63 protein-coding genes, 1 pseudogene and 1 riboswitch (1 of these 65 running past the window's edge) are annotated in these 56,516 nt (G+C 50.7%); of the genes and pseudogenes, 55 read left to right on the forward strand and 9 right to left on the reverse strand.

Features of this window, described 5'->3' with window-relative positions; genetic code table 11:
• The 4 genes and pseudogenes from D9742_RS20040 to D9742_RS20055 all read left to right on the forward strand — a co-directional run.
• Positions 1-358 (forward strand): annotated as a pseudogene (locus D9742_RS20040) (hypothetical protein); the annotation flags it as partial.
• Positions 355-1,731 carry a replicative DNA helicase gene (locus D9742_RS20045; protein ID WP_000806596.1) on the forward strand — a complete coding sequence of 459 codons (1,377 nt, stop codon included), beginning with the start codon at positions 355-357 and terminating at the stop codon, positions 1,729-1,731. The pseudogene D9742_RS20040 and the gene D9742_RS20045, both read left to right, overlap by 4 nt.
• Before the next feature lie 73 nt (positions 1,732-1,804).
• Positions 1,805-2,293 carry a recombination protein NinB gene (locus tag D9742_RS23545; protein ID WP_130238010.1) on the forward strand — a complete coding sequence of 163 codons (489 nt, stop codon included), beginning with the start codon at positions 1,805-1,807 and terminating at the stop codon, positions 2,291-2,293.
• Positions 2,294-2,568: 275 nt separating this feature from the next.
• Positions 2,569-3,174, forward strand: coding sequence for a P22AR C-terminal domain-containing protein (locus D9742_RS20055; RefSeq protein ID WP_130210690.1), 606 nt, complete (start codon positions 2,569-2,571; stop codon positions 3,172-3,174).
• Positions 3,175-3,452: 278 nt separating this feature from the next.
• On the opposite strand, the gene D9742_RS20060 is transcribed toward D9742_RS20055, so the two are convergent.
• Entirely contained in the window at positions 3,453-4,130 is a 678-nt protein-coding gene (locus D9742_RS20060) for a hypothetical protein (protein WP_130238011.1), read from the reverse strand.
• A 413-nt stretch (positions 4,131-4,543) separates the two neighbouring features.
• Here D9742_RS20060 and D9742_RS20065 point away from each other — a divergent pair, with 413 nt between their 5' ends.
• The 8 genes from D9742_RS20065 to cspB all read left to right on the forward strand — a co-directional run bounded on the left by D9742_RS20065 (position 4,544) and on the right by cspB (position 7,463).
• Positions 4,544-4,645, forward strand: coding sequence for a hypothetical protein (locus D9742_RS20065; protein ID WP_130238012.1), 102 nt, complete (start codon positions 4,544-4,546; stop codon positions 4,643-4,645).
• Entirely contained in the window at positions 4,642-5,097 is a 456-nt protein-coding gene (locus tag D9742_RS20070) for a YbcN family protein (protein WP_130216501.1), read from the forward strand. The genes D9742_RS20065 and D9742_RS20070 overlap by 4 nt, the downstream gene beginning before the upstream one ends.
• Positions 5,097-5,267 (forward strand): NinE family protein, encoded by a 171-nt coding sequence (locus D9742_RS20075; RefSeq protein WP_000224907.1) that lies wholly within the window; start codon positions 5,097-5,099, stop codon positions 5,265-5,267. The genes D9742_RS20070 and D9742_RS20075 overlap by 1 nt, the downstream gene beginning before the upstream one ends.
• Positions 5,260-5,550 carry a DUF1364 domain-containing protein gene (locus D9742_RS20080; protein WP_130238013.1) on the forward strand — a complete coding sequence of 97 codons (291 nt, stop codon included), beginning with the start codon at positions 5,260-5,262 and terminating at the stop codon, positions 5,548-5,550. Before D9742_RS20075 ends, D9742_RS20080 begins: the two co-directional genes overlap by 8 nt.
• The gene (gene rusA, locus D9742_RS20085) at positions 5,547-5,909 is read left to right on the forward strand and encodes a crossover junction endodeoxyribonuclease RusA (protein WP_032286726.1); all 363 of its coding nucleotides are present in this window, start codon (positions 5,547-5,549) and stop codon (positions 5,907-5,909) included. Before D9742_RS20080 ends, rusA begins: the two co-directional genes overlap by 4 nt.
• Complete coding sequence (locus tag D9742_RS20090) at positions 5,906-6,046, forward strand: YlcG family protein (protein WP_130238014.1); 141 nt, start codon at positions 5,906-5,908, stop codon at positions 6,044-6,046. Before rusA ends, D9742_RS20090 begins: the two co-directional genes overlap by 4 nt.
• Before the next feature lie 80 nt (positions 6,047-6,126).
• The gene (locus tag D9742_RS20095) at positions 6,127-6,879 is read left to right on the forward strand and encodes an antitermination protein (RefSeq protein ID WP_060710349.1); all 753 of its coding nucleotides are present in this window, start codon (positions 6,127-6,129) and stop codon (positions 6,877-6,879) included.
• 368 nt (positions 6,880-7,247) lie between these two features.
• Entirely contained in the window at positions 7,248-7,463 is a 216-nt protein-coding gene (gene cspB / locus D9742_RS20100; protein ID WP_000066486.1) for a cold shock-like protein CspB, read from the forward strand.
• A 281-nt stretch (positions 7,464-7,744) separates the two neighbouring features.
• Here cspB and ynfU read toward each other — a convergent pair whose 3' ends face one another.
• On the reverse strand, positions 7,745-7,915 hold the full coding sequence (ynfU, locus tag D9742_RS23550; protein ID WP_001405948.1) for a putative zinc-binding protein YnfU: 171 nt from the start codon (positions 7,913-7,915) through the stop codon (positions 7,745-7,747).
• A 221-nt stretch (positions 7,916-8,136) separates the two neighbouring features.
• Between ynfU and essD the strand changes: the two genes are divergently transcribed.
• The 4 genes from essD to D9742_RS20120 all read left to right on the forward strand — a co-directional run bounded on the left by essD (position 8,137) and on the right by D9742_RS20120 (position 9,794).
• The gene (gene essD, locus D9742_RS20105) at positions 8,137-8,352 is read left to right on the forward strand and encodes a phage lysis protein EssD (protein ID WP_000839596.1); all 216 of its coding nucleotides are present in this window, start codon (positions 8,137-8,139) and stop codon (positions 8,350-8,352) included.
• Complete coding sequence (gene rrrD, locus D9742_RS20110) at positions 8,352-8,849, forward strand: lysozyme RrrD (RefSeq protein WP_130238015.1); 498 nt, start codon at positions 8,352-8,354, stop codon at positions 8,847-8,849. The genes essD and rrrD overlap by 1 nt, the downstream gene beginning before the upstream one ends.
• 88 nt (positions 8,850-8,937) lie before the next feature.
• On the forward strand, positions 8,938-9,381 hold the full coding sequence (locus D9742_RS20115; protein ID WP_130238016.1) for a lysis protein: 444 nt from the start codon (positions 8,938-8,940) through the stop codon (positions 9,379-9,381).
• Positions 9,382-9,419: 38 nt separating this feature from the next.
• Positions 9,420-9,794 (forward strand): hypothetical protein, encoded by a 375-nt coding sequence (locus D9742_RS20120; RefSeq protein WP_130238017.1) that lies wholly within the window; start codon positions 9,420-9,422, stop codon positions 9,792-9,794.
• Between the two features lie 98 nt (positions 9,795-9,892).
• Here the strand turns inward: D9742_RS20120 and D9742_RS20125 are convergent, their stop codons facing one another.
• Positions 9,893-10,075 carry a hypothetical protein gene (locus D9742_RS20125; RefSeq protein ID WP_130238018.1) on the reverse strand — a complete coding sequence of 61 codons (183 nt, stop codon included), beginning with the start codon at positions 10,073-10,075 and terminating at the stop codon, positions 9,893-9,895.
• Between the two features lie 335 nt (positions 10,076-10,410).
• Between D9742_RS20125 and D9742_RS20130 the strand changes: the two genes are divergently transcribed.
• From D9742_RS20130 to avs2, 26 genes are all read left to right on the forward strand, one after another.
• A complete protein-coding gene (locus tag D9742_RS20130) occupies positions 10,411-10,656 on the forward strand; it encodes a hypothetical protein (RefSeq protein WP_000122986.1) in 246 nt (81 codons plus the stop codon).
• 264 nt (positions 10,657-10,920) lie between these two features.
• Entirely contained in the window at positions 10,921-11,466 is a 546-nt protein-coding gene (locus D9742_RS20135; RefSeq protein ID WP_000453558.1) for a DNA-packaging protein, read from the forward strand.
• Complete coding sequence (locus D9742_RS20140; protein ID WP_130238019.1) at positions 11,441-13,366, forward strand: phage terminase large subunit family protein; 1,926 nt, start codon at positions 11,441-11,443, stop codon at positions 13,364-13,366. The genes D9742_RS20135 and D9742_RS20140 overlap by 26 nt, the downstream gene beginning before the upstream one ends.
• Positions 13,363-13,569, forward strand: a complete 207-nt coding sequence (locus D9742_RS20145; RefSeq protein ID WP_000198149.1) for a gpW family protein — start codon at positions 13,363-13,365, stop codon at positions 13,567-13,569. Before D9742_RS20140 ends, D9742_RS20145 begins: the two co-directional genes overlap by 4 nt.
• Positions 13,566-15,167, forward strand: coding sequence for a phage portal protein (locus D9742_RS20150; protein WP_130238020.1), 1,602 nt, complete (start codon positions 13,566-13,568; stop codon positions 15,165-15,167). Before D9742_RS20145 ends, D9742_RS20150 begins: the two co-directional genes overlap by 4 nt.
• Positions 15,148-16,467, forward strand: a complete 1,320-nt coding sequence (locus D9742_RS20155) for a S49 family peptidase (RefSeq protein WP_130238021.1) — start codon at positions 15,148-15,150, stop codon at positions 16,465-16,467. The genes D9742_RS20150 and D9742_RS20155 overlap by 20 nt, the downstream gene beginning before the upstream one ends.
• Before the next feature lie 9 nt (positions 16,468-16,476).
• Positions 16,477-16,809 carry a head decoration protein gene (locus D9742_RS20160; RefSeq protein ID WP_024198505.1) on the forward strand — a complete coding sequence of 111 codons (333 nt, stop codon included), beginning with the start codon at positions 16,477-16,479 and terminating at the stop codon, positions 16,807-16,809.
• 55 nt (positions 16,810-16,864) lie between these two features.
• A complete protein-coding gene (locus D9742_RS20165) occupies positions 16,865-17,890 on the forward strand; it encodes a major capsid protein (protein ID WP_000063252.1) in 1,026 nt (341 codons plus the stop codon).
• Positions 17,891-17,931: 41 nt separating this feature from the next.
• Positions 17,932-18,330, forward strand: a complete 399-nt coding sequence (locus D9742_RS20170) for a DNA-packaging protein FI (protein ID WP_074152574.1) — start codon at positions 17,932-17,934, stop codon at positions 18,328-18,330.
• A gap of 11 nt (positions 18,331-18,341) precedes the next feature.
• Positions 18,342-18,695 carry a head-tail joining protein gene (locus D9742_RS20175; protein ID WP_000752975.1) on the forward strand — a complete coding sequence of 118 codons (354 nt, stop codon included), beginning with the start codon at positions 18,342-18,344 and terminating at the stop codon, positions 18,693-18,695.
• Between the two features lie 11 nt (positions 18,696-18,706).
• Complete coding sequence (locus tag D9742_RS20180; protein ID WP_130238022.1) at positions 18,707-19,285, forward strand: phage tail protein; 579 nt, start codon at positions 18,707-18,709, stop codon at positions 19,283-19,285.
• Positions 19,282-19,677, forward strand: coding sequence for a phage minor tail U family protein (locus D9742_RS20185; protein ID WP_000683145.1), 396 nt, complete (start codon positions 19,282-19,284; stop codon positions 19,675-19,677). The genes D9742_RS20180 and D9742_RS20185 overlap by 4 nt, the downstream gene beginning before the upstream one ends.
• Positions 19,678-19,684: 7 nt before the next feature.
• Positions 19,685-20,425 (forward strand): phage tail protein, encoded by a 741-nt coding sequence (locus tag D9742_RS20190; protein ID WP_001306179.1) that lies wholly within the window; start codon positions 19,685-19,687, stop codon positions 20,423-20,425.
• A 15-nt stretch (positions 20,426-20,440) separates the two neighbouring features.
• Positions 20,441-20,854: a phage minor tail protein G gene (locus tag D9742_RS20195; RefSeq protein WP_130238023.1), complete on the forward strand. Its 414-nt coding sequence runs from the start codon at positions 20,441-20,443 to the stop codon at positions 20,852-20,854.
• A complete protein-coding gene (locus tag D9742_RS20200; RefSeq protein ID WP_000459457.1) occupies positions 20,836-21,270 on the forward strand; it encodes a phage tail assembly protein T in 435 nt (144 codons plus the stop codon). The genes D9742_RS20195 and D9742_RS20200 overlap by 19 nt, the downstream gene beginning before the upstream one ends.
• Positions 21,263-23,824: a phage tail tape measure protein gene (locus D9742_RS20205; protein ID WP_130238024.1), complete on the forward strand. Its 2,562-nt coding sequence runs from the start codon at positions 21,263-21,265 to the stop codon at positions 23,822-23,824. Before D9742_RS20200 ends, D9742_RS20205 begins: the two co-directional genes overlap by 8 nt.
• A complete protein-coding gene (locus D9742_RS20210; RefSeq protein ID WP_000847364.1) occupies positions 23,821-24,150 on the forward strand; it encodes a phage tail protein in 330 nt (109 codons plus the stop codon). Before D9742_RS20205 ends, D9742_RS20210 begins: the two co-directional genes overlap by 4 nt.
• Positions 24,150-24,848, forward strand: coding sequence for a phage minor tail protein L (locus tag D9742_RS20215; RefSeq protein ID WP_130238025.1), 699 nt, complete (start codon positions 24,150-24,152; stop codon positions 24,846-24,848). The genes D9742_RS20210 and D9742_RS20215 overlap by 1 nt, the downstream gene beginning before the upstream one ends.
• Positions 24,849-24,853: 5 nt before the next feature.
• Positions 24,854-25,597, forward strand: a complete 744-nt coding sequence (locus D9742_RS20220; protein ID WP_130238026.1) for a C40 family peptidase — start codon at positions 24,854-24,856, stop codon at positions 25,595-25,597.
• Positions 25,495-26,142, forward strand: coding sequence for a tail assembly protein (locus D9742_RS20225; RefSeq protein ID WP_130238027.1), 648 nt, complete (start codon positions 25,495-25,497; stop codon positions 26,140-26,142). Before D9742_RS20220 ends, D9742_RS20225 begins: the two co-directional genes overlap by 103 nt.
• A gap of 60 nt (positions 26,143-26,202) precedes the next feature.
• A complete protein-coding gene (locus tag D9742_RS20230; RefSeq protein WP_130238028.1) occupies positions 26,203-29,616 on the forward strand; it encodes a host specificity protein J in 3,414 nt (1,137 codons plus the stop codon).
• A 60-nt stretch (positions 29,617-29,676) separates the two neighbouring features.
• Positions 29,677-32,052, forward strand: coding sequence for a prophage tail fiber N-terminal domain-containing protein (locus D9742_RS20235; RefSeq protein ID WP_130238029.1), 2,376 nt, complete (start codon positions 29,677-29,679; stop codon positions 32,050-32,052).
• The gene (locus D9742_RS20240; RefSeq protein ID WP_130238030.1) at positions 32,049-32,330 is read left to right on the forward strand and encodes a hypothetical protein; all 282 of its coding nucleotides are present in this window, start codon (positions 32,049-32,051) and stop codon (positions 32,328-32,330) included. The genes D9742_RS20235 and D9742_RS20240 overlap by 4 nt, the downstream gene beginning before the upstream one ends.
• Positions 32,331-32,339: 9 nt before the next feature.
• A complete protein-coding gene (locus tag D9742_RS20245; protein WP_130238031.1) occupies positions 32,340-33,044 on the forward strand; it encodes a tail fiber domain-containing protein in 705 nt (234 codons plus the stop codon).
• Positions 33,045-33,054: 10 nt separating this feature from the next.
• Positions 33,055-33,342, forward strand: a complete 288-nt coding sequence (locus tag D9742_RS20250; protein WP_130238032.1) for a hypothetical protein — start codon at positions 33,055-33,057, stop codon at positions 33,340-33,342.
• A gap of 530 nt (positions 33,343-33,872) precedes the next feature.
• Entirely contained in the window at positions 33,873-38,327 is a 4,455-nt protein-coding gene (avs2, locus tag D9742_RS20255) for an AVAST type 2 anti-phage system protein Avs2 (RefSeq protein ID WP_130238033.1), read from the forward strand.
• A 640-nt stretch (positions 38,328-38,967) separates the two neighbouring features.
• On the opposite strand, the gene D9742_RS20265 is transcribed toward avs2, so the two are convergent.
• Positions 38,968-39,444: a kinase inhibitor gene (locus D9742_RS20265; RefSeq protein ID WP_000767386.1), complete on the reverse strand. Its 477-nt coding sequence runs from the start codon at positions 39,442-39,444 to the stop codon at positions 38,968-38,970.
• A gap of 58 nt (positions 39,445-39,502) precedes the next feature.
• A complete protein-coding gene (gene bioA / locus D9742_RS20270) occupies positions 39,503-40,792 on the reverse strand; it encodes an adenosylmethionine--8-amino-7-oxononanoate transaminase (protein WP_130238034.1) in 1,290 nt (429 codons plus the stop codon).
• Between the two features lie 86 nt (positions 40,793-40,878).
• On the opposite strand from bioA, the gene bioB reads away from it, so the two are divergent.
• The 5 genes from bioB to uvrB all read left to right on the forward strand — a co-directional run bounded on the left by bioB (position 40,879) and on the right by uvrB (position 47,081).
• Positions 40,879-41,919, forward strand: a complete 1,041-nt coding sequence (gene bioB, locus D9742_RS20275; RefSeq protein WP_130238035.1) for a biotin synthase BioB — start codon at positions 40,879-40,881, stop codon at positions 41,917-41,919.
• Positions 41,916-43,073 carry an 8-amino-7-oxononanoate synthase gene (gene bioF, locus D9742_RS20280; RefSeq protein WP_130238036.1) on the forward strand — a complete coding sequence of 386 codons (1,158 nt, stop codon included), beginning with the start codon at positions 41,916-41,918 and terminating at the stop codon, positions 43,071-43,073. Before bioB ends, bioF begins: the two co-directional genes overlap by 4 nt.
• Positions 43,057-43,812, forward strand: a complete 756-nt coding sequence (bioC, locus tag D9742_RS20285; protein ID WP_130238037.1) for a malonyl-ACP O-methyltransferase BioC — start codon at positions 43,057-43,059, stop codon at positions 43,810-43,812. The genes bioF and bioC overlap by 17 nt, the downstream gene beginning before the upstream one ends.
• Entirely contained in the window at positions 43,805-44,485 is a 681-nt protein-coding gene (gene bioD / locus D9742_RS20290; RefSeq protein WP_130238038.1) for a dethiobiotin synthase, read from the forward strand. The genes bioC and bioD overlap by 8 nt, the downstream gene beginning before the upstream one ends.
• Positions 44,486-45,059: 574 nt before the next feature.
• Entirely contained in the window at positions 45,060-47,081 is a 2,022-nt protein-coding gene (gene uvrB / locus D9742_RS20295) for an excinuclease ABC subunit UvrB (protein ID WP_130238039.1), read from the forward strand.
• Positions 47,082-47,272: 191 nt separating this feature from the next.
• Here uvrB and yvcK read toward each other — a convergent pair whose 3' ends face one another.
• Positions 47,273-48,181 (reverse strand): uridine diphosphate-N-acetylglucosamine-binding protein YvcK, encoded by a 909-nt coding sequence (gene yvcK, locus D9742_RS20300; protein WP_130238040.1) that lies wholly within the window; start codon positions 48,179-48,181, stop codon positions 47,273-47,275.
• Positions 48,182-48,446: 265 nt separating this feature from the next.
• A riboswitch (molybdenum cofactor riboswitch) is annotated at positions 48,447-48,591 on the forward strand.
• Here yvcK and moaA point away from each other — a divergent pair.
• From moaA to D9742_RS20335, 7 genes are all read left to right on the forward strand, one after another.
• On the forward strand, positions 48,579-49,568 hold the full coding sequence (gene moaA, locus D9742_RS20305; protein WP_130238041.1) for a GTP 3',8-cyclase MoaA: 990 nt from the start codon (positions 48,579-48,581) through the stop codon (positions 49,566-49,568). It overlaps the preceding riboswitch by 13 nt.
• A gap of 21 nt (positions 49,569-49,589) precedes the next feature.
• Entirely contained in the window at positions 49,590-50,102 is a 513-nt protein-coding gene (moaB, locus tag D9742_RS20310; RefSeq protein ID WP_000084634.1) for a molybdenum cofactor biosynthesis protein B, read from the forward strand.
• 2 nt (positions 50,103-50,104) lie between these two features.
• Positions 50,105-50,590 (forward strand): cyclic pyranopterin monophosphate synthase MoaC, encoded by a 486-nt coding sequence (gene moaC / locus D9742_RS20315; RefSeq protein ID WP_000080885.1) that lies wholly within the window; start codon positions 50,105-50,107, stop codon positions 50,588-50,590.
• On the forward strand, positions 50,583-50,828 hold the full coding sequence (moaD, locus tag D9742_RS20320; RefSeq protein ID WP_130238042.1) for a molybdopterin synthase sulfur carrier subunit: 246 nt from the start codon (positions 50,583-50,585) through the stop codon (positions 50,826-50,828). The genes moaC and moaD overlap by 8 nt, the downstream gene beginning before the upstream one ends.
• A 1-nt stretch (position 50,829) precedes the next feature.
• Positions 50,830-51,282 (forward strand): molybdopterin synthase catalytic subunit MoaE, encoded by a 453-nt coding sequence (gene moaE, locus D9742_RS20325; RefSeq protein ID WP_000852287.1) that lies wholly within the window; start codon positions 50,830-50,832, stop codon positions 51,280-51,282.
• Between the two features lie 135 nt (positions 51,283-51,417).
• Complete coding sequence (locus tag D9742_RS20330) at positions 51,418-52,122, forward strand: Bax inhibitor-1/YccA family protein (protein ID WP_088541618.1); 705 nt, start codon at positions 51,418-51,420, stop codon at positions 52,120-52,122.
• A 204-nt stretch (positions 52,123-52,326) separates the two neighbouring features.
• Positions 52,327-53,040 (forward strand): Bax inhibitor-1/YccA family protein, encoded by a 714-nt coding sequence (locus D9742_RS20335; RefSeq protein ID WP_130238043.1) that lies wholly within the window; start codon positions 52,327-52,329, stop codon positions 53,038-53,040.
• A gap of 35 nt (positions 53,041-53,075) precedes the next feature.
• Here D9742_RS20335 and D9742_RS20340 read toward each other — a convergent pair whose 3' ends face one another.
• Genes D9742_RS20340 through D9742_RS20350 form a run of 3 tightly spaced genes read right to left on the reverse strand, consistent with a single transcriptional unit; the run spans position 53,076 to position 56,031 of the window.
• Positions 53,076-54,032 carry a YbhN family protein gene (locus D9742_RS20340; protein ID WP_130238044.1) on the reverse strand — a complete coding sequence of 319 codons (957 nt, stop codon included), beginning with the start codon at positions 54,030-54,032 and terminating at the stop codon, positions 53,076-53,078.
• Positions 54,032-55,273: a cardiolipin synthase ClsB gene (clsB, locus tag D9742_RS20345; protein ID WP_130238045.1), complete on the reverse strand. Its 1,242-nt coding sequence runs from the start codon at positions 55,271-55,273 to the stop codon at positions 54,032-54,034. The genes D9742_RS20340 and clsB overlap by 1 nt, the downstream gene beginning before the upstream one ends.
• Positions 55,270-56,031: an endonuclease/exonuclease/phosphatase family protein gene (locus tag D9742_RS20350; RefSeq protein WP_001113331.1), complete on the reverse strand. Its 762-nt coding sequence runs from the start codon at positions 56,029-56,031 to the stop codon at positions 55,270-55,272. The genes clsB and D9742_RS20350 overlap by 4 nt, the downstream gene beginning before the upstream one ends.
• A gap of 132 nt (positions 56,032-56,163) precedes the next feature.
• Here D9742_RS20350 and D9742_RS20355 point away from each other — a divergent pair, with 132 nt between their 5' ends.
• Positions 56,164-56,516 carry the 5' portion of a YbhQ family protein gene (locus D9742_RS20355; RefSeq protein WP_095716427.1) on the forward strand. It continues 58 nt past the right edge of the window, so the window shows 353 of its 411 coding nt (coding positions 1-353); the start codon lies at positions 56,164-56,166; the stop codon falls past the right edge of the window.

Raw genomic sequence — 56,516 nt, forward strand, 5'->3', positions numbered from 1 at the left:
CCCCTTACCCCCTAACGGGGGCGGCGATGGGCAGGTTAAACCTGAACGTCGCAAGGCAGAACGAATCGACTACGAATCCTTCCTGAACGCCTACAACACCGAAGTCGGTGACAGACTGCCACACGCTGTTGCGGTCAACGAGAAACGCAAACGTCGCCTGAAGAAAATCATCCCGCAACTGAAAACGCCAAACGTGGACGGTTTCAGAGCGTATGTCAGGGCGTTTGTGCATCAGGCCAAGCCGTTTTACTTCGGAGACAACGACACGGGCTGGACGGCCGATTTTGATTACCTGCTGAGGGAAGACTCGTTAACGGGAGTACGGGAAGGGAAGTTTGCAGACAGGGGGATTGCATGAAACAGGATATCGAAGCGAGCGTTATCGGTGGCCTGCTGATTGGTGGATTAACACCAACCGCCAGCGACGTTCTGGCAACGCTGGAGCCGGAAGCGTTTTCAATTCCGCTCTACCGGAAAGCCTTCGAGGTTATCCGCAAGCAGGCGAGAAACAGAAACCTAATCGACGCGCTGATGGTTGCCGAGGCGTGCGGAGAGGAGCATTTTACGTCAATCCTGATGACCAGCAAAAACTGCCCGAGTGCCGCAAACCTGAAGGGATATGCCGGAATGGTCGCGGATAACTATCACCGCCGTCTGGTGCTGGAAATCATGGATGAAATGCGTGAACCAATCCAAAGCGGAACCATCGACGCATCGAGTCAGGCGATGGATGAACTTGTAAAACGGCTCTCAGCCATCAGAAAGCCCCGTGACGAGGTTAAACCTGTACGGTTAGGGGAAATCATCACTGACTACACTGACACGCTTGACAGGCGTCTGAGGAACGGAGAAGAGTCAGATACCCTGAAGACCGGAATCGAAGAACTTGACGCCATCACCGGAGGGATGAACGCGGAAGACCTGGTGATTATCGCCGCTCGTCCTGGTATGGGGAAAACCGAACTGGCGCTGAAGATTGCCGAAGGCGTTGCAAGCCGCGTTATTCCTGGTTCTGACGTCCGGCGCGGAGTATTGATTTTCTCGATGGAAATGAGCGCATTGCAGATTGCAGAGCGAAGCATTGCCAACGCCGGGAGGATGTCGGTTAGCGTGCTGCGAAATCCTGCATCGATGGATGACGAAGGCTGGGCGCGCGTTGCTAACGGCATGAGTCAGCTTGCAGATTTGGATGTATGGGTAGTCGATGCCTCGCGGTTATCTGTCGAAGAAATTCGCTCAATCGCAGAACGACACAAACAGGAAAATCCAAACCTGTCACTCATCATGGCGGATTATCTTGGCCTGATTGAGAAGCCGAAAGCAGACCGCAACGACCTCGCAATTGCTCACATCTCAGGAAGCCTTAAGGCGATGGCGAAAGACCTGAAAACGCCTGTTATCTCCCTAAGTCAGCTTTCACGCGATGTTGAGAAGCGACCAAACAAACGCCCGACAAACGCAGATTTGCGTGATTCAGGAAGCATTGAGCAGGACGCAGACTCAATCATCATGCTCTATCGGGAAGCGGTATATGACGAGAACAGTAGCGCCGCGCCATTTGCTGAAATCATCGTGACGAAAAACCGTTTTGGCTCACTTGGTACGGTTTACCAGCGGTTCTGTAACGGACACTTTGTTGCATGTGACCAGGATGAAGCCAGACAGATTTGCACAGCATCAAATGCACCTGCTGCGCGTGGCAGACGATATGCACAAGGGGCTGACGTATGACCATCTACATCACTGAGCTAATAACAGGTCTGCTGGTAATCGCAGGCCTTTTTATTTGGGGGAGAGGGAAGTCATGAAAAAGCTAACCTTTGAAATTCGATCTCCAGCACATCAGCAAAACGCTATTCACGCAGTACAGCAAATCCTTCCAGACCCAACCAAACCAATCGTAGTAACCATTCAGGAACGCAACCGCAGCTTAGACCAGAATCGAAAGATTTGGGCTTGCCTTGGTGACGTCTCTCGTCAGGTTGAATGGCATGGTCGCTGGCTGGATGCAGAAAGCTGGAAGTGCGTTTTTACAGCAGCATTAAAGCAGCAGGACGTTGCTGAGGTAACAGGCGCAACAGTAACCAGCATAAATCAGGCTGCGGCTAAAATGGCGCGGGCAGGAATCTTAGTCATTGATGGTAAGGTCTGGCGAACGGTGTATTACCGGTTCGCTACCAGGGAAGAACGGGAAGGAAAGGTGAGCACGAATCTGATTTTCAAGGAGTGTCGCCAGAGTGCCGCGATGAAGCGGGTTTTATTTGTTTATGCGGCGGGGGGAGGAAATCAGTGAGGTTGACGATAACTAATATCTGGCGCTATATTCTGTGCGTTGCCGCAAAATCGGCACACGGGATTGGCGTCCCGGATAAGGTAATCGCGACTACTACACGCCGCGAGCGTGTTTTTTATTGTCGTAAGCATACGCACATCTGAATTATGGTGGGGCGTGTAGGGCCGACTTCGGTCGGGCCGGTTGATTACCCCGGTTACGCCAACCCTACATGTCTCACCACCAAACTGATTGGCGTCAGCGGTGGTGGTTAACTTGATTTATAGGTAATCATCATGAGCACACAACTAGTCTTTCATCAAACAAAATTCCATCCTGTTAAACACAACAACAGTATCTGGCTTACTGCCGTTGAGATTGCTCAAGCTCTCGGATATAAAAAATCTGATGCCGTAACTCAGATCTACGATCGAAATTCCGATGAATTTAGGGCAGATATGACTGAGACCCTCAATTTGAGTGTCTCAGGGAACTACCAGAAAACAATACGCATTTTCTCCCTCCGTGGTGCCCATTTGATCGCTATGTTCGCCCGCACTCCTGTAGCCAAAGAATTCCGCCGCTGGGTTCTGGATATTCTCGATCGAGAAGTTCAACAATCCCCAATCACAAAACAATTCACTGATAACGAACTTTGCACACTCGCCTGGTTATGGCGAGCAGGGGATGTGATGTTAACCGCCTGCCAGAATGTTACTCCACTTCTTCAGGTTGCGGAGCATCGCGAAGCCGGTCGCTTTACTTCTATTGAGCAAGAATATCCCCAGATACTACATAAGGCGCGCGAAATCCTTGCCAGAGAAACGGCACATGTAAGATTCCAGCCGTGGCAGGATGATAAGTGGAGCCGAGTATTGCCGCATTTGCGTTCTGAGCAGTAGCAATAAAGTTTCCGGTGAGAAATGTCACCAGCATTTTGTTATGAAACGGGTATTGGCGGTATATGGGGGCGGGGCTTTAGTTATTAGGTGTCGAGAATTAATTGTTTGTAGCAATATAAAAAGGAGCGCTTAAGTCCGTTTATTTTTTAAGCTTCATATACATAGTGGATAAAAATGAGAACCACCCGCTGAACGGGTGGTTTTGCGCAAGTTAAATTTTATAATTTCAGTGAATCTTTACGCTGTAATAATGCAAATGATAGTTGAAAAAAACACAATCAGTCGATGGATTCTCCGTAGGATGCAACTGCCTGAGCGACGCAAAAACGATCAATACACTCTATTTCTCCATAATCACGCAGGCAATAATAAGTATTATTGTCTTTATCAAAAGCGTAAATGCTACAAATACCCTTAGGCTCACAACTTGCGTCCCATCCACTATTAGATAACGTGCCCCATTCCTGGTAAAGCCCTGCGTTAACTTCTCGATTGATAATATGCGGTCCACTATAGTTATCATAATCGTAACTATAGATGTCACGTGCCTCAGGAAAATTCCCGTTCATGTTTTCAATCCACGGTAAAATATCTTTAACTGAGTTATAAAGTTCAATGCTGTATTTGAAAAAACGCTTCACAATAAAAACATAGATGCCGGCAGATTTGTTTGTTGATTTATCAGTGGCGAAAATGACAAAAATCTTCCCAACGCACTTTTCATCTACGCCCGGAAAAGTTACTGTGCCATCCTGGCTAACCGCCAGAACATTATTGTCTGCATTAGTGCTACAGGTCCATTTTACCTTGTCATTATTAATAGGGTCATTATCAATGACCATCTTGAAGGTTGCTCCTGGGAACAAACTGTTAGGGAAACAGTAACCACTCTCCATATCATTTTTAATATCAAAAATATGACCATCAACTAACACGCCTGTAATTTTGCTCATCATTGAACTCTCTTTGTTTGTTAAATAAAAAGTTTTATTCCTGAACAACGGAACACGCTGATATTAATGCAACCAATGAATTGTTGTTGTTATTTGGAGGTTATATAGTGGTATGAATGTTATTATGCGATGTCTCTGAGTGATGGGGTAAGGATTATATGATTCGCTTTTGAGATTTACCTATGTCAGGCGTTGCTGTTCATGTTCGTCCCCGTTGTCAGTCTTCTTAGTCTGAGCTAATGTGATCATCAATGGGTTATCAGTTTTCTCTGAAGTTATATAATTAATTGAGCGCCATAGCACCATGGGGCATTGTTGAATTTCATCTTCAATTGATTTTCCATAATCAACTCGCCATAATCATGTCATCGGAGCCTGAACACCTCCGGTGACTTCTGCGCTAAACGGGGACGTTTATGCGCACATACAATCCAAACTCTCTTCTACCGTCACAGATGCAGAAATGCACCTGCGATTTTTTGCATCCAACGTTTGACCTCTGCGGAGGTGAAGCGTGAACCTCCCACAAGACGGCATCAAATTGCATCGCGGTAACTTCACCGCTATCGGTCAGCAGATCCAGCCTTATCTGGAGGATGGAAAATGCTTTCGCATGGTGCTTAAACCGTGGCGGGAGAGACGCAGTCTTTCCCAGAATGCACTCAGCCACATGTGGTACAGCGAAATCAGTGAATACCTCATCAGCAGGGGGAAATCGTTCGCTACCGCAGCATGGGTAAAAGATGCTCTCAAACACACATACCTCGGTTATGAAACCAAGGACCTGGTTGATGTCGTAACCGGCGAAATCACTACTATCCAGTCGTTACGCCATACCTCCGATCTTGATACCGGAGAGATGTATGTCTTCCTGAGTAAGGTTGAAGCCTGGGCGATGAGTATTGGCTGCCACCTGACTATTCCGCAGAGCTGCGAGTATCAGCTGCTGCGTGATAAGCAGGAGGCGTAATGGCTACACCGCTTATTCGTGTCATGAACGGACACATCTACAAAGTACCAAATCGTCGTAAGCGTAAACCTGAGCTGAAGCCATCCGAAATACCAACACTGCTCGGATATACCGCCAGCCTGGTTGATAAAAAATGGTTGCGACTGGCAGCAAGGAGGAATCATGGCTGATTTGAGAAAAGCAGCGCGTGGTCGGGAATGCCAGGTAAGAATCCCTGGCGTATGTAATGGCAATTCTGAAACGTCTGTACTGGCACATATCCGGCTGGCTGGATTGTGCGGTACCGGTATCAAACCGCCAGACCTGATTGCCACCATTGCATGTTCTGCCTGTCACGACGAAATCGACCGCCGCACACATTTTGTCGATGCTGAGTATGCAAAAGAATGCGCGCTGGAAGGTATGGCGAGAACGCAGGTTATCTGGCTGAAAGAGGGGGCAATCAAGGCGTGAATACTTACTACATCACACTACCCTGGCCGCCGAGCAATAACCGCTACTACCGCCATAATCGCGGGCGCACGCACATCAGCGCAGAGGGGCAGGTATACCGCGATAACGTCGCCCGAATCATCAAAGGCTCCATGCTGGATATCGGTCTGGCTATGCCAGTGAAAATCCGTATTGAGTGCCACATGCCGGATCGCCGTCGCCGTGACCTGGATAATCTGCAAAAAGCAGCTTTTGACGCACTCACCAAAGCAGGTTTCTGGCTGGATGATGCTCAGGTCGTTGATTATCGCGTTGTGAAAATGCCCGTTACCAAGGGTGGGAAGTTGGAGCTGACCATCACCGAACTGGGGAATGAATGATGTTTGAGTCTTATATGGCAGAACGTCTTCGCCACCGCTGGATGCGCCTGCGCTTATATCGTTTCCCCGGTTCTGTTTTGACCGATTACCGGATACTGAAGAATTACGCCAAAACACTGGCAGAGACAATTGTATGAAGCCAGAGATAACGATCGGTTGATGCCGTTTTATTGTTTTTTGCTGCCAATTGGCGTGCTGGTGTAAATGGAGAGCGAGAATGAATCTTGAGGCCTTACCAAAATATTACTCCCCAAAATCTCCAAAATTGAGCGATGACGCACCGGCGACAGACTCAGGTGGTTTATCAATTACGGATGTGATGGCTGCGCAGGGGATGGTGCAGTCGAAAGCACCGCTTGGGTTTGCCTTATTCCTGGCAAAAGTTGGTGTTCAGGACCCTCAGTTTGCGATTGAAGGTCTGCTCAATTACGCGATGGCACTGGATAACCCGACATTGAATAAATTGAGTGCAGAAACACGGTTACAGATTATTCCTTACCTCGTGAATTTTGCCTTTGCTGATTATTCCAGGTCTGCGGCAAGTAAGGCTCGCTGTGAGCATTGTGCTGGTACGGGATTTCATAATGTATTGCGCGAAGTGGTGAAACATTCCAGAAGCGGGGAATCCGTTATCAAGGAAGAGTGGGTGAAGGAACTATGTCAGCATTGTCATGGTAAGGGAGAAGTCAGCACAGCGTGCAGAGGGTGTAAGGGTAAAGGTATTGTCCTGGATGAAAAAAGGACCCGGCTTCATGGCACGCCTGTTTATAAGATTTGTGGGCGTTGCAATGGAAACCGGTTTAGCCGTTTACCAACCACACTGGCGCGGCATCATGTCCAGAAACTGGTACCGGACCTGACGGATTATCAGTGGTACAAGGGGTATGCTGATGTTATTGATAAACTGGTTACAAAGTGCTGGCAGGAAGAAGCATATGCAGAAGCACAGTTGAGAAAGGTGACAAGATAAATAATTTTCGCCGAAGATATCGACATGATGCTTGCATTTTTCAAAAAATATGGATAGGATTTTCTCAACGATGGGCTTTGTATGTCCGGTGTTGAGAAAAAGTAGAAAACCCGCTAATGAGCGGGTTTTTGTGTTTTAAATGGGGAGGTGGCTGGATGTCTAAAATAAACATTGCTTCCAAGTGTACAACTATGCGTTAATGGCTGCGTCGGTTTGAAGAACAGACGATATACGAAGTAGTTTACTAAAGCAGTTCTCATTTCAGGTGTTATTCACTTATTCCTTCTTTGAGTCTCTCCAATTAAGTACGAAGTCGTTTCTGTTATACAAATCATTTATGCCGAAAGGCTCAAGTTAAGGAATGTAGAATGTCAAATAAAATGACTGGTTTAGTAAAATGGTTTAACGCTGATAAAGGTTTTGGCTTTATTTCTCCTGTTGATGGTAGTAAAGATGTGTTTGTGCATTTTTCTGCAATTCAGAATGATAATTATCGAACCTTATTTGAAGGCCAAAAGGTTACCTTCTCTGTAGAGAGTGGTGCTAAAGGTCCTGCAGCAGCAAATGTCATTATTACTGATTAAAATTCATAGCTTGTCTGTATACGATAACGAAGAAGGCTGATGCCTGAGTAGAGATGCAGATAGAGTTGTGGGTATTGAATCCCATTTTGTGGTGAAGTGCAGGTTTGCTGCATGAATAGTTTTACAGTAGAAGCTAACTGCTGGCATAGCAATACAAAGTGCGTAAGTGGGTAACTACCACAAAAAGCACCACAATCTCAAACCCGCGCAGGCGGGTTTTTTATTATCTGATTTAAATATATTATTAAAATATAAAAACTCTTTGTAAGTAATCAAAACACTCAGGCAACAGCTTTAAGATTTGTTTGGAATACTTTGTTGCAATGAGGGCAGATCAAAAGGGCACCTTTTTGTACTCTAGAAAAACTGTGTTCTGATTCTTGGGTACAGTTTGGGCAGGAACATTTTACGAGATAATTACGGCGTGATTTTGAGTCTTTACGTTCTGACATAGGCTTTTCCTGTATAAATGGCCGTATACATTACACTAAATAGAAAAATATATCCCGCATTATTATTTAATAGATGGTTTTTCTTTTAAAATATTTAACCACATTATTTTAATTTTCTGTTTTTTGAGCGTCGTTGAGAACAACGTTTGCTGTAAAAACTAACCCGTAGACTCCGATCTTTTCAAACATATTGCACCATCCGTGTACATCGGGGTGAGGATATGAAATCAATGGATAAGTTAACAACAGGTGTCGCCTATGGCACCTCTGCAGGCAGTGCTGGCTACTGGTTTTTACAGTTGCTCGATAAAGTCACGCCATCACAGTGGGCGGCAATAGGTGTGCTGGGTAGTCTGGTATTTGGCCTGCTGACGTACCTGACAAACCTTTATTTCAAGATTAAAGAAGATAAGCGTAAGGCTGCGAGAGGTGAATAATGTCGCCATCATTACGCAAGGCTGTTGCAGCTGCTATTGGTGGTGGGGCTGTTGCCATAGCGTCTGTGCTCATCACTGGTCCGAGTGGTGACGATGGTCTGGAAGGTGTCAGCTACATACCATATAAAGATATCGTTGGCGTATGGACTGTATGTTACGGGCACACCGGAAAAGACATTATGCTCGGTAAAACGTATACCGAAGCAGAATGCAAAGCCCTCCTGAATAAAGACCTTGCCACGGTCGCCAGACAAATTAACCCGTACATCAAAGTCGATATACCGGAAACAACGCGCGGCGCTCTTTACTCGTTCGTCTACAACGTGGGTGCTGGCAATTTCAGAACATCGACGCTTCTTCACAAAATAAACCAGGGCGATATCAAAGGCGCATGTGACCAGCTACGTCGCTGGACATACGCTGGCGGTAAGCAATGGAAAGGGCTGATGACTCGTCGTGAGATTGAGCGTGAAGTCTGTTTGTGGGGGCAGCAATGAGCATGATTTGCTTTTTCATGGCAGCGTTGCTCGCATTTAATGGCAACGATGCGTGGCCGTGGTTTCTGGCCGTTGGGGTGTTGATGTCATGAGTCGGTTAACCGCGATTATCTCCGCTCTGGTTATCTGCATCATCGTCTGCCTGTCATGGGCTGTTAATCATTACCGTGATAACGCCATCGCCTACAAAGACCAGCGCGATAAAGCCACATCTATCATCTCTGATATGCAGAAGCGTCAACGTGATGTAGCTGAACTCGATGCCAGATATACAAAGGAACTTGCTGATGCTAACGCGACTATCGAAAGTCTACGTGCTTATGTTTCTGCTGGGCGTAAGCGGCTGCGCGTCAAAGCAGTCTGTCCGGACATGCATAAAACCACCGCCGCCTCCGGCGTGGATGATGCTTCCAGCCCCAGACTTACTGACACCGCTCAACGGGATTATTTCGTTCTCAGAAAGCGCATCGAAACCATAACTAACCAATTGAATGGCCTGCAAGAGTATGTGAGATCACAGTGTTCATATTAGAAAAGTCTTATCATAAGATTTTTGTATATGGATGCATTATGTCTCAATACGCTCACGCTGCTTTAATCGCTTATCATTTGGTGGCTGATAGCTCAATGCCTCCTCGTGATGCATGGGATGCAGCTGTCGCAGAGGTTACAGAAAGCGAATCGTCAAGAAAGAAGATATGCCCAAGGGCAACATTTCTCGCCCTGGCGGATAGCGGTTACCTCAAGAATGTAAAACCACTGCATGGGGAGAAAAAGGGCGATAAGTTGTACCAAAGGGCAATTGAAGTTGCGAATCTGATTCTTGATTTACCCGGAATCAGTAAAGCTGAATTGGTTGATAAAACTGGTTACAAAGACAGGCAAGGGTCTTATGACATTGTTCTAACACTCGCTCAGTACGGATTTCTCCAACGTCATCAGTAAGATATCAAGTGATTTATGGCCTCGCTTTTAGCGGGGCTTTTTCATATCTGAATCTCACCATGCATATCATCACCTGACTGAAACGTCAGGAGAATTCGTTACTGGGATTCGATAAAGGTATTCAAGCCTGACACATTATGCGCTGTATCGTCGCCGTATTCCTGCATTAACCATGACCGTAGCCCGACAGGGAATTCCTTCTGCGCGAGTGTGCGGGAATAATCAAAAACGATGCACACCGGGTTTTTACCGCGTTTATGATTCGCGGGTTTGTCCCTCATGCTCGCCAGTCCTGTGCGAGGGTGGAAGAAACAGGGCATGTATTCAGGAGCGTGCGACCACGGTCGCACGGTATCTTTGTCAGGAGGTTGTGATGAAAGAGTCGCAGAAATTTAATTCAATAATGGAACGATTCTGTTCTCCTGAGCGAGAGGCTTACAGCATGCATTCATTGCGTGCCTGTTGTAATATCGCCAAACATTAATCAGGTGCGCGAGATGTCGGCTAATACTGACCCTGACGAAATGTGACGCTGCTCTAATCTGAAAGATGGTGCAGACGACCTATAGTTCGCATCCATTCCTGATTACCCTATTCAAGTTGATGAGACAGAAACATGACAGCAGCTAAAGAGCAGATTGAATATGAGCTAAATGAATTCTTCGCGTCCGCCCTTGGTGATGTGTTTAAAAGTTGCCGACTGGCTGAAAGCGTATCGGATTACCAGATCTCTACTGTTAGTTTTCCAACGGAAAAAAACGCCTGGTTGGAGCTTGGTGAATTACCCGTGATTATCGAGTTGTCTAACGGACGCCGCTTTGAGATTAGTGCGTCTGAATGGTTGCAGATCACACCGCTTTAAATTAAGCCCGCTGCTCACCTTGGCTACAGGCATTCGCTAGTGGCTGGGTCCTTTCCGGCGATCCGACAGACTACGGGGCGGAAGGCGCGCGGGTTTTCGCTATTTATGAAAATTTTCCGGTTTAAGGCGTTTCCGTTCTTCTTCGCCGTAACTTAATGTTTTTATTTAAAACACCCTCTGAAAAGAAAGGAAACGACAGGTGCTGAAAACGAGCTTTTTGGCCTCTGTCGTTTCCTTTCTCTGTTTTTGTCCGTGGAATGAACAATGGAAGTCAACAAAAAGCAGCTGGCTGACATTTTCGGCGCGAGTATCCGTACCATTCAGAACTGGCAGGAGCAGGGAATGCCCGTTCTGCGGGGTGGTGGCAAGGGTAATGAAGTGCTTTATGACTCTGCCGCCGCCATAAAATGGTATGCCGAAAGGGATGCTGAAATTGAGAACGAAAAGCTGCGCCGGGAAGTTGAAGAACTGCGGCAGGCCAGCGAGACAGATCTCCAGCCAGGGACTATTGAGTACGAACGCCATCGACTTACGCGTGCGCAGGCCGACGCACAGGAGCTGAAAAATGCCAGAGACTCCGCTGAAGTGGTGGAAACCGCATTCTGTACTTTCGTGCTGTCGCGGATCGCAGGTGAAATTGCCAGTATTCTCGACGGGATCCCCCTGTCGGTGCAGCGGCGTTTTCCGGAACTGGAAAACCGACATGTTGATTTCCTGAAACGGGATATCATCAAAGCCATGAACAAAGCAGCCGCGCTGGATGAACTGATACCGGGGTTGCTGAGTGAATATATCGAACAGTCAGGTTAACAGGCTGCGGCATTTTGTCCGCGGCGGGCTTCGCTCACTGTTCAGGCCGGAGCCACAGACCGCCGTTGAATGGGCGGATGCCAATTACTATCTCCCGAAAGAATCCGCATACCAGGAAGGGCGCTGGGAAACACTGCCCTTTCAGCGGGCCATCATGAATGCGATGGGCAGCGACTACATCCGTGAGGTGAATGTGGTGAAGTCTGCCCGTGTCGGTTATTCCAAAATGCTGTTGGGTGTTTATGCCTACTTCATAGAGCATAAGCAGCGCAACACCCTTATCTGGTTGCCGACGGATGGTGATGCCGAGAACTTTATGAAAACCCACGTCGAGCCGACCATCCGTGATATTCCATCGCTGCTGGCGCTGGCCCCGTGGTATGGCAAAAAGCACCGGGATAACACGCTCACCATGAAGCGTTTCACCAATGGTCGTGGCTTCTGGTGCCTGGGCGGTAAAGCGGCAAAAAACTACCGTGAAAAGTCAGTGGATGTGGCGGGTTATGATGAACTTGCTGCCTTTGATGATGATATTGAACAGGAAGGCTCTCCGACGTTCCTGGGCGACAAGCGTATTGAAGGCTCGGTCTGGCCAAAGTCCATCCGTGGCTCCACGCCCAAAGTGAGAGGCACCTGCCAGATTGAGCGTGCAGCCAGTGAATCCCCGCATTTTATGCGTTTTCATGTTGCCTGCCCGCACTGCGGGGAGGAGCAGTACCTTAAATTTGGCGATAAAGAGACGCCGTTTGGCCTCAAATGGACGCCGGATGATCCCTCCAGCGTGTTTTATCTCTGCGAACATAATGCCTGCGTCATCCGCCAGCAGGAGCTGGACTTCACTGATGCCCGTTATATCTGCGAAAAGACCGGGATCTGGACCCGTGATGGCATTCTCTGGTTTTCGTCATCCGGTGAAGAGATTGAGCCGCCGGACAGCGTGACCTTTCACATCTGGACGGCGTACAGCCCGTTCACCACCTGGGTGCAGATTGTCAAAGACTGGATGAAAACGAAAGGGGATACGGGAAAACGTAAAACCTTCGTGAACACCACGCTCGGTGAGACATGGGAAGCGAAAATCGGTGAACGTCCGGATGCTGAAGTGATGGCAGAGCGGAAAGAGCATTATTCAGCGCCCGTTCCTGACCGTGTGGCTTACCTGACTGCCGGTATCGACTCCCAGCTGGATCGCTACGAAATGCGCGTATGGGGATGGGGGCCGGGTGAGGAAAGCTGGCTGATTGACCGGCAGATTATTATGGGCCGCCACGATGATGAACAGACGCTGCTGCGTGTGGATGAGGCCATCAATAAAACCTATACCCGCCGGAATGGTGCAGAAATGTCGGTATCCCGTATCTGCTGGGATATTGGCGGGATTGACCCGACCATTGTGTATGAACGCTCGAAAAAGCATGGGCTGTTCCGGGTGATCCCCATTAAAGGGGCATCCGTCTACGGTAAGCCGGTGGCCAGCATGCCACGTAAGCGAAACAAAAACGGGGTTTACCTTACCGAAATCGGTACGGATACCGCGAAAGAGCAGATTTATAACCGCTTCACACTGACGCCGGAAGGGGATGAACCGCTTCCCGGTGCCGTTCACTTCCCGAATAACCCGGATATTTTTGATCTGACCGAAGCGCAGCAGCTGACTGCTGAAGAGCAGGTCGAAAAATGGGTGGATGGCAGGAAAAAAATACTGTGGGACAGCAAAAAGCGACGCAATGAGGCACTCGACTGCTTCGTTTATGCGCTGGCGGCGCTGCGCATCAGTATTTCCCGCTGGCAGCTGGATCTCAGTGCGCTGCTGGCGAGCCTGCAGGAAGAGGATGGTGCAGCAACCAACAAGAAAACACTGGCAGATTACGCCCGTGCCTTATCCGGAGAGGATGAATGACGCGACAGGAAGAACTTGCCGCTGCCCGTGCGGCACTGCATGACCTGATGACAGGTAAACGGGTGGCAACAGTACAGAAAGACGGACGAAGGGTGGAGTTTACGGCCACTTCCGTGTCTGACCTGAAAAAATATATTGCAGAGCTGGAAGTGCAGACCGGCATGACACAGCGACGCAGGGGACCTGCAGGATTTTATGTATGAAAACGCCCACCATTCCCACCCTTCTGGGGCCGGACGGCATGACATCGCTGCGCGAATATGCCGGTTATCACGGCGGTGGCAGCGGATTTGGTGGGCAGTTGCGGGCGTGGAACCCACCGAGTGAAAGTGTGGATGCAGCCCTGCTGCCCAACTTTACCCGTGGCAATGCCCGCGCAGACGATCTGGTACGCAATAACGGCTATGCCGCCAACGCCATCCAGCTGCATCAGGATCATATCGTCGGGTCTTTTTTCCGGCTCAGTCATCGCCCAAGCTGGCGCTATCTGGGCATCGGGGAGGAAGAAGCCCGTGCCTTTTCCCGCGAGGTTGAAGCGGCATGGAAAGAATTTGCCGAGGATGACTGCTGCTGCATTGACGTTGAGCGAAAACGCACGTTTACCATGATGATTCGGGAAGGTGTGGCCATGCACGCCTTTAACGGAGAACTGTTCGTTCAAGCCACCTGGGATACCAGTTCATCGCGGCTGTTCAGGACACAGTTCCGGATGGTCAGCCCGAAGCGCATCAGCAACCCGAACAATACCGGCGACAGCCGGAACTGCCGTGCCGGTGTGCAGATTAATGACAGCGGTGCGGCGCTGGGATATTACGTCAGCGAGGACGGGTATCCTGGCTGGATGCCGCAGAAATGGACATGGATACCCCGCGAGTTACCCGGCGGTCGTGCTTCGTTCATTCACGTCTTTGAACCCGTGGAGGACGGGCAGACCCGCGGTGCAAATGTGTTTTACAGCGTGATGGAGCAGATGAAGATGCTCGACACGCTGCAGAACACGCAGCTGCAGAGCGCCATTGTGAAGGCGATGTATGCCGCCACCATTGAAAGTGAGCTGGATACGCAGTCAGCGATGGATTTTATTCTTGGCGCGAACAGTAATGAGCAGCGGGACAAGCTGACGGGCTGGATTGGTGAAATTGCCGCGTATTACGCCGCCGCGCCGGTCCGGCTGGGAGGCGCAAAAGTGCCGCACCTGATGCCGGGTGACTCTCTGAACCTGCAGACGGCTCAGGACACGGATAACGGCTACTCCGTTTTTGAGCAGTCACTGCTGCGGTATATCGCTGCCGGGCTGGGTGTCTCGTATGAGCAGCTTTCCCGGAATTACGCCCAGATGAGCTACTCCACGGCACGGGCCAGCGCGAACGAGTCGTGGGCGCACTTTATGGGGCGGCGAAAATTCGTCGCATCCCGTCAGGCGAGTCAGATGTTTCTGTGCTGGCTGGAAGAGGCCATCGTTCGCCGCGTGGTGACGTTACCTTCAAAAGCGCGCTTCAGTTTTCAGGAAGCCCGCAGTGCCTGGGGGAACTGCGACTGGATAGGCTCCGGTCGTATGGCCATCGATGGTCTGAAAGAAGTACAGGAAGCGGTGATGCTGATAGAAGCCGGACTGAGCACCTACGAGAAAGAGTGCGCAAAACGCGGCGACGACTATCAGGAAATTTTTGCCCAGCAGGTCCGTGAAACGATGGAGCGCCGCGCGGCTGGTCTTAAACCGCCCGCCTGGGCGGCTGCAGCATTTGAATCCGGGCTGCGACAATCAACAGAGGAGGAGAAGAGTGACAGCAGAGCTGCGTAATCTCCCGCATATTGCCAGCATGGCCTTTAATGAGCCGCTGATGCTTGAACCCGCCTATGCGCGGGTTTTCTTTTGTGCGCTTGCAGGCCAGCTTGGGATCAGCCGCCTGACGGATGCGGTGTCCGGCGACAGCCTGACTGCCCAGGAGGCACTCGCGACGCTGGCATTATCCGGTGATGATGACGGACCACGACAGGCCCGCAGTTATCAGGTCATGAACGGCATCGCCGTGCTGCCGGTGTCCGGCACGCTGGTCAGCCGGACGCGGGCGCTGCAGCCGTACTCGGGGATGACCGGTTACAACGGCATTATCGCCCGTCTGCAACAGGCTGCCAGCGACCCGATGGTGGACGGCATTCTGCTCGATATGGACACGCCAGGCGGAATGGTGGCGGGAGCATTTGACTGCGCTGACATCATCGCCCGTGTGCGTGACATAAAGCCGGTATGGGCGCTGGCCAACGACATGAACTGCAGTGCAGGTCAACTGCTTGCCAGCGCCGCCTCCCGACGTCTGGTCACGCAGACCGCCCGGACAGGCTCCATCGGCGTCATGATGGCTCACAGTAATTACGGCGCTGCGCTGGAGAAACAGGGCGTGGAAATCACGCTGATTTACAGCGGCAGCCATAAGGTGGATGGCAACCCCTACAGCCATCTACCGGATGATGTCCGGGAAACACTGCAGTCCCGGATGGATGCAACCCGCCGGATGTTTGCACAGAAGGTGTCGGCATATACCGGCCTGTCCGTGCAGGCTGTGCTGGATACCGAGGCTGCAGTGTACAGCGGTCAGGAGGCCATTGATGCCGGACTGGCTGATGAACTTGTTAACAGCACCGATGCGATCACCGTCATGCGTGATGCACTGGATGCACGTAAATCCCGTCTCTCAGGAGGGCGAATGACCAAAGAGACTCAATCAACAACTGTTTCAGCCACTGCTTTGCAGGCTGACGTTACTGACGTGGTGCCAGCGACGGAGGGTGAAAACGCCAGCGCGGCGCAGCCAGACGTGAACGCGCAGATCACCGCAGCGGTTGCGGCAGAAAACAGCCGCATTATGGGGATCCTCAACTGTGAGGAGGCTCACGGACGCGAAGAACAGGCACGCGTGCTGGCAGAAACCCCCGGAATGACCGTGGAAACGGCCCGCCGCATTCTGGCCGCAGCACCACAGAGTGCACAGGCGCGCAGTGATACTGCGCTGGATCGTCTGATGCAGGGTACACCGGCACCGCTGGCTGCAGGTAACCCGGCATCTGATGCCGTTAACGATTTGCTGAACACACCAGTGTAAGGGATGTTTATGACGAGCAAAGAAACCTTTACCCATTACCAGCCGCAGGGCAACAGTGACCCGGCTCATACCGCAACCGCGCCCGGCGGATTGAGTGCGAAAGCGCCTGCAATGACCCCGCTGATGCTGGACACCTCCACCCGTAAGCTGGTTGCGTGGGATGGCACCACCGACGGTGCTGCCGTTGGCATTCTTGCGGTTGCTGCTGACCAGACCAGCACCACGCTGACGTTCTACAAGTCCGGCACGTTCCGTTATGAGGATGTGCTCTGGCCGGAGGCTGCCAGCGATGAGACGAAAAAACGGACCGCGTTTGCCGGAACGGCAATCAGCATCGTTTAACCTTACCCTTCATCACTAAAGGCCGCCTGTGCGGCTTTTTTTACGGGATTTTTTTATGTCGATGTACACAACCGCCCAGCTGCTGGCGGCAAATGAGCAGAAATTTAAGTTTGATCCGCTGTTTCTGCGTCTCTTTTTCCGTGAGAGCTATCCCTTCACCACGGAGAAAGTCTATCTCTCACAAATTCCGGGACTGGTAAACATGGCGCTGTACGTTTCGCCGATTGTTTCCGGTGAGGTTATCCGTTCCCGTGGCGGCTCCACCTCTGAATTTACGCCGGGATATGTCAAGCCGAAGCATGAGGTGAATCCGCAGATGACCCTGCGTCGCCTGCCGGATGAAGATCCGCAGAATCTGGCGGACCCGGCTTACCGCCGCCGTCGCATCATCATGCAGAACATGCGTGACGAGGAGCTGGCGATTGCCCAGGTCGAAGAGATGCAGGCAGTTTCTGCCGTGCTTAAGGGCAAATACACCATGACCGGTGAAGCCTTTGATCCGGTTGAGGTGGATATGGGGCGCAGTGCGGCAAACAACATCACACAGTCCGGTGGCACGGAGTGGAGCAAGCGCGACAAGTCCACGTATGACCCGACCGACGATATCGAAGCCTACGCGCTGAACGCCAGCGGTGTGGTGAATATCATCGTGTTTGATCCGAAAGGCTGGGCGCTGTTCCGTTCCTTCAAAGCCGTCAAGGAGAAGCTGGATACCCGTCGTGGCTCTCATTCCGAGCTGGAGACAGCGGTGAAAGACCTGGGTAAAGCGGTGTCCTATAAGGGGATGTATGGCGATGTGGCCATCGTCGTGTATTCCGGACAGTACGTGGAAAACGGCGTCAAAAAGAACTTCCTGCCGGACAACACGATGGTGCTGGGGAACACTCAGGCACGCGGTCTGCGCACCTATGGCTGCATTCAGGATGCGGACGCACAGCGCGAAGGCATTAACGCCTCTGCTCGTTACCCGAAAAACTGGGTGACCACCGGCGATCCGGCACGTGAGTTCACCATGATTCAGTCAGCACCGCTGATGCTGCTGGCTGACCCTGATGAGTTCGTGTCCGTACAACTGGCGTAATCATGGCCCTTCGGGGCCATTGTCTCTCTGTGGAGAAGTCCATGACGAAAGATGAACTGATTGCCCGTCTCCGCTCGCTGGGTGAACAACTGAACCGTGATGTCAGCCTGACGGGGACGAAAGAAGAACTGGCGCTCCGTGTGGCAGAGCTGGAAGAGGAGCTTGATGACACGGATGACACTGCCGGTCAGGACACCCCTCTCAGCCCGGAAAATGTGCTGACCGGGCATGAAAATGAGGTGGTATCAGCGCAGCCGGACACCGTGATTCAGGATACGGCTGAACTGGTCACGGTCGTGGCATTGGTGACGCTGCATACTGATGCACTTCACGCCACGCGGGATGAACCTGTGGCATTTGTGCTGCCGGGAACGGCGTTTCGTGTCTCTGCCGGTGTGGCAGCCGAAATGACAGAGCGCGGCCTGGCCAGAATGCAATAACGGGAGGCGCTGTGGCTGATTTCGATAACCTGTTCGATGCTGCCATTGCCCGCGCCGATGAAACGATACGCGGGTACATGGGAACGTCAGCCACCATTACATCCGGTGAGCAGTCAGGTGCTGTGATACGTGGTGTTTTTGATGACCCTGAAAATATCAGCTATGCCGGACAGGGCGTGCGCGTTGAAGGCTCCAGCCCGTCCCTGTTTGTCCGGACTGATGATGTGCGGCAGCTGCGGCGTGGAGACACGCTGACCATCGGTGAGGAAAACTTCTGGATAGACCGGGTTTCGCCGGATGATGGCGGAAGTTGTCATCTCTGGCTTGGACGGGGCGTACCGCCTGCCGTTAACCGTCGCCGCTGAAAGGGGGATGTATGGCCATAAAAGGTCTTGAGCAGGCCGTTGAAAACCTCAGCCGTATCAGCAAAACGGCGGTGCCCGGTGCCGCCGCAATGGCCATTAACCGCGTTGCTTCATCCGCGATATCGCAGTCGGCGTCACAGGTTGCCCGTGAGACAAAGGTACGCCGGAAACTGGTAAAGGAAAGGGCCAGGCTGAAAAGGGCCACGGTTAAAAATCCGCAGGCCAGAATCAAGGTTAACCGGGGGGATTTGCCCGTAATCAGGCTGGGTAACGCGCGGGTTGTCCTGTCCCGACGCAGGCGTCGTAAAAAGGGGCAGCGTTCATCCCTGAAAGGTGGCGGCAGCGTGCTTGTGGTGGGTAACCGTCGTATTCCCGGTGCGTTTATTCAGCAACTGAAAAATGGGCGGTGGCATGTCATGCAGCGTGTGGCCGGGAAAAACCGTTACCCCATTGATGTGGTGAAAATCCCGATGTCGGTGCCGCTGACCACGGCGTTTAAACAGAATATTGAGCGGATACGGCGTGAGCGTCTTCCGAAAGAGCTGGGCTATGCGCTGCAGCATCAACTGAGAATGGTAATAAAGCGATGAAACATACTGAACTCCGTGCAGCCGTACTGGATGCACTGGAGAAGCATGACACCGGGGCGACGCTTTTTGATGGTCGCCCCGCTGTTTTTGATGAGGAAGATTTTCCGGCAATTGCCGTTTATCTCACCGGCGCTGAATACACGGGCGAAGAGCTGGACAGCGATACCTGGCAGGCGGAGCTGCATATTGAAGTTTTCCTGCCTGCTCAGGTGCCGGATTCAGAGCTGGATTCGTGGATGGAGTCCCGGATTTATCCGGTGATGAGCGATATCCCGGCACTGTCAGATTTGATCACCAGTATGGTGGCCAGTGGCTATGACTACCGGCGCGACGATGATGCGGGCCTGTGGAGTTCAGCCGATCTGACTTATGTCATTACCTATGAAATGTGAGGACGCTATGCCTGTACCAAATCCAACAATGCCGGTGAAAGGTGCTGGAACCACACTGTGGGTTTATAAGGGGAACGGTGACCCTTATGCGAACCCGCTTTCAGACGTTGACTGGTCGCGTCTGGCAAAAGTTAAAGACCTGACGCCCGGCGAACTGACCGCTGAGTCCTATGACGACAGCTATCTCGATGATGAAGATGCAGACTGGACTGCGACCGGGCAGGGGCAGAAATCAGCCGGAGATACCAGCTTCACGCTGGCGTGGATGCCCGGAGAGCAGGGGCAGCAGGCGCTGCTGGCGTGGTTTAATGAAGGTGATACCCGTGCCTATAAAATCCGCTTCCCGAACGGCACGGTCGATGTGTTCCGTGGCTGGGTCAGCAGTATCGGTAAAGCGGTGACGGCGAAGGAAGTGATCACCCGCACGGTGAAGGTCACCAATGTGGGACGCCCGTCGATGGCTGAAGATCGCAGTACGGTGACGGCAGCAACCGGCATGACGGTAACGCCAGCCAGTGCTTCCGTAGTGAAAGGGCAGAGCACCACGCTGACCGTGGCATTCCAGCCGGAAGGTGTAACCGACAAGAGCTTCCGTGCGGTGTCTGCGGATAAAACAAAAGCCACCGTGTCGGTCAGTGGTATGACCATCACCGTGAACGGCGTTGCTGCAGGCAAGGTCAACATTCCGGTTGTATCCGGTAATGGTGAGTTTGCTGCGGTTGCAGAAATCACCGTCACCGCCAGTTAATCCGGAGAGTCAGCGATGTTCCTGAAAACCGAATCATTTGAACATAACGGCGTGACCGTCACGCTTTCTGAACTGTCAGCCCTGCAGCGTATTGAGCATCTCGCCCTGATGAAACAGCAGGCAGAATCCGACAGTAACCGGAAGTTTACTGTGGAAGACGTCATCAGAACCGGCGCTTTTGTGGTGGCGATGTCTCTGTGGCATAACCATCCGAAGAAGACGCAGATGCCGTCCATGAATGAAGCCGTTAAACAGATTGAGCAGGAAGTGCTTACCACCTGGCCCACAGAGGCAATTTCTCATGCTGAAAACGTGGTGTACCGGCTGTCCGGAATGTCTGAGTTTGTGGTGAATAATGCCCCTGAACAGGCAGAGGACGCCGGGCCTGCAGAGCCTGTTTCTGCGGGAAAGTGTTCGACGGTGAGCTGAGTTTTGCCCTGAAACTGGCGCGTGAGATGGGGCGACCCGACTGGCGCGCCATGCTTGCCGGGATGTCATCCACGGAGTATGCCGACTGGCACCGCTTTTACAGTACCCATTATTTTCATGATGTTCTGCTGGATATGCACTTTTCCGGGCTGACGTACACCGTGCTCAGCCTGTTTTTCAGCGATCCGGATATGCATCCGCTGGATTTCAGTCTGCTGAACCGGCGCGAGGCTGACGAAGAGCCTGAAGATGATGTGCTGATGCAGAAAGCGGCAGGGCTTGCCGGAGGCGTTCGTTTTGGCCCGGACGGGAATGAAGTTATCCCCGCTTCCCCGGATGTGGCGGACATGACGGAGGATGACGTAATGCTGATGACAGTATCAGAAGGGATCGCAGGAGGAGTCCGGTATGGCTGAACCGGTAGGCGATCTGGTCGTTGATTTAAGTCTGGATGCGGCCAGATTTGACGAGCAAATGGCCAGAGTCAGGCGTCATTTTTCCGGTACGGAAACTGATGCGAAAAAAACAGCGGCAGTCGTTGAACAGTCAATGAACCGGCAGGCGCTGGCTGCACAGAAAGCGGGGATTTCCGTCGGGCAGTATAAAGCCGCCATGCGTATGCTGCCTGCGCAGTTCACCGACGTGGCCACGCAGCTTGCAGGCGGGCAAAGTCCGTGGCTGATCCTGCTGCAACAGGGTGGTCAGGTGAAGGACTCCTTCGGCGGGATGATCCCCATGTTCAGGGGGCTTGCCGGTGCGATCACCCTGCCGATGGTCGGGGCCACCTCGCTGGCGGTGGTGACCGGTGCGCTGGCGTATGCCTGGTATCAGGGCAACTCAACCCTGTCCGATTTCAACAAAACGCTGGTCCTTTCCGGCAATCAGTCGGGTCTGACGGCAGATCGTATGCTGGTCCTGTCCAGAGCAGGGCAGGCGGCAGGGCTGACGTTTAACCAGACCAGCGAGTCACTCAGCGCACTGGTTAAGGCGGGGGTAAGCGGTGAGGCTCAGATTGCGTCCATCAGCCAGAGTGTGGCGCGTTTCTCCTCTGCATCCGGCGTGGAGGTGGACAAGGTCGCTGAAGCCTTCGGGAAGCTGACCACAGACCCGACGTCAGGGCTGACAGCGATGGCGCGCCAGTTCCATAACGTGACGGCGGAGCAGATTGCGTATGTTGCTCAGTTGCAGCGTTCCGGCGATGAAGCCGGGGCATTGCAGGCGGCGAACGAGGCCGCAACGAAAGGGTTTGATGACCAGACCCGACGCCTGAAAGAGAACATGGGCACGCTGGAAACCTGGGCAGACAGGACAGCACGGGCATTCAAATCCATGTGGGATGCGGTGCTGGATATTGGTCGCCCTGATACCGCTCAGGAGATGCTGATTAAGGCAGAGGCCGCGTTTAAGAAAGCGGACGATATCTGGAATCTGCTTAAGGATGATTATTTTGTTAACGATGAAGCGCGGGCGCGTTACTGGGATGATCGTGAAAAGGCCCGTCTTGCGCTTGAAGCCGCCCGAAAGAAGGCTGAACAGCAGAGCCAACAGGACAAAAATGCGCAGCAGCAGAGCGATACCGAAGCGTCACGGCTGAAATATACCGAAGAGGCGCAGAAGGCTTACGAACGCCTGCAGACACCACTGGAGAAATATACCGCCCGTCAGGAGGAACTGAATAAAGCACTGAAAGACGGAAAAATCCTGCAGGCAGATTACAACACGCTGATGGCGGCGGCGAAAAAGGACTATGAAGCGACGCTGAAAAAACCGAAGCAGTCCGGCGTGAAGGTGTCTGCGGGCGATCGTCAGGAAGACAGTGCTCATGCCGCCCTGCTGACGCTTCAGGCAGAACTCCGGACGCTGGAGAAGCATGCCGGAGCGAATGAGAAAATCAGCCAGCAGCGCCGGGATTTGTGGAAGGCAGAAAGTCAGTTCGCGGTACTGGAGGAGGCGGCACAACGTCGCCAGCTGTCCGCACAGGAGAAATCCCTGCTGGCGCATAAAGATGAGACGCTGGAGTACAAACGCCAGCTGGCTGCACTTGGCGATAAGGTCACGTATCAGGAGCACCTGAACGCGCTGGCGCAGCAGGCGGATAAATTCGCACAGCAACAACGGGCAAAACGGGCAGCCATTGAGGCGAAAAACCGGGGGCTGACTGACCGGCAGGCAGCGCGGGACGCCACGGAACAGCGCCTGAAGGAACAGTATGGCGATAATCCGCTGGCGCTGAATAGCGTCATGTCAGAGCAGAAAAAGACCTGGGCGGCTGAAGACCAGCTTCGCGGGAGCTGGATGGCAGGCCTCAAGTCAGGCTGGAGTGAGTGGGAAGAGAGCGCCACGGACAGTATGTCGCAGGTTAAAAGTGCAGCCACGCAGACCTTTGATGGTATTGCACAGAATATGGCGGCGATGCTGACCGGCAGTGAACAGAACTGGCGCAGCTTCACCCGTTCCGTGCTGTCCATGATGACAGAAATTCTGCTTAAGCAGGCAATGGTGGGGATTGTCGGGAGTATCGGCAGCGCCATTGGAGGTGCTACCGGTGGCGGCTCATCAGCGTCAGGTGGTGCAGCCATTCAGGCAGCAGCGGCGAAACTCCATTTTGCGACCGGAGGATTTACGGGAACCGGCGGCAAATATGAGCCAGCGGGGATTGTTCACCGTGGTGAATTTGTCTTCACGAAGGAGGCAACCAGCCGGATTGGCGTGGGGAATCTTTACCGGCTGATGCGCGGCTATGCCACCGGCGGTTATGTCGGTACACCGGGCAGCATGGCGGACAGTCGGTCGCAGGCGTCCGGGAAGTTTGAGCAGAATAACCATGTGGTGATTAACAACGACGGCACGAACGGTCAGATAGGGCCACAGGCGCTGAAGACGGTTTATGACGTAGCCCGTAAGGCGGCAATGGATGTTGTGACCGGGCAGATGCGTGATGGTGGTCTGTTCTCCGGAGGTGGACGATGAAAACCTTCCGCTGGAAAGTTAAACCGGGTATGGATGTGGCTTCGACTCCTTCCGTCAGGGAGGTGCGCTTTGGTGATGGTTACTCCCAGCGCGCGCCTGCCGGGCTGAATGCCAACCTGAAAACGTACAGCGTGACGATTTCTGTCCCCCGTTGGGAGGCCACGGCGCTGGAATCGTTTCTGGCAGAGCACGGAGGCTGGAAAGCCTTTCTGTGGACGCCGCCTTATGACTGGCGGCAGATAAAGGTGACCTGCGCAAAATGGACGTCGCGGGTCAGTATGTTGCGTGTTGAGTTCAGCGCAGAGTTTAAACAGGTGGTGAACTGATGCAGGATATCCGGCAGGAAACACTGAATGAATGCACCCGTGCGGAGCAGTCGGCCAGCGTGGTGCTCTGGGAAATCGATCTGACAGAGGTCGGTGGCGAACGTTATTTTTTCTATAATGAGCAGAACGAAAAAGGTGAGCCGGTCACCTGGCAGGGGCGGCAGTATCTGACGTATCCCATTCAGGGGAGTGGTTTTGAACTGAATGGCAAAGGCACCAGTACGCGCCCCACGCTGGCAGTCTCTAACCTGTACGGCATGGTCACCGGGATGGCGGAAGATCTGCAGAGTCTGGTCGGCGGAACGGTGGTCAGGCGTAAGGTTTACGCCCGTTTTCTGGATGCAGTGAACTTCGTCAACGGAAACAGTGATGCCGATCCGGAGCAGGAGGTGATTAGCCGCTGGCGCATCGAGCAGTGCAGCGAACTGAGCGCGGTCAGTGCCTCCTTTGTACTGTCCACGCCGACTGAAACGGATGGTGCCGTTTTTCCGGGGCGCATCATGCTGGCTAATACCTGCACCTGGACCTATCGCGGTGATGAGTGCGGTTATAACGGTCCGGCGGTCGCGGATGAATATGACCAGCCGACGTCCGATATCACGAAGGATAAATGCAGCAAATGCCTGAGTGGCTGTAAGTTTCGCAATAATGTCGGCAACTTTGGCGGCTTCCTTTCCATTAACAAACTTTCGCAGTAAATCCCATGACAGAGACAGAATCAGCGATTCTGGCGCACGCCCGGCGATGTGCGCCAGCGGAGTCGTGCGGCTTCGTGGTGAGAACGCCGGAAGGGGAAAGATATTTTCCCTGCGTGAATATCTCCGGTGAGCCGGAGGAGTATTTCCGGATGTCGCCGGAGGACTGGCTGCGGGCAGAGATGCAGGGTGAGATTGTGGCGCTGGTCCACAGCCACCCCGGTGGTCTGCCCTGGCTGAGTGAGGCCGACCGGCGGCTGCAGGTGCAGAGTGATTTGCCGTGGTGGCTGGTCTGCCGTGGGGCGATTCATAAGTTCCGCTGTGTGCCGCATCTTGCCGGGCGGCGCTTTGAGCACGGGGTGACGGACTGTTACACGCTGTTCCGGGATGCTTACCATCTGGCGGGGATTGAGATGCCGGATTTTCATCGCGGGGATGACTGGTGGCGTAACGGTCAGAATCTCTATCTGGATAATCTGGAGGCCACAGGGCTGTATCAGGTGCCGTTGTCAGCGGCGCAGCCGGGCGATGTGCTGCTGTGCTGTTTTGGTTCATCGGTGCCGAATCATGCCGCCATTTACTGTGGTGATGGCGAGCTGCTGCACCATATTCCTGAACAACTGAGCAAACGAGAGAGGTATACCGACAAATGGCAGCGACGCACACACTCCCTCTGGCGTCACCGGGCATGGTACGCATCTGCCTTTACGGGGATTTACAACGATTTGGCCGCCGCATCGACCTTCGTGTGAAAACGGGTGCTGAAGCCATCCGGGCGCTGGCCACGCAGCTTCCGTCGTTTCGCCAGAAACTGAATGAGGGCTGGTATCAGGTGCGCATTGCCGGGCGTGATGCAGGCGAAAACGAATTATCTGCCCGTCTTAATGAGCCGCTGGCAAATGGTGCCGTGATCCACATTGTTCCGCGTCTGGCGGGTGCCAAAAGTGGCGGTGTGTTTCAGGCGGTGCTGGGTGCGGCGCTGATTGCGGTGGCATGGTGGAACCCTGTGGGCTGGCTGGGGGCCGCGGCTGTATCGGGTATGTATGCGGCAGGGGCCAGTATGATCCTGGGGGGTGTGGCGCAGATGCTGGCACCGAAAGCCAGGACGCCCACGGCAGCCAGTACAGATAACGGCAAACAGAACACGTATTTCTCGTCACTGGATAACATGGTTGCCCAGGGCAATGTTCTGCCCGTTCTGTACGGTGAAATGCGCGTGGGGTCGCGGGTGGTTTCTCAGGAGATCAGCACGGCAGACGAGGGGGATGGTGGTCAGGTTGTGGTGATTGGTCGCTGATGCAAAATGTTTTATGTGAAACCGCCTCCGGGCGGTTTTGTCGTTTATGGAGCATGACGAATGGGTAAAGGCGGCAGTAAGGGGCATACCCCGCGCGAAGCAAAGGACAACCTGAAGTCCACGCAGTTGCTGAGTGTGATCGATGCCATCAGCGAAGGGCCGATTGAAGGTCCGGTGGATGGATTAAAAAGCGTGCTGCTGAACAGTACACCGGTGCTGGACAGTGAGGGGAATACCAACATCTCCGGTGTCACGGTGGTGTTCCGGGCAGGTGAGCAGGAACAGACACCGCCGGAGGGTTTTGAATCCTCCGGCTCCGAGACGGTGCTGGGTACGGAAGTGAAATACGACACGCCGATAACCCGCACCATCACGTCTGCAAACATCGACCGTCTGCGCTTTACCTTTGGTGTGCAGGCACTGGTGGAAACCACCTCAAAGGGTGACCGGAATCCGTCGGAAGTTCGCCTGCTGGTTCAGATACAACGTAACGGTGGCTGGGTGACGGAAAAAGACATCACCATTAAGGGCAAAACCACCTCACAGTATCTGGCCTCGGTGGTGGTGGATAACCTGCCGCCGCGCCCGTTTAATATCCGGATGCGCAGGATGACGCCGGACAGCACCACAGACCAGCTGCAGAACAAAACGCTCTGGTCGTCATACACCGAAATCATCGATGTGAAACAATGCTACCCGAACACGGCACTGGTCGGCGTGCAGGTGGACTCAGAACAGTTCGGCAGCCAGCAGGTGAGCCGTAATTATCATCTTCGCGGGCGCATTCTGCAGGTGCCATCGAACTATAACCCACAGACACGGCAATACAGCGGTATCTGGGACGGAACGTTTAAACCGGCATACAGCAACAACATGGCATGGTGTCTGTGGGATATGCTGACCCATCCGCGCTACGGCATGGGGAAACGTCTTGGTGCGGCGGATGTGGATAAATGGGCGCTGTATGTCATCGGCCAGAATTGCGACCAGTCGGTGCCGGATGGCTTTGGTGGCACGGAGCCGCGCATCACCTGTAATGCTTACCTGACCACGCAGCGTAAGGCGTGGGATGTTCTCAGCGATTTCTGCTCGGCGATGCGCTGTATGCCGGTATGGAACGGACAGACGCTGACGTTCGTGCAGGACCGACCGTCGGATAAGGTGTGGACCTATAACCGCAGTAATGTGGTGATGCCGGATGATGGCGCGCCGTTCCGCTACAGCTTCAGCGCCCTGAAGGATCGCCATAATGCCGTTGAGGTGAACTGGATTGACCCGGATAACGGCTGGGAAACGGCAACAGAGCTTGTGGAGGACACGCAGGCCATTGCCCGTTACGGTCGTAACGTCACGAAGATGGATGCCTTTGGCTGTACCAGCCGGGGGCAGGCACACCGCGCCGGGCTGTGGCTGATTAAAACGGAGCTGCTGGAAACGCAGACCGTGGACTTCAGCGTGGGCGCAGAAGGGCTTCGCCATGTACCGGGCGATGTCATTGAAATCTGCGATGATGACTATGCGGGCATCAGCATCGGCGGGCGCGTGCTGGCGGTGAACAGCCAGACGCGGACACTGACGCTCGACCGTGAAATCATGCTGCCATCCTCCGGCACCACGCTGATAAGCCTGGTTGACGGACAGGGGAATCCGGTCAGCGTGGAGGTCCAGTCCGTCACCGACGGCGTGAAGGTGAAAGTGAGCCGGGTTCCTGACGGCGTTGCCGAGTACAGCGTGTGGGGGCTGAAGCTGCCGACGCTGCGCCAGCGCCTGTTCCGCTGTGTGAGTATCCGTGAGAACGATGACGGTACGTATGCCATCACTGCCGTGCAGCATGTACCGGAGAAAGAAGCCATCGTGGATAACGGGGCGCACTTTGACGGTGACCAGAGCGGCACGGTGAATGGTGTCACGCCGCCAGCGGTGCAGCACCTGACCGCAGAAGTCACCGCAGACAGCGGGGAATATCAGGTGCTGGCGCGCTGGGACACGCCGAAGGTGGTGAAGGGCGTGAGCTTCCTGCTTCGCCTGACCGTGGCAGCGGACGACGGCAGTGAGCGGCTGGTCAGCACGGCCCGGACGACGGAAACCACATACCGATTCACGCAACTGGCGCTGGGAAACTACAGGCTGACAGTCCGGGCGGTAAATGCGTGGGGACAGCAGGGCGATCCGGCGTCGGTATCGTTCCGGATTGCCGCACCGGCAGCACCGTCGCGGATTGAGCTGACGCCGGGCTATTTTCAGATAACCGCAACGCCGCATCTTGCCGTTTATGACCCGACGGTACAGTTTGAATTCTGGTTCTCGGAAAAGCGGATTGCGGATATCAGGCAGGTTGAAACCACAGCCCGCTATCTTGGCACGGCGCTGTACTGGATAGCTGCCAGTATCAATATTAAGCCGGGCCATGATTATTATTTTTATATCCGCAGTGTGAATACTGTTGGCAAATCGGCATTCGTGGAGGCTGTCGGTCAGGCGAGCGATGATGCGGAAGGTTACCTGGATTTTTTCAAAGGCCAGATAACCGAATCCCATCTCGGCAAGGAGCTGCTGGAAAAAGTCGAGCTGACGGAGGATAACGCCAGCAAACTGGAGGAGTTTTCGAAAGAGTGGAAAGACGCCAACGATAAATGGAATGCCATGTGGGGCGTCAAAATTGAGCAGGCCGAAGACGGCAGGCATTATGTCGCGGGGCTTGGCCTCAGCATGGAGGATACGGAGGAAGGTAAACTGAGCCAGTTCCTGGTTGCCGCTAACCGTATCGCGTTTATTGACCCGGCAAACGGGAATGAAACTCCGATGTTTGTGGCGCAGGGCAACCAGATATTCATGAACGAAGTGTTCCTGAAGTATCTGACGGCTCCCACCATTACCAGCGGCGGCAATCCGCCGGTATTTTCCCTGACACCGGACGGGCGGTTGACGGCGAAAAATGCCGATATCAGCGGTAACGTGAATGCGAACTCCGGGACGCTCAACAACGTCACGATAAATGAGAACTGTACGATTAAGGGAATGCTCGAGGCTACTCAGGTCAGAGGTGACTTCGTTAAAGCTGTATCTAAGCCATTCCCGAAAAAAACTGGCTCGTGGGGCGATACGGAAACACCAGGCGGGACGGTTACAGTCACCATTTACGATGATCATAACTTTGACCGCCAAATCATTATTCCGCCCATTATTTTTAACGGTGTGGCGTATGACGATCCGGGGAGCGGTAATAACCCGGGAGGTACGCGATACACGGGTTATGGTTTTGAAGTTCGCAAAAACGGCGTATTAATCGCATCCAGAGAAACTAAAGGAGCCATTCCCGGTAGTTACAGTGCGGTTATTGATATGCCGAGTGGTGGTGGTAGTGTCACTCTGGAGTTTAAGATTTTCCAGAAAGGCAATCAGGGCGCAGGTAACATCACAGACTGTACAGTGATTGTGACCAAAAAAGCTGCTTCCGGTATCAGTATCCGTTGAAATATTTATAACCCCAATACGGGCGCCAGAAATGGCGCCTTTTTTATTTGTGGAGTGAGTATGGCAGTACAGATTTCAGGTGTGCTGAAAGATGGTGCGGGAAAACCAATACAGAACTGCACTATTCAATTGAAGGCAAAGCGTAACAGCGCCACGGTACTGGTGAACACGGTGGCCTCTGAAAATCCGGATGAAGCCGGGCGTTATCGCATGGATGTTGAGTATGGCCAGTACAGCGTTATCCTGCTGGTTGAAGGTTTTCCGCCTTCACATGCCGGAACCATTACCGTCTATGAAGGTTCCAGACCTGGTACGCTGAATGATTTTCTCGGTGCCATGACGGAAGATGATGTCATGCCGGAGGCATTGCGTCGTTTTGAGGCAATGGTGGAAGAAGCAGCACGCAACGCTGAAGCCGCCTCTCAGAGCGCAGCGGCGGCAAAGAAATCCGAAACTGCAGCGGCATCATCGAAGAACGCGGCGAAAACCTCAGAAACGAATGCAGCTAACAGCGCACAGGCGGCAGCGGCCTCACAGACTGCATCGGCAAACTCCGCGACAGCAGCCAAAAAATCAGAAACCAACGCGAAAAACAGCGAGACAGCTGCAAAGACGAGCGAAACCAACGCAAAGTCCAGTCAGACGGCAGCGAAAACCAGCGAAACGAATGCCAAAGCCAGTGAAACTGCGGCGAAAAACAGCCAGGCTGCAGCAGCCGAAAGCGAGAGCGCGGCAGCCGGTTCTGCAACTTCAGCAGCTGGATCAGCAACTGCTGCGGCTAACAGCCAGAAAGCAGCGAAGACGAGCGAAACTAACGCAAAGTCCAGCCAGACGGCAGCGAAGACCAGCGAAACGAATGCCAAAGCCAGCGAAACTGCGGCGAAAAACAGTCAGGATGCAGCGGCCCAAAGCGAGAGTGCCGCAGCCGGTTCTGCAAGTGCTGCAGCTTCTTCTGCCACTGCATCAGCCAACAGTCAAAAAGCTGCAAAAACCAGTGAAACCAACGCAAAGGCGAGCGAGACTGCGGCGGCTAACTCGGCGAAAGCATCCGCTGCAAGCCAGACGGCTGCAAAAGCAAGTGAAGACGCAGCCAGAGAGTATGCAAGCCAGGCTGCGGAGCCGTATAAACAAGTTTTGCAGCCGCTTCCCGATGTGTGGATACCGTTTAACGATTCACTGGATATGATTACGGGCTTTTCGCCATCATATAAAAAGATTGTTATTGGTGATGATGAAATAACAATGCCTGGCGATAAGGTTGTAAAGTTTAAACGCGCATCGAAAGCAACCTACATTAACAAATCTGGTGTACTGACGGAGGCTGCAATTGACGAACCACGCTTCGAAAAAAATGGTTTGTTGATTGAAGGTACTACGACTAATAACTTTATTAATAGTAACTCACCAGCGAACTGGAACAGAAATACAAACCGTTTATCTGTTAGTGAAAACTCTATTGATGAATTTGGTTTTACTCAAGCAACATTCACTTATAAAGAATCATCCGACACTGGGCCAGTTACGTTGATTTCTACTGGGACATCCCGTGTGATTCCAGTTGTTGGTGGTGAATATGTTACTATATCTATTCGTGTTAAGGGGGCTGGTTGTCGCGCTCGCCATCGTATTTCAAAATTAAATGATGACGGGAACGGAAACACATTTATTGCTGATGCTATGTTGGATCTTGATACCGCTAAACTAGTTAGTGATGTTTTGTCTAGTCGCGTTGATTATGATCCTGCTAGTGGATGGTATTTTTTCCAATCGACATTTAAAGCCACCGAAGATATGAGCGTTTATGCTCGTACTGAAATGCTTGCTAAAAGTGGCGGCGAATTGGTCGCAGGAAATTACATAAAGGCGGCAACCGCTCAGGTAGAGAAATGTTCTCATGCAACATCATTAATCATAACTAACGACGTACCAGCTACCCGCGCTAGTGATTTGGTTAACATTCCTGTTAAGAATAATATGTATGACGCACCTATTACAGTTTTAGCCGAAGTTCATCGAAATTGGGAATGGGAACTTCCTCCTAATGCAGCACCACGTATAATGGATTTTTCCGGTGTGCCAACTGGCCAGGCCGTTATTTTTGGTTGCCGTGGCGGTACTGCCGCAAATACTGGTAGCCCTTATATTGATGTTGGTGCAGATGCTGGACGCGTTAATAGTTACCTGGTAACGAAAGAAAGAAAGTTCGTTGCTGGATTTAGAATTACTAAAGATTATGGTGTTCATATTGTTTTGAATGGTGATATTCCTCCTAGTGTTCCTAAAAAAACCGCGTGGAGATATGTAACTAAGAATACAAGCATTCGTTTTGGTGGGCAAACTTCAACGGGTGAACGTCACTTATTCGGTCATATTCGAAATTTTAGGATCTGGCATAAAGAATTGACCGAGACACAAATGGGAGAAAAAATATCATGAGAGACTTAACCCTTAAATTTGCAGACAAGGCCGACTTTTCGGCCTTTATGGATAGCACTGGCTATTATGATGACGAGTCGATGCAGGATGATATTCTTATTGACGTGATAGGTAACGTGTACAAAGAAACCGGAGAACTGAATGAAGATGGCGAACCGGTATGTGTTAAGGAAGACGGATATTTTGTAAACGTGCGCATCATTAATGATGTGAAAACACCGTCAATATTCGATGAATACGTGGTTGCTGTTGAGCATCAACTTCGTGGCTGGATGTGAGGAAGAAAAATGGCTACATCGACAGTAATTCCGGGAGACATTACCACGCTAAAGGGAGATGTCAGTAAAGCTAAGGAAGATATTTCCTCAATTAACGGAAAAGTATCAACGCTTCAGACTGAGATGACCAGTGCAAAGCAGGATATCAGCTCCAGATACACAAAAACTGAAGTTGATAATAAGCTGAAAAACAAAGTGGAAGTGAACGATCTGGAAAGTGGTCGTTATGGTGGAGATTTTTACCCGCTGACTGGTCGTGAAGCGTTTTATTTGTGGGGATTGGGCACGACTACAGCGGCGGCAAACCTTTATCTTAATCCTGACCCCGCAATTTCGTCTGTGCTGCGGTCAACATCGTCTATCCGCTATAAACATTCAGTAGAGACGATAGATTCAGAGCACGCCGATCTCATTTTCAAGATGCGCCCTGTGTGGTACAGGTCGCAATGCGAAAATGACAGGCGTGACTGGGGATTCTACGGATTGATTGCCGAGGAAGTAGGAGAAATTGCCCCTCAGTTTGTACACTGGCGACCAGCTAACGAAGATGATGCACCGGAAGCTATTTCCAGCAATGGCCTTGTTGCCGAAGGTGTGATGTACGAACGTCTGGTTGTTCCACTGATTCACCATATCCAGAAACTGACAGAAAAAGTTGATGAACTTGAGTCAGAATTAAAGCTGTTATCAACTTCCCGAAGCGATATCGGATAAAGGAGGAGTAATGGATATAAGCCCCTTACTTCATGCACTTTGTGCTGTGGCTGCGCAGCTACTGATTGGTCTTTTTACCGGGAACTGGGCTTACGGAGCGATAGCCGGTTGTACGTTCTTCATTGCGCGTGAACACACCCAGGCAGAATATCGCTGGATTGAAATGTTCGGGCATGGCAAGCGGATTAACATGCCGTGGTGGGGCGGTTTTGATCCTCGTGCATGGGATGTGGCAAGCCTGATGGATTTTGCTGTGCCAGTAGTGGTGTGTCTGCTGGTCTGGCTGTTGATCCGTTAAATATAAAAAGCCGCAGTAACTTGTCATGATAGGATACTGCGGCTGGCTGGTTAACTTCGATAGTGCGAGTATTGAATGATTTCCAGCCGTTACCGTTTTTACGTATTTTTTGTATGGGAGGATTTGCACCTTCTCCCACCGATCCTCCATGACTTTACGCCACTGTCTCTATGGCTGCTATGTGCTAGGAGCGGATGTTAGATTCAGACTCGTTTCAGCCACATTGCGTTTTGAATAATATTCCATCATAATAACTCTTTGAAAAATGTAACCTTTTCATTTATAACACTTATAACTTACTTATCTCATTGGGATATCGGAGGTGAATACTTAACTATGACAAGCCCGATTATTATGACGCTGGCGATATTATATAGATTGATATTAAAATGTAGGATTAGGTTCTTGCCAAGGTGTCAAGATTTACAGATAGGTTTAAAACCATATAAATATGTTTTACGGTGAGATGTAATAATTATTGGAAAGCATAAACGCTTGGTAAAAAATTTAATTATTGGAAGAAGCTAATCATGGAACCCATATCAATTACAGTGGCAACTTATGTAGCAACTAAACTTATTGATCAATTCATTTCTCAAGAAGGATATAGTTGGATTAAGAAAGCATTATTCCCCACAGAAAAATATGTGGATAGATTATATCAACTAATTGAAGAGACGGCAATTGAGTTTGAAGAAACATATCCAGTAGAAAGTGGAGCAATTCCATTTTATCATTCTAAACCATTGTTTGAGATGTTGAATGAGCACATCCTTTTTAAAGAGTTCCCTGACAAAGAGATGTTATTAGACAAGTTCAAAGAATATCCAAGCGTCACTCCCCCAACTCAACAACAACTCAGCCTTTTTTATGGGATGTTGTCGTTAAAAATAAATAATTGTTCGAAGTTAAAAAAGCTACATATCGAAGAAACTTATAAAGAAAAAATATTCGATATTAATGAAGAGCTTATTCAAATTAAACTTGTTTTGCGGTCTATAGATGAGAAACTAACTTTTCACTTGAGTGATGATTGGTTAAATGAGAAAAGTAGTCAAGCAATAGCTGACTTGGGAGGCCGATACACACCCGAACTCAACGTAAAGCTAGAAATAGCAGAGATATTTGATGGTCTCGGTAGAACTAATAATTTTTCTAAAATATTTTATTCGCATATAGATAGTTTTCTGGTCACTGGAAAGAAATTACATAGTTGCGATGTAATTTCCTCACAATTATCTGAAATAGACCAGTCCTTAAAAGCAATTTCTGATATATATCAAGAAATTAATTTTTCTAAATTAGATGAAATCCCTATAAATAAATTTAATAACTATGTTTCTAGCTGCCAGACAGCTATTGGCGGAGCGGAATCAATATTGTGGGAACTCCGAGAAAAGTCAGAACAAGTAGGTGAAACCAAGCATTACAGTGATAAGTATTCATCTACTCTACGAATGCTTCGGGAACTTGACTATGCGTGCAATGAATTACGTACATTCATTAATTCAACAACAGTGAAGTTGGCTAACAACCCATTCTTACTTCTCGAAGGAAAAGCTGGAATTGGTAAGTCTCATTTACTGGCTGATGTGATTAAAAATCGAATTGCTTCTGGGTATCCTTCTCTACTCATACTAGGGCAACAACTTACTTCAGATGAATCTCCATGGTCACAAATCTTCAAGAGATTACAGCTTAAAATCACATCTCGTGAATTCCTGGAAAAACTGAATTTATATGGCAAAAAAACAGGAAAAAGAGTCTTAGTTTTTATTGATGCTATTAATGAAGGTAATGGAAATAAATTCTGGAATGACAATATTAACAGTTTTGTCGATGAAATCAGAGGCTTTGAATGGCTTGGTCTGATAATGTCAGTCAGAACAACATATAGAAATGTAACAATTTCACATGAGAATGTTGAGCGAAATAATTTTGAAATTCATGAACATATTGGATTTCAGAACGTTGAGTTGGAAGCGGTTAGTCTATTTTATGATTATTACAATATAGAGAGGCCTTCATCACCTAACCTTAATCCAGAGTTTAAAAACCCTCTATTTCTTAAGTTATTGTGTGAAGGCATTAAGAAAAATGGTTTAACCAAAGTGCCTGTTGGATTTAATGGGATTTCAAATATTTTTAACTTTTTAGTGGAAGGGGCAAATAAATCATTAGCATCGCCAAGAAAATATGCATTCGATCCCAGTTTTCCTCTTGTTAAAGATGCTCTCAATGAAATCATAAAATTCAAATTAGAGATTGGTCGTACTAGTATTTCACTTAGAGATGCTCACTCAGTGGTTCAATCTGTAGTTAATGATTATGTTGCTGATAAAACCTTCCTCAGCGCCTTGATTGACGAAGGATTATTGACTAAAGGCATAGTGAGAAATGATGATAATTCTACTGAGGAAGTAGTTCATGTGGCTTTTGAAAGGTTTGATGATCATTTAACTGTTAATTTTTTATTAAATGATGTTGAAAATATCGAAAGTGAATTTAAGTCAGATGGTCGTCTGAAAAAATATTTTCATGATGAATGTGACTTTTATATAAACTCGGGAATAGTAGAGGCGCTGTCTATTCAATTGCCAGAAAAGTATGGAAAAGAGCTTTATGAATTTCTGCCGGAGTTCAGCAATAATCATAAATTACTAGAAGCCTTTATTGATAGCTTGATATGGCGAGATATTAAGGCTATTGATTTCGAAAAAATCAGACCTTTCATCAATGAACATGTTTTTAAATTTAAAGATAGTTTTGATCATTTCCTCGAAGCAGTGATCTCTATTTCAGGTTTAGTTGACCATCCCTTTAATGCTAATTTCTTGCATGATTGGCTAAAAGATTACCCTTTGGCAAATCGAGATTCGTTTTGGACTACAAAACTTAAATATAAATATAGTGAAGACTCAGCATTTAGGCATTTAATCGATTGGGCATGGGGCAGAACAGACAAAAGCTTCGTTTCGGATGAGTCAATCGAGCTAGTTGCAACTAGTTTATGCTGGTTTTTAACTTCTAGTAACCGAGAACTTCGAGATTGCTCAACCAAGGCTTTAGTGAGTTTACTCGAGCCAAGAATTCCTGTATTGAGAAAAATAATTGATAAGTTTTATGGTGTAAATGATCCTTACGTTTGGGAAAGAATATTTGCAGTTGCATTAGGCTGTACATTGCGAACTGATGATATTAAAGAACTAAAATATTTAGCCGAAACTGTTTACCAAAAGGTATTTTGTTCTGAGTATGTGTATCCAAATATATTACTTAGAGATTATGCTAGAGAGATTATTGAATTCGCTAATCATCTTGGATTGGAGCTTGAAAGCATTGAATTATCCAAGACTAGACCACCCTACAACAGCATTTGGCCTGACAAGATTCCTTCAAAAGAGGAACTAGAGTCCCTTTATGATAAAGAACCTTATCGGGCACTCTGGAGCTCGATTATGGGAGGTGGGGACTTTTCACGATATACTATTGGAACAAATTATAATCATTCTGATTGGTCTGGTTGCAAGTTTAATGAAACCCCTGTTGACCGTAAGCAAGTTTTTAAAACTTTCAAATCTAAACTAACTGATCAACAAAAAGATTTGTATGATGCTACAGATCCTTTCATTTATGATGATAAATGTGAAGGAATTAAATTTGGTCGTGTGGTCGGTAGAAAAGCACAGGAAGAAATAAAGGCGAGCAAGAAATTATTTAAGAATTCATTGTCATACGATCTGTTAAGTGAGTTTGAAAATGAAATAGAGCCATACCTAGATCATAATAATAATCTTCTGGAAACTGATAAACACTTTGATCTTCGACTAGCTCAACAATTTATATTCAATCGTGTTATGGAGCTTGGTTGGGATCCGGAGAAGCATGGTAATTTTGACCAACAAATAGGAACTGGACGTGGACGTAGAGAGGCATTCCAAGAACGGATCGGTAAAAAATACCAATGGATTGCTTATTATGAATACATGGCAAGGCTAGCCGATAATTTTATTCGTTTTGAAGGTTATGGTGACGAACGAAAGGAAAATCCATACCAAGGGCCATGGGAGCCTTACGTAAGAGATATAGATCCCACTATCTTACTTAAAGAAACTGGAACGAAAAAAATAAGCAATAAAGAAATGTGGTGGCTTAATGATGAAGTGTTTGATTGGACTTGCTCTAATGAAGACTGGGTTAAAAGTTCTACTACTATAACTAATCCATATGCTTTGATTGAAGTTAAAGATGATAATGGTGATGAATGGATAGTATTAGAAAGTTATCCATCATGGAAAGAACCAAAAATTATTGGAAACGATGATTGGGGGCACCCACGAAAAGAGGTTTGGTATCAGATCAGAAGTTATATCGTTAAAGTTGAAGAATTTGAAAATTTTAGATGTTGGGCAATAGCTCAAGACTTTATGGGCAGGTGGATGCCGGAATGTACTGATAGATACCAATTATTTAATAGGGAGTACTATTGGTCCGAAGCATTTAAGTCTTTTAAATCAGATTATTATGGTGGATCTGACTGGACTTCGGTAACAGACCGGGAGTCTGGAGCTAAGATAGCTGATGTTAGTGTCACTTCGATTAATTATTTGTGGGAAGAGGAGTTCGACAAATCAAAAATAGAAACTTTGAATTTTTTGAAGCCTAGTAACTTAATCTTTGAAAAGATGGGCTTAAAAAGTGGGGAAGTAGAGGGTAGCTTCAATGATGAAAATGGAACTATGGTTTGCTTTGCAGCTGAAGCTGTATATGCTTCAAAGCCGCATCTACTTGTTAAAAAAGAACCATTTTTAACAATGTTAAGTGACAATGGTTTTGAAATCGTTTGGACATTATTAGGTGAAAAAGGTGTTATAGGGGGATCACTCACATCAAGTCATCATTATGGCCGACAGGAGTTTAGTGGAGCATTTTATTATGAAGACAGTCAGCTAACAGGAAGTCATAAAACTAGCTTTACGAGATAAAAATGAATCTCAGAGCTGAATATATAAGTAGCATTAGAAACCGGGTTATGCTTAAGAAATCAATCTTAAGTGTGGCAGTCGAATGGTAGCTAATATGCTAGCGGCGCTAATGCCTGTTTATTGCGCATAACAGGCATTCTCTTTAGTTATGGCAGAAAAGTATGCATGGTGGGGATGGGGATGGGGATGGGGATGGGGATGGGAAAGTGTGAAAGAAAAGAAAACTGCTGCGCCGTTTGTCGTCACGTTTATCTTCTTACTGGTTATGCAGGTCGTAGTGGGGGCACGCAAAGCTTTGCACTGGATTGCGAGGCTTTGTGCTTCTCTGGAGTGCGACAGGTTTGATGACAAAAAATTAGCGCAAGAAGACAAAAATCACCTTGCGCTAATGCTCTGTTACAGGTCACTAATACCATCTAAGTAGTTGATTCATAGTGACTGCATATGTTGTGTTTTACAGTATTATGTAGTCTGTTTTTTATGCAAAATCTAATTTAATATATTGATATTTATATCATTTTACGTTTCTCATTCAGCTTTTTTATACTAAGTTGAGCGAAACGGGAAGGTAAAAAGATAAAAAGTTGTTTTTAATACCTTTAAGTGATACCAGATGGCATTGCGCCATCTGGCAGAGTAATTAACTAAACATCGCAGTAATCGAGGCGCTTGCCAGAGAATGGAAATGGACGTTAAAACCGACCATCGCACCGCTGGCACCTTCATCGACATCAATACGTTCTACATCCAGCGCGTGAACGGTAAAAATGTAGCGATGGGTTTCGCCTTTCGGCGGCGCGGCGCCACCGTATCCGGCTTTACCAAAATCGGTACGTGTCTGGAGCACGCCATCAGGGATTGCCACCAGACCAGAGCCAAACCCTTGCGGTAATACGCGGGTATCAGCGGGTAAATTAACAACTACCCAGTGCCACCAGCCGGAGCCAGTAGGCGCATCCGGGTCGTAGCAGGTGACAACAAAACTTTTCGTTCCCGCAGGAACATCATCCCACGCCAGATGCGGCGAAATATTATCGCCATCGTAACCCATGCCATTAAAGACATGACGATGTGGCAATTTATCGCCATCGCGCAGATCATTACTGATGAGTTTCATGAACCCTCCTTTCTTGTTTGCAGAAAGTGTAGCCAGAAACCCTCACGCTGACTTCCCGTTATTGGCAAAAAAATGTTTCATCCTGTACCGCGCGGTTAACCGCTGCGGTCAGACGCTGCAACTGTTGCGGGAGAATAATATAGGGCGGCATCAGGTAAATCAGTTTGCCAAAAGGCCGGATCCAGACACCCTGTTCGACAAAGAATTTTTGCAGCGCCGCCATATTCACCGGACGAGTGGTTTCGACCACGCCAATGGCCCCCAGCACGCGCACATCGGCAACCATCTCGGCGTCACGGGCGGGGGCAAGTTGCTCGCGCAGCTGTGCTTCAATAGCCGCTACCTGATGCTGCCAGTCGCCAGATTCGAGAATCGTCAGGCTGGCGTTTGCTGCTGCGCAGGCCAGCGGATTGCCCATAAAAGTTGGCCCATGCATAAAGCAGCCGGCTTCGCCGTTACTGATGGTTTCCGCAACCTCACGCGTGGTGAGCGTGGCGGAAAGGGTCATCGTGCCTCCGGTTAAGGCTTTACCGAGGCACAAAATGTCCGGCGAGATTTCTGCATGTTCACAGGCAAACAGTTTGCTGGTACGACCAAATCCGGTGGCGATCTCGTCGGCAATCAGCAAGATACCTTCGCGATCGCACATTTTGCGGATTCGTTTTAACCATTCCGGATGGTAGATGCGCATCCCGCCTGCGCCCTGGACAATCGGTTCAATGATCACCGCTGCGATTTCATGACGATGCGCCGCCATCAGGCGGGCAAAGCCCACCATATCGCGCTCATCCCATTCGCCATCCATGCGGCTTTGCGGGGCTGGAGCAAACAAGTTTTCTGGCAGATAGCCTTTCCACAAGCTGTGCATTGAGTTGTCCGGATCGCACACCGACATCGCGCCAAAGGTATCGCCATGATAACCATTGCGGAAGGTCAGAAAACGCTGGCGCGCTTCGCCTTTGGCTTGCCAGTACTGCAACGCCATTTTCATCGCCACTTCCACCGCTACGGAACCGGAGTCCGCGAGAAAAACGCATTCCAGCGGTTGCGGCGTCATTGCCACCAGTTTGCGGCACAGCTCAATGGCTGGCGCATGGGTGATACCGCCAAACATCACATGCGACATGGCATCAATTTGCGACTTCATCGCCGCATTAAGCTGCGGGTGATTGTAACCGTGGATCGCCGCCCACCAGGATGACATACCGTCAACCAGGCGTCTGCCGTCAGACAAAATTAGCTCGCAACCTTCAGCGCTCGCCACCGGATAAACCGGTAGCGGGGAGGTCATGGATGTGTATGGGTGCCAGATATGGCGTTGGTCAAAGGCAAGATCGTCCGTTGTCATAATCGACTTGTAAACCAAATTGAAAAGATTTAGGTTTACAAGTCTACACCGAATTAACAACAAAAAACACGTTTTGGAGAAGCCCCATGGCTCACCGCCCACGCTGGACATTGTCGCAAGTCACAGAATTATTTGAAAAACCGTTGCTGGATCTGCTGTTTGAAGCGCAGCAGGTGCATCGTCAGCATTTCGATCCTCGTCAGGTACAGGTCAGCACTTTGCTGTCGATTAAAACCGGAGCTTGTCCGGAAGATTGCAAATACTGTCCGCAAAGCTCGCGCTATAAAACCGGACTGGAAGCCGAGCGGTTGATGGAAGTTGAACAGGTGCTGGAGTCGGCGCGCAAAGCGAAAGCGGCGGGATCGACGCGCTTCTGCATGGGCGCGGCGTGGAAGAATCCCCACGAACGCGATATGCCGTACCTGGAACAAATGGTACAGGGAGTAAAAGCGATGGGCCTGGAGGCGTGTATGACGCTGGGCACGTTGAGTGAATCTCAGGCGCAGCGCCTTGCGAATGCCGGGCTGGATTACTACAACCACAACCTCGACACCTCGCCGGAGTTTTACGGCAATATCATCACCACGCGTACTTATCAGGAACGCCTTGATACCCTGGAAAAAGTGCGCGATGCCGGGATCAAAGTCTGTTCTGGTGGCATTGTGGGCTTAGGCGAAACGGTGAACGATCGCGCCGGATTATTGCTGCAACTGGCAAACCTGCCGACGCCGCCGGAAAGCGTACCAATCAACATGCTGGTGAAGGTGAAAGGCACGCCGCTGGCGGATAACGATGATGTCGATGCCTTTGATTTTATTCGCACCATTGCCGTAGCGCGGATCATGATGCCGACCTCTTACGTACGCCTTTCTGCCGGACGCGAGCAGATGAACGAACAGACTCAGGCAATGTGCTTTATGGCTGGCGCAAACTCGATTTTCTACGGCTGCAAACTGCTGACTACGCCGAATCCGGAAGAAGATAAAGACCTGCAACTATTCCGCAAACTGGGGCTGAATCCGCAGCAAACTGCCGTGCTGGCGGGCGATAACGAACAACAGCAGCGTCTGGAGCAGGCACTGATGACCCCGGACACTGACGAATATTACAACGCGGCAGCACTATGAGCTGGCAGGAGAAAATCAACGCGGCGCTCGATGCGCGGCGTGCTGCCAATGCCCGGCGTCGCCGTTATCCGGTGGCGCAAGGAGCCGGACGTTGGCTGGTGGCGGGTGATCGCCAGTATCTGAACTTTTCCAGTAACGATTATTTAGGTTTAAGCCATCATCCGCAAATTATCCGTGCCTGGCAGCAGGGCGCGGAACAATTTGGCGTCGGTAGCGGCGGCTCTGGGCATGTCAGCGGTTATAGCGTGGCACATCAGGCGCTGGAAGAAGAACTTGCCGAGTGGCTGGGCTATTCGCGGGCGCTGCTGTTTATCTCTGGTTTTGCTGCTAATCAGGCGGTCATTACTGCGATGATGGCGAAAGAGGACCGTATTGTCGCTGACCGGCTTAGCCATGCCTCATTGCTGGAGGCTGCCAGTTTAAGCCCGTCGCAGCTTCGCCGTTTTGCTCATAACGATGTCACTCATCTGGCGCGACTGCTTGCTTCCCCCTGTCCGGGGCAGCAACTGGTGGTGACGGAAGGCGTGTTTAGCATGGATGGCGATAGTGCGCCACTGGCGGAAATCCAGCAGGTAACGAAACAGCACAATGGCTGGTTGTTGGTCGATGATGCCCACGGCACGGGTGTTATCGGTGAACAGGGGCGCGGTAGCTGCTGGCTGCAAAAGGTAAAACCAGAATTGCTGGTGGTGACTTTTGGCAAAGGATTTGGCGTCAGCGGGGCGGCGGTGCTTTGCTCCAGTACGGTGGCGGATTATCTACTGCAATTTGCCCGCCATCTTATCTACAGCACCAGTATGCCGCCCGCTCAGGCGCAGGCATTACGTGCATCGCTGGCGGTCATTCGCAGTGAAGAGGGGGACGCACGGCGCGAAAAACTGGCGGCGCTTATTACGCATTCTCGTGCCGGAGTACAGGGTTTGCCGTTTACTCTTGCAGATTCACATAGCGCCATTCAGCCACTAATCGTTGGTGATAACAGCCGTGCGTTACGACTGGCAGAAAAACTGCGCCAGCAAGGTTGCTGGGTAACGGCGATTCGCCCGCCAACTGTACCCGCTGGCACTGCACGACTGCGCCTGACGTTGACTGCGGCCCATGAAACACAGGATATCGACCGTCTGCTGGAGGTGCTGCATGGCAACGGTCAATAAACAAGCCATTGCGGCGGCATTTGGTCGGGCTGCCTCACAGTATGAGCAACACGCAGCGTTACAGCGCCAGAGCGCCGATGCCTTGCTGGCAATGCTCCCGCAGCGTAAATACGCCCGTGTGCTGGACGCTGGTTGTGGACCTGGCTGGATGAGCCGCCACTGGCGAGAACGTCACGCGCAGGTGACGGCCTTAGATCTCTCGCCGCCAATGCTTGTTCAGGCACGCCAGAAGGATGCCGCAGATTATTATCTGGCGGGAGATATCGAATCCCTGCCGTTAGCGACTGCGACGTTCGATCTTGCATGGAGCAATCTCGCGGTGCAGTGGTGCGGTAATTTATCCACGGCACTCCGCGAGCTTTATCGGGTGGTGCGCCCCGGAGGTGTGGTGGCGTTTACCACACTGGCGCAGGGATCGTTACCCGAACTGCATCAGGCCTGGCTGGCGGTGGACGAGCGCTCGCATGTTAATCGCTTTTTACCGCCAGATGAAATCGAACAGTCGCTGAACGGCGTGCATTATCAACACCATATTCAGCCCATCACGCTGTGGTTTGATGATGCGCTCAGTGCCATGCGTTCGCTGAAAGGCATCGGTGCCACGCATCTTCATGAAGGGCGCGACCAGCGAATATTAACGCGTTCACAGTTGCAGCAACTGCAACTGGCCTGGCCGCAAAAACAGGGGCGATACCCTCTGACGTATCATCTTTTTTTGGGAGTGATTGTTCGTGAGTAAACGCTATTTTGTCACAGGAACAGATACCGAAGTGGGTAAAACCGTCGCCAGTTGTGCGCTTTTACAGGCCGCGAAGACGGCAGGCTACCGGACGGCAGGTTACAAACCGGTGGCCTCCGGCAGTGAAATAACTGCAGAAGGATTAAGTAATAGCGACGCGTTGGCGTTACAGCGCAACAGCAGCCTGCAGCTGGATTACGCAACGGTAAATCCTTACACCTTCGCAGAACCCACTTCGCCGCACATCATCAGCGCGCAAGAGGGCAGACCGATAGAATCATCGGTAATGAGCTCCGGATTACGCGCGCTTGAACAACAGGCTGACTGGGTGTTAGTGGAAGGCGCTGGCGGCTGGTTTACGCCGCTTTCTGACACTTTCACTTTTGCGGATTGGGTAACACAAGAACAACTGCCAGTGATACTGGTTGTGGGCGTGAAACTCGGTTGTATTAATCACGCGATGCTGACCGCACAGGCAGTACAGCAAGCCGGACTTACCCTTGCAGGCTGGGTAGCGAACGATGTTACTCCACCGGGCAAACGTCACGCTGAATATATGGCTACGCTCAAGCAGATGATTTCCGCACCGCTGCTTGGGGAGATCCCGTGGCTTGATGAATCCCCTGAAAACGCGCTAACTGGAAAGTACCTCAATCTCACCGCATTGCTGTAGCAATATATTTGGTTAAATTGCGAGCGAGATCGCGTCGTCTGCTGCCTGCAATTTAACCAATTAAATTTTAAAAAAATCGAGAAAAAATATTTACTCCCACTATATGCGGTTAGTGTGGGAATTGCCCAGGCGGCAGGACATACGGGCTGCAGGCAGTTATCCACTATTCCTGTGGATAACCATGTGCATTAGAGTTAGAAAACACGATACAAGCGAGAGAATACGCGGCTTGCACGCGAATTGACGCGAAAGAAGACTTAAGGGAATATTTGTTATTTTTCAATTGATTATATAAAAGCAATGGCAGTCATGAAAGTGACATCTCTTGCCATAAATCCGTCATCAGTCATCTTGACAATTGTTAAAAAAGCCGTTGCTTTGGGGATAACCCCACAAGCCTGGAGTTTTATCTCGTCACTGAGCAAATTATGCTCATGATTGACACCTTTGTTGACGCTGTAACAGAAATAATGTGGCGTGAAACTGTTTTTTTATCCAGTATAATTTGTTGGCATTATTAAACACGACGAGTAAAATTACATACCTGCCCGCCCACTCCTTCAGGTAGCGACTCATGAGTAAACCGTTCAAACTGAATTCCGCTTTCAAACCTTCTGGCGATCAGCCTGAGGCAATTCGCCGCCTCGAAGAGGGGCTTGAAGATGGCCTGGCTCACCAGACTCTACTCGGCGTAACGGGCTCCGGGAAAACATTTACCATCGCTAACGTCATCGCTGACCTTCAGCGCCCGACGATGGTGTTGGCGCCCAACAAAACGCTGGCGGCCCAGTTGTACGGCGAGATGAAAGAGTTTTTCCCGGAAAATGCGGTGGAGTACTTCGTCTCTTACTACGACTACTATCAGCCGGAAGCGTATGTGCCGAGTTCTGACACCTTCATTGAAAAAGATGCCTCGGTAAACGAACATATTGAACAGATGCGGCTTTCAGCGACCAAAGCTTTGCTGGAGCGGCGCGATGTGGTGGTGGTCGCCTCTGTTTCAGCCATCTACGGCCTGGGCGACCCTGACTTATATCTTAAGATGATGCTGCATCTGACGGTTGGCATGATTATCGATCAGCGCGCGATTCTGCGGCGCCTGGCGGAACTGCAATACACCCGCAACGACCAGGCGTTCCAGCGCGGGACTTTCCGTGTACGCGGGGAAGTGATTGATATTTTTCCGGCAGAGTCCGACGACGTTGCGCTACGCGTTGAATTGTTCGACGAAGAGGTAGAGCGGCTGTCGCTTTTCGACCCGTTAACCGGGCAGATTATCTCAACCATTCCCCGCTTTACCATCTACCCGAAAACACACTACGTCACCCCGCGTGAACGTATTGTGCAGGCAATGGAAGAGATCAAAGAAGAGCTGGCCGATCGGCGCAAAGTGCTGCTGGCAAATAACAAGCTGCTGGAAGAACAACGCCTGACTCAGCGTACCCAGTTTGATCTGGAGATGATGAACGAGCTGGGTTATTGCTCAGGCATTGAAAACTATTCGCGCTTTCTCTCAGGTCGTGGACCCGGTGAGCCACCGCCGACGCTGTTTGATTACCTACCCGCCGATGGTCTGTTGGTGGTCGATGAGTCCCACGTGACTATTCCGCAAATTGGCGGCATGTATCGAGGCGACCGGGCGCGTAAAGAGACACTGGTGGAGTACGGCTTCCGCCTGCCCTCGGCGCTGGATAACCGTCCGCTAAAATTCGAAGAGTTCGAAGCATTAGCGCCGCAAACCATCTATGTTTCTGCGACGCCGGGTAATTACGAGCTGGAAAAATCCGGCGGCGATGTGGTGGATCAGGTCGTGCGTCCAACAGGGCTGCTGGACCCGATTATCGAAGTGCGCCCGGTAGCGACTCAGGTTGATGATCTTCTTTCAGAAATTCGCCTGCGGGCGGCAATTAACGAACGCGTACTGGTCACGACGTTGACTAAGCGGATGGCGGAAGATCTCACCGAATATCTGGAAGAACACGGTGAACGCGTGCGTTATCTTCACTCGGATATCGACACCGTCGAGCGTATGGAAATCATCCGCGACTTGCGCTTGGGCGAGTTTGATGTGCTGGTGGGGATCAACTTACTGCGCGAAGGTCTGGATATGCCGGAAGTTTCGCTGGTGGCGATCCTTGACGCCGACAAAGAAGGCTTCCTGCGTTCCGAACGTTCATTGATTCAGACTATTGGACGCGCGGCGCGTAACGTCAACGGTAAAGCGATTCTCTACGGCGATAAGATTACCCCATCAATGGCGAAAGCGATTAGCGAAACTGAACGCCGCCGTGAGAAACAGCAGAAGTACAATGAAGAGCACGGTATTACGCCACAAGGGTTAAACAAGAAGGTGGTCGATATCCTGGCGCTGGGGCAGAACATTGCCAAAACCAAAGCGAAGGGCAGAGGGAAATCGCGCCCGATTGTCGAGCCGGATAATGTGCCGATGGATATGTCGCCTAAAGCGTTGCAGCAGAAAATCCATGAACTGGAAGGTCAGATGATGCAACACGCGCAAAATCTGGAGTTCGAAGAGGCGGCACAAATTCGTGACCAGCTGCATCAGTTGCGTGAGTTGTTTATTGCGGCTTCGTGACAGGATAGGGAAGAAGACAGATGATAAACGCAAAACTGCCTGATGCGCTACGCTTATCAGGCCTACATTTTCTCCGTAATATATTGAATTTGCACGGTTTGTAGGCCGGATAAGGCGTTCACGCCGCATCCGGCATGAACAACGTGTACTTTGTCTTCAATAGGAAGCCGGAATTTTCTTTCCGCTTCCCGTTAACCCAAAGCCTGTAATGCCTTTTCCAGTGCGTTATGTAACAACTGGCGGTCATGACGATACGGAATATCGCTGGCCTCCAGTACGTCCTGAATCACAATCCGCTCTTTCACCGCCGAGACATCCACTTTTGGCCCGACGATGACCGCATCAATTACCTTTTTACCAACATACTGCTCCATAATTGCCAGCTTGTTTTCCAACTTGAGATTAGCAGCAGGCAGGCTTAATTCTCGCCCCAAATTACCGATATACACCATCGGGGCAGGTGTTCGGCGTAATGCCTGTGCCATTTCCTCAAGCAGCAGGATCGGCATAAGACTGGTATAAAAACTGCCTGGCCCAATAATTATCAGGTCAGCCTCATTAATCGCCTGCACCGCTTCACGAGTGGCAGGTACGTTGGGGGTTAAAAGTAGTTCCTGAATCGGCGTAGTTAACTGGTCGATATTGACCTCGCCGTAAACTTCATGTCCCTGATCGTCAATGGCCATCAGATCAACGGGATGCTCTGACATCGGAATTAATTGCGCGTCTACTTTCAGCAGGTTGCGAATCAAATTAATGGCTTCCAGCGGTCGTACGCTAAGGTGATCCAGCGCCTTTAACATCAAGTTTCCGAGATTATGACCGGAAAGCTCGCCATTGCCGCCAAAACGGTATTCAAACATCGCGGAGGCGACGCTCGGTTCCGTTATTAGCTGGTTGAGACAGTTGCGCATATCGCCCCAGGCGATACCGCCTTCTGAGCGACGAATACGTCCCGTCGAACCACCATTATCAGTAGTGGTTACGATGCCCGTTAAACGAGAACCCAAAGACGAAAGTGATGAGAGAACGCGTCCCAGCCCATGCCCTCCGCCGAGTGCAACGACACGATCAAGGTCAGCCAGCGTACGATTGCGCATATACATTCCTGAAGTCAGATTATCCGCGCTACAGTAGCGCAAATTACGGGGAAACAGCAATTAACCTGCCAATATAGGGGATACAACTCATGGTTTTCTACCTCCAAAGGACGATACCCGCTCTGCATCCCTGATGATGTATATCAAAGTAAAACCGCCATTTTCCCTTATTCTGTAGCGAAATAGGCCGATCATTACGCTATATACATGATTACATAGCGAAAAGGGTGAATGGTAAAAATCTCATTTACGCGCTAGTATCGGCATAACCACTAAACACTCTAGCCTCTGCACCTGGGTCAACAGATATGGTGCTTTGGCCGTGACAATGCTTTGAAAGGTTGCCACCAGGGCGAAGGAAGAAATGACTTCGCCTCCCGTATCTGGAAAGGTGTACATGGCTTCACAACTGACTGATGCATTTGCGCGTAAGTTTTATTACTTGCGCCTGTCGATTACCGATGTGTGTAACTTTCGTTGCACATATTGCCTGCCGGATGGCTACAAGCCGAGCGGTGTCACCAATAAAGGCTTTCTGACCGTCGATGAAATTCGCCGGGTTACGCGCGCCTTTGCCAGTTTGGGTACTGAAAAAGTCCGTCTGACAGGCGGTGAGCCGTCTTTACGCCGCGACTTTACTGATATCATCGCCGCTGTGCGGGAAAATGACGCAATCCGTCAGATTGCGGTCACCACCAATGGTTACCGTCTGGAACGCGACGTGGCAAACTGGCGCGATGCCGGGCTGACAGGGATTAACGTCAGTGTTGATAGTCTCGACGCTCGCCAGTTTCATGCCATTACCGGCCAGGATAAATTCAATCAGGTCATGGCGGGCATCGATGCCGCATTTGAGGCTGGTTTTGAGAAGGTCAAAGTCAATACCGTGCTGATGCGTGATGTTAATCATCACCAGCTCGACACCTTTCTGAACTGGATCCAGCATCGCCCTATCCAGTTGCGTTTCATCGAACTGATGGAGACGGGCGAGGGCAGCGACCTCTTCCGTAAGCATCACATCTCTGGTCAGGTTCTACGTGACGAGTTACTGCGTCGCGGCTGGATCCATCAATTGCGTCAACGTAGCGACGGTCCCGCGCAAGTCTTTTGTCATCCGGATTACGCCGGAGAGATCGGCCTTATCATGCCGTATGAAAAAGACTTCTGCGCCACCTGCAACCGTCTGCGCGTCTCCTCCATTGGTAAACTCCATCTTTGCCTGTTTGGTGAAGGCGGCGTTAACCTGCGCGATCTGCTGGAAGACGATACCCAGCAACAGGCGCTGGAAGCGCGTATTTCAGCGGCGCTGCGGGAGAAGAAACAGACCCATTTCCTGCATCAAAACAACACCGGTATTACGCAAAACTTATCGTACATTGGCGGCTAAAACGTCAAAAGGAGAGATCAGATGAGTCAGGTAAGCACTGAATTTATCCCGACCCGTATTGCTATTCTTACGGTTTCTAATCGTCGCGGTGAAGAAGACGATACCTCGGGCCACTATCTGCGCGATTCGGCGCAGGAAGCAGGCCATCACGTTGTCGATAAAGCCATTGTCAAAGAAAACCGCTACGCCATCCGTGCTCAGGTTTCTGCGTGGATCGCCAGCGACGATGTACAAGTGGTGTTGATTACTGGCGGCACTGGCCTGACCGAAGGCGATCAGGCACCTGAAGCGTTATTGCCGCTGTTCGACCGTGAAGTCGAAGGTTTTGGCGAAGTGTTCCGTATGCTGTCGTTTGAAGAGATTGGCACTGCAACGTTGCAATCCCGTGCGGTAGCGGGCGTCGCTAACAAGACGTTGATTTTCGCCATGCCGGGTTCAACCAAAGCGTGCCGCACCGCCTGGGAAAACATCATCGCGCCGCAGCTGGATGCCCGTACGCGTCCATGCAATTTCCATCCACATTTGAAGAAATAAGTATGTCGCAACTGACCCATATCAACGCCGCTGGCGAAGCGCACATGGTGGATGTCTCCGCCAAAGCGGAAACCGTACGTGAAGCGCGCGCTGAAGCTTTCGTCACCATGCGTAGCGAGACGCTGGCGATGATTATTGATGGTCGCCACCACAAAGGCGACGTATTTGCCACTGCGCGTATCGCCGGTATTCAGGCGGCAAAACGCACCTGGGATCTGATCCCGCTGTGTCACCCGCTGATGCTCAGCAAAGTTGAAGTCAATTTACAGGCCGAGCCGGAGCACAATCGGGTACGTATAGAAACCTTATGCCGCCTGACCGGGAAAACCGGTGTCGAAATGGAAGCGTTAACGGCGGCCTCCGTGGCTGCGCTGACCATTTATGACATGTGCAAAGCGGTGCAAAAAGATATGGTGATTGGTCCGGTACGTTTGCTGGCAAAGAGCGGCGGCAAGTCGGGCGATTTTAAGGTGGAAGCGGATGATTAAAGTTCTTTTTTTCGCCCAGGTGCGCGAGTTGGTGGGAACAGATGCAACCGAAGTGACTGCGGATTTCCCAACCGTAGAAGCGTTACGCCAGCACCTGGCAGCGCAGAGCGATCGCTGGGCGCTGGCGATGGAAGATGGCAAATTGCTGGCTGCTGTTAACCAGACGCTGGTGAGTTTTGACCATCCGCTGACTGACGGCGACGAAGTAGCTTTCTTCCCGCCGGTAACCGGAGGCTAAGATGGCAGAAACCAAAATTGTTGTCGGACCGCAGCCGTTCAGCGTAGGAGAAGAGTATCCGTGGCTGGCGGAGCGTGACGAAGACGGTGCGGTAGTCACCTTTACCGGTAAGGTGCGCAACCATAACCTGGGCGACAGCGTCAAAGCATTAACCCTCGAACACTATCCGGGGATGACTGAAAAAGCACTGGCAGAAATTGTCGATGAAGCGCGTAACCGCTGGCCGCTTGGGCGCGTCACGGTGATTCACCGCATCGGCGAATTATGGCCGGGCGATGAAATTGTTTTTGTCGGTGTCACTAGTGCGCATCGCAGCAGTGCGTTTGAGGCCGGGCAGTTTATTATGGACTATCTCAAAACCCGCGCACCGTTCTGGAAGCGCGAAGCCACGCCGGAAGGCGACCGCTGGGTCGAAGCCCGGGAGAGCGATCAGCAGGCGGCAAAACGCTGGTAGTTTTTAGCAGGCCGGATACCGTGCAGCTGCATCCGGCAACTTCTCAGCTGAGGGTATGCGTTTACGCTGCGTCGATGCACACCCTCTTCATTTGCAGTATCCTTAAGATATTCCTTATATCTTCAGGAGAAAGTCATGGACAGATTCCCACGTTCTGATTCAATCGTACAAACCCGAGCTGGCCTGCAAACCTATATGGCACAGGTCTATGGCTGGATGACAGTCGGCTTGCTGCTTACTGCGTTTGTTGCCTGGTATGCGGCCAATTCTGCCGCCGTTATGGAGCTGTTATTCACCAACCGCATCTTTTTAATTGGTCTGGTAATAGCGCAATTAGCTCTGGTTATTGTGTTATCAGCGATGATTCAAAAGCTTAGTGCGGGCGTGACAACCATGCTCTTTATGCTTTATTCGGCGCTGACTGGCCTGACGCTTTCCAGTATTTTCATTGTTTATACCGCGGCGTCCATCGCCAGCACCTTTGTTGTCACTGCCGGGATGTTCGGTGCAATGAGCCTGTACGGTTACACCACCAAACGTGATTTAAGTGGCTTCGGCAATATGTTGTTTATGGCGTTGATCGGCATTGTGCTGGCATCGCTGGTCAACTTCTGGCTGAAAAGCGAAGCGTTGATGTGGGCAGTCACCTACATTGGCGTGATTGTCTTTGTCGGATTGACGGCGTATGACACTCAGAAACTGAAAAATATGGGCGAGCAGATTGATACCCGCGACACGTCGAACCTGCGCAAATATTCCATTCTTGGCGCGTTAACCTTGTATCTGGATTTCATCAACCTGTTCCTGATGTTGCTGCGAATATTTGGCAATCGCCGTTAATTCTTTTACACCATCAATATCCCGGCCATGTGTCGGGATTTTTTTCTTACTAAAAACGACACTTAACAAGTACCAGGTATAAAATATGCCTTATGGCCGAGCGGAAGTGTTTTCCGTATCCATAAATACAAAAGTATTTTGTATGCGTGGTTTTAAATTTATTGATGGTGAATATTAATATTTTTTCTAAGGATAACTAAAAGAATGGAATCATACTCGCAAAACAGCAATAAATTAGATTTTCAGCACAAAGCCAGGATATTAAACGGCATATGGCTCATTACCGCTTTGGGTTTGGTGGCAACCGCAGGGCTGGCCTGGGGAGCTAAGTATCTCGAAATTACGGCAACAAAATATGATTCACCGCAAATGTATGTCGGCATAGGATTATTATTACTTTGTATGTATAGCTTAAGTAAGGATATCAACAAGATAAATGTAGCTATAGCAGGCGTAATATATCTGTTTTTAATCTCTTTGGTGGCGATTGTCGTTGCAAGTTTAGTTCCTGTATATGCCATTATCATCGTGTTCAGCACTGCGGGCGCGATGTTTTTAATCAGTATGCTGGCCGGTTTATTATTTAATGTTGATCCTGGTTCTCACCGTTTTATCATTATGATGACGTTGACAGGGTTGGCCCTGGTAATCATCGTGAATGCGGCATTAATGAGTGAACGGCCCATTTGGGTAATAAGTTGCTTAATGATTGTGTTATGGTCAGGCATTATCTCGCATGGACGAAATAAGCTCCTTGAACTGGCAGGAAAATGCCATAGTGAAGAGTTGTGGAGTCCGGTTCGTTGCGCTGTTACAGGTGCATTAACACTCTATTACTATTTTATCGGCTTCTTTGGGATTCTTGCAGCAATAGCTATAACGCTTGTCTGGCAAAGGCATACTCGGTTTTTTCATTAGTCGTAAATGCACATACTAAAGAACTTAACTGAACTTCACATCGCCGCTTCATTTTTCGCCCGTAGCTTCTTCGCCTGGCTTTCCAGCAACAGGTAACAGATCAGCGCCAGCAGCAGCGGGATAAAGTAATACAGTACACGGTAAGCGAGCAGGGCGGCGATAATTGTGCCTTTGGTTGTATGCTCCCCAGCCAGTAGCGCGATAAACACCGCTTCCAGCACACCAATCCCCGCCGGAATATGCACGATGACGCCAGCAATACTGCTAACCAGCAACACGCCCAGTACAAAGAAATAGTTTACGCTTTGACCGAGTAACAGCCAGATAATCGCTCCCATTACCATCCAGTTAACGCTGGAAATCAGCATCTGGGCGAGGGCGAATTTCCATGAAGGCAGCACCAGCTTTTGCCCTTTGATGGTCATATGGCGGTGCTTCGCGAAAGCGCAAAACCACAAATAGACCGCGATAATCATCAGTAAGCCAATGCCGAGAATACGCAGCGTGGTTTGATCGACATACCAGTGCTCCGGCAGCTCCACCACGCCTGCGGTAAAGATAATCCCCGCCAGTAAAATATAGCCCAGCCAGTTGGTGGTAATACTGAGCGAGAAAATTCGTGTAATAGTGCTGCCCGGTAATCCTAGCCGGGAGTACAAACGATAGCGCATACCAATCCCGCCGACCCAGGTACTGAGCGTCAGGTTGAAGGCATAGCAGATAAACGACACCAGCATCACCTGGCGCTTCGCCAGTTTGTGACCGCAGTAGAAGCGGGCGAGCAGGTCATAGCAGCCATATATCAGATAGCTGACGACCACCAGCCCAACCGCACTGAGCAGCGCAACGCGATTGTAGTCGCGGATGACCTTCCAGACCTCTTCCCAGTCCACCTTTTTGGCGTAGACCACCAGCAACACAATCACCGCGATAAAAAACAGCCAGGTGAGGATCTTCTTTGCTAAGCGCCAGCGCGGATGTGATTTACTCATCAGGGCTTCATCCCTGAACTTTCAGTTTCGACCCGATCCTGCGTTTCCATTGTCGGTTGGGCGGGCGGATCAACTTGCGCCAGATGTGGCGTGTGCGCCGGAAGCCAGCCCACCAGCGCCGGGAAGTGGCGTAAAAAGTGGAACGCCAGCACGCTTTTGGTCAGGTTCCACCAGGTCCGTTTTGGCAGCATACTTTCATCCACTTGCTGGCAGTCGGCGGCGATAATGCCGTTCAGATTATCGCGCAGCGTCTGGTTAAAATTACGATCGTGGATGATGACATTTGCTTCGAGATTCAGCGACAAACTAAGCGGATCGAGATTACTGGACCCTACCGTCGCCCAGTGGTCGTCCATCAATGCCACTTTGCCATGTAGCGGGCGGCGGCGGTACTCAAACACCTGAACGCCGCCTTTAACCAGATAGTTATACAGCAAGCGCGCACCGACTCTGACAATCGGCATATCCGGTTCGCCCTGAATTATCAGTTTGATCCGCACCCCGCGCCGTGCCGCTTTACGCAAGGCGTGTAAAAATCGATAGCCGGGGAAGAAGTAGGCGTTGGCGATAATCACTTCCCGCCGCGCCTGAGTGAGCATTTTCAGATAGTGGCGTTCGATATCACTGCGATGTTCTTCGTTATCGCGCCAGACCAGCAATACCTGCGCTTCTCCCGGCTGGCGATTTTCTTCCGCTTTGTGATGACGTCGCCACCAGCGTCGGGCCGCGCTTTGTCCTGGCAGATTTTCCAGTTCAAACTGGAGGATATCTTCAACAATCGGCCCTTCAAGGCGTACCGCGTAATCCTGTTTGGCCTCTGGACCGTAGCTGGACATATGCTCTGCGGAGTAATTCAGCCCGCCAATAAAGGCGATACGCGCGTCGATCACCACAATTTTGCGATGCATCCGGCGAAACACATTGGTGCGCATACCGAACAGGCGAGGGCGGGGATCGTAATAACGAAATACCACGCCAGCCGCAGTTAGTTCATTGACAAATTCATCGCTGAGATCCGGTGAACCGTAGCCATCCAGCAAGACTTCCGCTTTTACCCCGCGTTGCGCTGCTGCCAGTAGTGCCGCATGCAGTTGTTTACCAACGTCGTCCTCGAACCAGATAAACGTTTCAAGAATGATGCGGTGCTCTGCCTCGTCAATCGCCTTAAACACCGCGGGATAATACTGCTCGCCGTTTTCCAGCAACTGAATCTTATTGCCTTCGCGCCAGCTACATTTCATAAATGAATCTCCGCACTTAAAGGGGCATGATCAGAAAGGTGTCGCCATGTCCGCAGCGGCAACGCGGTTGGCGCGCTGGCGCTGGCATTTTTGACGTAGATCCTGTCCAGTCGTAGTAGAGGAAATTGCACCGGAAACGTGCGCGCCGGGCGTCCGTGGGCGCGGGTAAAAATCTCATCCAGTCCGGCCTGCACTTTTAACGGATGATTAGCTTTTTGCCGCCAGTCATTGAAATCACCCGCCACCAATACCGGTTCGCCGTCCGGCAGTTCATTCACCCATTCGGCAAGCATCGCCAGTTGCGCCTGACGGTGCGCCTCACGCAGGCCCAGATGTACGCACATCACATGAATCGCTTTTCCGGTCATCGGCGGCACAATGCGGCAGTAGAGCACGCCGCGCTTTTCCGCACCATCGACCGAAACATCGCGATTCTCATAATGTTCAATGGGATAACGCGACAGTACGGCGTTGCCGTGATGCCCTTCGGGGTATACGGCATTGCGACCGTAGGCAAAATCGCTCCACATGGTGTCGGCGAGAAACTCGTAGTGAGATGTGTCGGGCCAGTTTTCCACATGCAGCGGATGAACTTCGTGCGCGCCCATCACTTCCTGCAGGCAAACAATATCGGCGCTGACGGTACGCACGGCGTCGCGAAGTTCCGGCAAAATGAAGCGTCGGTTAAACGCTGTAAAGCCTTTGTGAATATTGATGGTGAGCACCTTGAACGAAAAATGTTGTGTTTGATCGGGCATAATTTTCCTGTCTTTGCCTCTTATCTCATTGAAATAGTGTAGTCGGCGTCACAAAAAGGTGCGGTCTTACGGAATTTTCCGTAAAGTTCGGTACTCTGAGTAAGTAGAGATAAATTCTTCAGGAGAGAAGCCATGAAGTGGCAACAACGTGTTCGTGTCGCAACTGGCCTAAGTTGCTGGCAGATTATGTTGCATTTACTGGTAGTGGCGCTGCTGGTGATGGGCTGGATGAGTAAGACTCTGGTTCACGTCGGCGTGGGATTATGCGTGCTGTATTGTGTCACGGTAGTGATGATGCTGGTGTTTCAGCGCCACCCCGAGCAACGCTGGCGTGAGGTGGCAGACGTGCTGGAAGAGCTGACCACGACCTGGTATTTTGGCGCGGCGCTGATTGTGCTGTGGCTATTGTCCCGCGTGCTGGAAAACAACTATTTGCTGGCCGTTGCAGGGCTGGCGATCCTTGCCGGCCCGGCGGTAGTGTCGTT

The organism is Escherichia sp. E1V33 (assembly GCF_004211955.1).
In the GTDB taxonomy this organism is placed as follows: domain Bacteria; phylum Pseudomonadota; class Gammaproteobacteria; order Enterobacterales; family Enterobacteriaceae; genus Escherichia.

Coding starts and splice junctions, on each gene's coding strand:
- D9742_RS20045 (WP_000806596.1), top strand. CDS start 355: ATGAAACAGGATATCGAAGCGAGCGTTATCGGTGGCCTGCTGATTGGT.
- D9742_RS23545 (WP_130238010.1), top strand. CDS start 1,805: ATGAAAAAGCTAACCTTTGAAATTCGATCTCCAGCACATCAGCAAAAC.
- D9742_RS20055 (WP_130210690.1), top strand. CDS start 2,569: ATGAGCACACAACTAGTCTTTCATCAAACAAAATTCCATCCTGTTAAA.
- D9742_RS20060 (WP_130238011.1), bottom strand. CDS start 4,130: ATGATGAGCAAAATTACAGGCGTGTTAGTTGATGGTCATATTTTTGAT.
- D9742_RS20065 (WP_130238012.1), top strand. CDS start 4,544: ATGCGCACATACAATCCAAACTCTCTTCTACCGTCACAGATGCAGAAA.
- D9742_RS20075 (WP_000224907.1), top strand. CDS start 5,097: ATGGCTACACCGCTTATTCGTGTCATGAACGGACACATCTACAAAGTA.
- D9742_RS20080 (WP_130238013.1), top strand. CDS start 5,260: ATGGCTGATTTGAGAAAAGCAGCGCGTGGTCGGGAATGCCAGGTAAGA.
- D9742_RS20090 (WP_130238014.1), top strand. CDS start 5,906: ATGATGTTTGAGTCTTATATGGCAGAACGTCTTCGCCACCGCTGGATG.
- D9742_RS20095 (WP_060710349.1), top strand. CDS start 6,127: ATGAATCTTGAGGCCTTACCAAAATATTACTCCCCAAAATCTCCAAAA.
- cspB (WP_000066486.1), top strand. CDS start 7,248: ATGTCAAATAAAATGACTGGTTTAGTAAAATGGTTTAACGCTGATAAA.
- ynfU (WP_001405948.1), bottom strand. CDS start 7,915: ATGTCAGAACGTAAAGACTCAAAATCACGCCGTAATTATCTCGTAAAA.
- essD (WP_000839596.1), top strand. CDS start 8,137: ATGAAATCAATGGATAAGTTAACAACAGGTGTCGCCTATGGCACCTCT.
- rrrD (WP_130238015.1), top strand. CDS start 8,352: ATGTCGCCATCATTACGCAAGGCTGTTGCAGCTGCTATTGGTGGTGGG.
- D9742_RS20115 (WP_130238016.1), top strand. CDS start 8,938: ATGAGTCGGTTAACCGCGATTATCTCCGCTCTGGTTATCTGCATCATC.
- D9742_RS20120 (WP_130238017.1), top strand. CDS start 9,420: ATGTCTCAATACGCTCACGCTGCTTTAATCGCTTATCATTTGGTGGCT.
- D9742_RS20125 (WP_130238018.1), bottom strand. CDS start 10,075: ATGAGGGACAAACCCGCGAATCATAAACGCGGTAAAAACCCGGTGTGC.
- D9742_RS20130 (WP_000122986.1), top strand. CDS start 10,411: ATGACAGCAGCTAAAGAGCAGATTGAATATGAGCTAAATGAATTCTTC.
- D9742_RS20135 (WP_000453558.1), top strand. CDS start 10,921: ATGGAAGTCAACAAAAAGCAGCTGGCTGACATTTTCGGCGCGAGTATC.
- D9742_RS20145 (WP_000198149.1), top strand. CDS start 13,363: ATGACGCGACAGGAAGAACTTGCCGCTGCCCGTGCGGCACTGCATGAC.
- D9742_RS20150 (WP_130238020.1), top strand. CDS start 13,566: ATGAAAACGCCCACCATTCCCACCCTTCTGGGGCCGGACGGCATGACA.
- D9742_RS20160 (WP_024198505.1), top strand. CDS start 16,477: ATGACGAGCAAAGAAACCTTTACCCATTACCAGCCGCAGGGCAACAGT.
- D9742_RS20165 (WP_000063252.1), top strand. CDS start 16,865: ATGTCGATGTACACAACCGCCCAGCTGCTGGCGGCAAATGAGCAGAAA.
- D9742_RS20170 (WP_074152574.1), top strand. CDS start 17,932: ATGACGAAAGATGAACTGATTGCCCGTCTCCGCTCGCTGGGTGAACAA.
- D9742_RS20180 (WP_130238022.1), top strand. CDS start 18,707: ATGGCCATAAAAGGTCTTGAGCAGGCCGTTGAAAACCTCAGCCGTATC.
- D9742_RS20185 (WP_000683145.1), top strand. CDS start 19,282: ATGAAACATACTGAACTCCGTGCAGCCGTACTGGATGCACTGGAGAAG.
- D9742_RS20190 (WP_001306179.1), top strand. CDS start 19,685: ATGCCTGTACCAAATCCAACAATGCCGGTGAAAGGTGCTGGAACCACA.
- D9742_RS20195 (WP_130238023.1), top strand. CDS start 20,441: ATGTTCCTGAAAACCGAATCATTTGAACATAACGGCGTGACCGTCACG.
- D9742_RS20205 (WP_130238024.1), top strand. CDS start 21,263: ATGGCTGAACCGGTAGGCGATCTGGTCGTTGATTTAAGTCTGGATGCG.
- D9742_RS20210 (WP_000847364.1), top strand. CDS start 23,821: ATGAAAACCTTCCGCTGGAAAGTTAAACCGGGTATGGATGTGGCTTCG.
- D9742_RS20215 (WP_130238025.1), top strand. CDS start 24,150: ATGCAGGATATCCGGCAGGAAACACTGAATGAATGCACCCGTGCGGAG.
- D9742_RS20220 (WP_130238026.1), top strand. CDS start 24,854: ATGACAGAGACAGAATCAGCGATTCTGGCGCACGCCCGGCGATGTGCG.
- D9742_RS20225 (WP_130238027.1), top strand. CDS start 25,495: ATGGCAGCGACGCACACACTCCCTCTGGCGTCACCGGGCATGGTACGC.
- D9742_RS20230 (WP_130238028.1), top strand. CDS start 26,203: ATGGGTAAAGGCGGCAGTAAGGGGCATACCCCGCGCGAAGCAAAGGAC.
- D9742_RS20235 (WP_130238029.1), top strand. CDS start 29,677: ATGGCAGTACAGATTTCAGGTGTGCTGAAAGATGGTGCGGGAAAACCA.
- D9742_RS20240 (WP_130238030.1), top strand. CDS start 32,049: ATGAGAGACTTAACCCTTAAATTTGCAGACAAGGCCGACTTTTCGGCC.
- D9742_RS20245 (WP_130238031.1), top strand. CDS start 32,340: ATGGCTACATCGACAGTAATTCCGGGAGACATTACCACGCTAAAGGGA.
- D9742_RS20250 (WP_130238032.1), top strand. CDS start 33,055: ATGGATATAAGCCCCTTACTTCATGCACTTTGTGCTGTGGCTGCGCAG.
- avs2 (WP_130238033.1), top strand. CDS start 33,873: ATGGAACCCATATCAATTACAGTGGCAACTTATGTAGCAACTAAACTT.
- D9742_RS20265 (WP_000767386.1), bottom strand. CDS start 39,444: ATGAAACTCATCAGTAATGATCTGCGCGATGGCGATAAATTGCCACAT.
- bioA (WP_130238034.1), bottom strand. CDS start 40,792: ATGACAACGGACGATCTTGCCTTTGACCAACGCCATATCTGGCACCCA.
- bioB (WP_130238035.1), top strand. CDS start 40,879: ATGGCTCACCGCCCACGCTGGACATTGTCGCAAGTCACAGAATTATTT.
- bioF (WP_130238036.1), top strand. CDS start 41,916: ATGAGCTGGCAGGAGAAAATCAACGCGGCGCTCGATGCGCGGCGTGCT.
- bioC (WP_130238037.1), top strand. CDS start 43,057: ATGGCAACGGTCAATAAACAAGCCATTGCGGCGGCATTTGGTCGGGCT.
- uvrB (WP_130238039.1), top strand. CDS start 45,060: ATGAGTAAACCGTTCAAACTGAATTCCGCTTTCAAACCTTCTGGCGAT.
- yvcK (WP_130238040.1), bottom strand. CDS start 48,181: ATGCGCAATCGTACGCTGGCTGACCTTGATCGTGTCGTTGCACTCGGC.
- moaA (WP_130238041.1), top strand. CDS start 48,579: ATGGCTTCACAACTGACTGATGCATTTGCGCGTAAGTTTTATTACTTG.
- moaB (WP_000084634.1), top strand. CDS start 49,590: ATGAGTCAGGTAAGCACTGAATTTATCCCGACCCGTATTGCTATTCTT.
- moaC (WP_000080885.1), top strand. CDS start 50,105: ATGTCGCAACTGACCCATATCAACGCCGCTGGCGAAGCGCACATGGTG.
- moaD (WP_130238042.1), top strand. CDS start 50,583: ATGATTAAAGTTCTTTTTTTCGCCCAGGTGCGCGAGTTGGTGGGAACA.
- moaE (WP_000852287.1), top strand. CDS start 50,830: ATGGCAGAAACCAAAATTGTTGTCGGACCGCAGCCGTTCAGCGTAGGA.
- D9742_RS20330 (WP_088541618.1), top strand. CDS start 51,418: ATGGACAGATTCCCACGTTCTGATTCAATCGTACAAACCCGAGCTGGC.
- D9742_RS20335 (WP_130238043.1), top strand. CDS start 52,327: ATGGAATCATACTCGCAAAACAGCAATAAATTAGATTTTCAGCACAAA.
- D9742_RS20340 (WP_130238044.1), bottom strand. CDS start 54,032: ATGAGTAAATCACATCCGCGCTGGCGCTTAGCAAAGAAGATCCTCACC.
- clsB (WP_130238045.1), bottom strand. CDS start 55,273: ATGAAATGTAGCTGGCGCGAAGGCAATAAGATTCAGTTGCTGGAAAAC.
- D9742_RS20350 (WP_001113331.1), bottom strand. CDS start 56,031: ATGCCCGATCAAACACAACATTTTTCGTTCAAGGTGCTCACCATCAAT.